This is a genomic window from Sporanaerobacter acetigenes DSM 13106 (assembly GCF_900130025.1).
GTDB classification, from domain to species: Bacteria; Bacillota; Clostridia; order Tissierellales; family Sporanaerobacteraceae; genus Sporanaerobacter; species Sporanaerobacter acetigenes.
In genome coordinates, this window is record NZ_FQXR01000012.1 from 1 (window position 1) to 57,671 (window position 57,671).

At 30.3% G+C, this 57,671-nt stretch carries 45 protein-coding genes, 1 rRNA gene, 1 other RNA gene and 1 pseudogene (1 of these 48 running past the window's edge); 13 read left to right on the top strand and 35 right to left on the bottom strand.

Annotation, left to right across the window (positions count from 1 at the left end; genetic code table 11):
- Positions 1 to 273: ribosomal RNA gene (locus BUA21_RS10830) — 16S ribosomal RNA — on the bottom strand; the annotation flags it as partial.
- Positions 274 to 600: 327 nt separating this feature from the next.
- On the opposite strand from BUA21_RS10830, the gene BUA21_RS10835 reads away from it, so the two are divergent.
- Positions 601 to 1,512, top strand: coding sequence for a selenium metabolism-associated LysR family transcriptional regulator (locus BUA21_RS10835; protein ID WP_072744856.1), 912 nt, complete (start codon positions 601 to 603; stop codon positions 1,510 to 1,512).
- A gap of 68 nt (positions 1,513 to 1,580) precedes the next feature.
- Here the strand turns inward: BUA21_RS10835 and BUA21_RS10840 are convergent, their stop codons facing one another.
- From BUA21_RS10840 to BUA21_RS10915, 16 genes are all read right to left on the bottom strand, one after another.
- The gene (locus BUA21_RS10840) at positions 1,581 to 3,008 is read right to left on the bottom strand and encodes an aminopeptidase (RefSeq protein WP_072744857.1); all 1,428 of its coding nucleotides are present in this window, start codon (positions 3,006 to 3,008) and stop codon (positions 1,581 to 1,583) included.
- A gap of 14 nt (positions 3,009 to 3,022) precedes the next feature.
- Positions 3,023 to 3,685, bottom strand: coding sequence for a response regulator (locus BUA21_RS10845; protein WP_072744858.1), 663 nt, complete (start codon positions 3,683 to 3,685; stop codon positions 3,023 to 3,025).
- Positions 3,672 to 4,850 (bottom strand): sensor histidine kinase, encoded by a 1,179-nt coding sequence (locus BUA21_RS10850; RefSeq protein WP_072744859.1) that lies wholly within the window; start codon positions 4,848 to 4,850, stop codon positions 3,672 to 3,674. Before BUA21_RS10850 ends, BUA21_RS10845 begins: the two co-directional genes overlap by 14 nt.
- Positions 4,851 to 4,868: 18 nt before the next feature.
- Positions 4,869 to 5,327 (bottom strand): chemotaxis protein CheW, encoded by a 459-nt coding sequence (locus BUA21_RS10855; RefSeq protein ID WP_072744860.1) that lies wholly within the window; start codon positions 5,325 to 5,327, stop codon positions 4,869 to 4,871.
- A 122-nt stretch (positions 5,328 to 5,449) separates the two neighbouring features.
- Positions 5,450 to 6,706, bottom strand: coding sequence for an imidazolonepropionase (hutI, locus tag BUA21_RS10860; RefSeq protein ID WP_072744861.1), 1,257 nt, complete (start codon positions 6,704 to 6,706; stop codon positions 5,450 to 5,452).
- A 9-nt stretch (positions 6,707 to 6,715) separates the two neighbouring features.
- Positions 6,716 to 7,612 (bottom strand): glutamate formimidoyltransferase, encoded by an 897-nt coding sequence (gene ftcD, locus BUA21_RS10865; protein ID WP_072744862.1) that lies wholly within the window; start codon positions 7,610 to 7,612, stop codon positions 6,716 to 6,718.
- Positions 7,613 to 7,632: 20 nt separating this feature from the next.
- A complete protein-coding gene (locus BUA21_RS10870) occupies positions 7,633 to 9,669 on the bottom strand; it encodes a urocanate hydratase (RefSeq protein ID WP_072744863.1) in 2,037 nt (678 codons plus the stop codon).
- Between the two features lie 16 nt (positions 9,670 to 9,685).
- Positions 9,686 to 11,209: a histidine ammonia-lyase gene (gene hutH, locus BUA21_RS10875; RefSeq protein WP_072744864.1), complete on the bottom strand. Its 1,524-nt coding sequence runs from the start codon at positions 11,207 to 11,209 to the stop codon at positions 9,686 to 9,688.
- A 130-nt stretch (positions 11,210 to 11,339) separates the two neighbouring features.
- The gene (gene thpR / locus BUA21_RS10880; protein WP_072744865.1) at positions 11,340 to 11,906 is read right to left on the bottom strand and encodes an RNA 2',3'-cyclic phosphodiesterase; all 567 of its coding nucleotides are present in this window, start codon (positions 11,904 to 11,906) and stop codon (positions 11,340 to 11,342) included.
- A gap of 23 nt (positions 11,907 to 11,929) precedes the next feature.
- On the bottom strand, positions 11,930 to 12,331 hold the full coding sequence (locus BUA21_RS10885; protein ID WP_072744866.1) for a hypothetical protein: 402 nt from the start codon (positions 12,329 to 12,331) through the stop codon (positions 11,930 to 11,932).
- Entirely contained in the window at positions 12,312 to 13,328 is a 1,017-nt protein-coding gene (locus BUA21_RS10890) for a LacI family DNA-binding transcriptional regulator (RefSeq protein WP_072744867.1), read from the bottom strand. Before BUA21_RS10890 ends, BUA21_RS10885 begins: the two co-directional genes overlap by 20 nt.
- Positions 13,329 to 13,414: 86 nt before the next feature.
- A complete protein-coding gene (locus BUA21_RS10895; RefSeq protein ID WP_132996278.1) occupies positions 13,415 to 18,865 on the bottom strand; it encodes a diguanylate cyclase in 5,451 nt (1,816 codons plus the stop codon).
- 14 nt (positions 18,866 to 18,879) lie between these two features.
- On the bottom strand, positions 18,880 to 19,323 hold the full coding sequence (locus BUA21_RS10900; protein WP_233242618.1) for a MarR family winged helix-turn-helix transcriptional regulator: 444 nt from the start codon (positions 19,321 to 19,323) through the stop codon (positions 18,880 to 18,882).
- A 168-nt stretch (positions 19,324 to 19,491) separates the two neighbouring features.
- Positions 19,492 to 20,379 (bottom strand): diacylglycerol/lipid kinase family protein, encoded by an 888-nt coding sequence (locus tag BUA21_RS10905; protein WP_072744869.1) that lies wholly within the window; start codon positions 20,377 to 20,379, stop codon positions 19,492 to 19,494.
- A gap of 23 nt (positions 20,380 to 20,402) precedes the next feature.
- Positions 20,403 to 21,134: a glycerophosphodiester phosphodiesterase gene (locus BUA21_RS10910; protein WP_072744870.1), complete on the bottom strand. Its 732-nt coding sequence runs from the start codon at positions 21,132 to 21,134 to the stop codon at positions 20,403 to 20,405.
- 98 nt (positions 21,135 to 21,232) lie between these two features.
- On the bottom strand, positions 21,233 to 21,418 hold the full coding sequence (locus BUA21_RS10915) for a ferritin family protein (protein ID WP_072744871.1): 186 nt from the start codon (positions 21,416 to 21,418) through the stop codon (positions 21,233 to 21,235).
- Between the two features lie 190 nt (positions 21,419 to 21,608).
- Between BUA21_RS10915 and BUA21_RS10920 the strand changes: the two genes are divergently transcribed.
- Positions 21,609 to 22,526 carry a helix-turn-helix domain-containing protein gene (locus tag BUA21_RS10920; RefSeq protein ID WP_072744872.1) on the top strand — a complete coding sequence of 306 codons (918 nt, stop codon included), beginning with the start codon at positions 21,609 to 21,611 and terminating at the stop codon, positions 22,524 to 22,526.
- Here BUA21_RS10920 and BUA21_RS14750 read toward each other — a convergent pair.
- The 5 genes from BUA21_RS14750 to BUA21_RS10940 all read right to left on the bottom strand — a co-directional run bounded on the left by BUA21_RS14750 (position 22,521) and on the right by BUA21_RS10940 (position 27,432).
- Positions 22,521 to 22,664: a hypothetical protein gene (locus BUA21_RS14750; RefSeq protein WP_158281674.1), complete on the bottom strand. Its 144-nt coding sequence runs from the start codon at positions 22,662 to 22,664 to the stop codon at positions 22,521 to 22,523. The genes BUA21_RS10920 and BUA21_RS14750 overlap by 6 nt on opposite strands.
- A 130-nt stretch (positions 22,665 to 22,794) precedes the next feature.
- The gene (locus tag BUA21_RS10925; RefSeq protein ID WP_072744873.1) at positions 22,795 to 24,441 is read right to left on the bottom strand and encodes an ABC transporter ATP-binding protein; all 1,647 of its coding nucleotides are present in this window, start codon (positions 24,439 to 24,441) and stop codon (positions 22,795 to 22,797) included.
- 36 nt (positions 24,442 to 24,477) lie between these two features.
- The gene (locus BUA21_RS10930; protein ID WP_072744874.1) at positions 24,478 to 25,755 is read right to left on the bottom strand and encodes a S41 family peptidase; all 1,278 of its coding nucleotides are present in this window, start codon (positions 25,753 to 25,755) and stop codon (positions 24,478 to 24,480) included.
- A 77-nt stretch (positions 25,756 to 25,832) separates the two neighbouring features.
- A complete protein-coding gene (locus BUA21_RS10935; RefSeq protein ID WP_072744875.1) occupies positions 25,833 to 26,030 on the bottom strand; it encodes a hypothetical protein in 198 nt (65 codons plus the stop codon).
- Positions 26,031 to 26,103: 73 nt separating this feature from the next.
- Complete coding sequence (locus tag BUA21_RS10940) at positions 26,104 to 27,432, bottom strand: radical SAM/SPASM domain-containing protein (RefSeq protein WP_072744876.1); 1,329 nt, start codon at positions 27,430 to 27,432, stop codon at positions 26,104 to 26,106.
- 337 nt (positions 27,433 to 27,769) lie between these two features.
- Here BUA21_RS10940 and BUA21_RS10945 point away from each other — a divergent pair, with 337 nt between their 5' ends.
- Entirely contained in the window at positions 27,770 to 28,153 is a 384-nt protein-coding gene (locus tag BUA21_RS10945; protein WP_072744877.1) for an ATP-binding cassette domain-containing protein, read from the top strand.
- A gap of 160 nt (positions 28,154 to 28,313) precedes the next feature.
- Complete coding sequence (locus BUA21_RS10950; RefSeq protein ID WP_072744878.1) at positions 28,314 to 29,114, top strand: histidinol-phosphatase HisJ family protein; 801 nt, start codon at positions 28,314 to 28,316, stop codon at positions 29,112 to 29,114.
- On the opposite strand, the gene BUA21_RS10955 is transcribed toward BUA21_RS10950, so the two are convergent.
- The 4 genes from BUA21_RS10955 to BUA21_RS10970 form a co-directional block, all read right to left on the bottom strand.
- Positions 29,111 to 29,353, bottom strand: coding sequence for a hypothetical protein (locus tag BUA21_RS10955; protein ID WP_072744879.1), 243 nt, complete (start codon positions 29,351 to 29,353; stop codon positions 29,111 to 29,113). The genes BUA21_RS10950 and BUA21_RS10955 overlap by 4 nt on opposite strands.
- 98 nt (positions 29,354 to 29,451) lie before the next feature.
- A non-coding RNA gene (gene ssrS, locus BUA21_RS10960) (6S RNA) lies at positions 29,452 to 29,626 on the bottom strand.
- Between the two features lie 81 nt (positions 29,627 to 29,707).
- Positions 29,708 to 31,459 carry an ATP-dependent zinc metalloprotease FtsH gene (ftsH, locus tag BUA21_RS10965; protein ID WP_072744880.1) on the bottom strand — a complete coding sequence of 584 codons (1,752 nt, stop codon included), beginning with the start codon at positions 31,457 to 31,459 and terminating at the stop codon, positions 29,708 to 29,710.
- A 98-nt stretch (positions 31,460 to 31,557) separates the two neighbouring features.
- Positions 31,558 to 31,833, bottom strand: a complete 276-nt coding sequence (locus tag BUA21_RS10970; protein WP_072744881.1) for a hypothetical protein — start codon at positions 31,831 to 31,833, stop codon at positions 31,558 to 31,560.
- 137 nt (positions 31,834 to 31,970) lie between these two features.
- On the opposite strand from BUA21_RS10970, the gene BUA21_RS10975 reads away from it, so the two are divergent.
- On the top strand, positions 31,971 to 32,570 hold the full coding sequence (locus BUA21_RS10975; RefSeq protein ID WP_072744882.1) for a hypothetical protein: 600 nt from the start codon (positions 31,971 to 31,973) through the stop codon (positions 32,568 to 32,570).
- Here BUA21_RS10975 and BUA21_RS10980 read toward each other — a convergent pair.
- Positions 32,563 to 33,474 carry an RluA family pseudouridine synthase gene (locus tag BUA21_RS10980; RefSeq protein ID WP_072744883.1) on the bottom strand — a complete coding sequence of 304 codons (912 nt, stop codon included), beginning with the start codon at positions 33,472 to 33,474 and terminating at the stop codon, positions 32,563 to 32,565. The two genes, BUA21_RS10975 and BUA21_RS10980, sit on opposite strands and share 8 nt — an antisense overlap.
- Before the next feature lie 109 nt (positions 33,475 to 33,583).
- Between BUA21_RS10980 and BUA21_RS10985 the strand changes: the two genes are divergently transcribed.
- On the top strand, positions 33,584 to 34,396 hold the full coding sequence (locus tag BUA21_RS10985; protein ID WP_072744884.1) for an NAD(+)/NADH kinase: 813 nt from the start codon (positions 33,584 to 33,586) through the stop codon (positions 34,394 to 34,396).
- 36 nt (positions 34,397 to 34,432) lie between these two features.
- On the opposite strand, the gene pepF is transcribed toward BUA21_RS10985, so the two are convergent.
- Genes pepF through BUA21_RS11005 form a run of 4 tightly spaced genes read right to left on the bottom strand, consistent with a single transcriptional unit; the run spans position 34,433 to position 39,380 of the window.
- A complete protein-coding gene (gene pepF / locus BUA21_RS10990) occupies positions 34,433 to 36,238 on the bottom strand; it encodes an oligoendopeptidase F (protein ID WP_072744885.1) in 1,806 nt (601 codons plus the stop codon).
- Positions 36,239 to 36,295: 57 nt separating this feature from the next.
- Entirely contained in the window at positions 36,296 to 37,702 is a 1,407-nt protein-coding gene (locus BUA21_RS10995) for a peptidoglycan D,D-transpeptidase FtsI family protein (RefSeq protein WP_072744886.1), read from the bottom strand.
- Entirely contained in the window at positions 37,686 to 38,936 is a 1,251-nt protein-coding gene (locus BUA21_RS11000; RefSeq protein WP_072744887.1) for an FtsW/RodA/SpoVE family cell cycle protein, read from the bottom strand. Before BUA21_RS11000 ends, BUA21_RS10995 begins: the two co-directional genes overlap by 17 nt.
- Before the next feature lie 12 nt (positions 38,937 to 38,948).
- The gene (locus BUA21_RS11005; protein ID WP_072744888.1) at positions 38,949 to 39,380 is read right to left on the bottom strand and encodes an FHA domain-containing protein; all 432 of its coding nucleotides are present in this window, start codon (positions 39,378 to 39,380) and stop codon (positions 38,949 to 38,951) included.
- Between the two features lie 136 nt (positions 39,381 to 39,516).
- On the opposite strand from BUA21_RS11005, the gene BUA21_RS11010 reads away from it, so the two are divergent.
- The 7 genes from BUA21_RS11010 to BUA21_RS11040 all read left to right on the top strand — a co-directional run bounded on the left by BUA21_RS11010 (position 39,517) and on the right by BUA21_RS11040 (position 49,424).
- Positions 39,517 to 39,915 (top strand): PspC domain-containing protein, encoded by a 399-nt coding sequence (locus tag BUA21_RS11010; RefSeq protein ID WP_072744889.1) that lies wholly within the window; start codon positions 39,517 to 39,519, stop codon positions 39,913 to 39,915.
- Between the two features lie 105 nt (positions 39,916 to 40,020).
- Positions 40,021 to 40,665, top strand: coding sequence for an undecaprenyl diphosphate synthase family protein (locus BUA21_RS11015; RefSeq protein WP_072744890.1), 645 nt, complete (start codon positions 40,021 to 40,023; stop codon positions 40,663 to 40,665).
- A gap of 74 nt (positions 40,666 to 40,739) precedes the next feature.
- The gene (gene sdaAB, locus BUA21_RS11020) at positions 40,740 to 41,411 is read left to right on the top strand and encodes an L-serine ammonia-lyase, iron-sulfur-dependent subunit beta (RefSeq protein ID WP_072744891.1); all 672 of its coding nucleotides are present in this window, start codon (positions 40,740 to 40,742) and stop codon (positions 41,409 to 41,411) included.
- 5 nt (positions 41,412 to 41,416) lie between these two features.
- Complete coding sequence (sdaAA, locus tag BUA21_RS11025) at positions 41,417 to 42,283, top strand: L-serine ammonia-lyase, iron-sulfur-dependent, subunit alpha (RefSeq protein ID WP_072744892.1); 867 nt, start codon at positions 41,417 to 41,419, stop codon at positions 42,281 to 42,283.
- A complete protein-coding gene (locus tag BUA21_RS11030) occupies positions 42,280 to 47,121 on the top strand; it encodes a cytidyltransferase (RefSeq protein ID WP_072744893.1) in 4,842 nt (1,613 codons plus the stop codon). Before sdaAA ends, BUA21_RS11030 begins: the two co-directional genes overlap by 4 nt.
- A 9-nt stretch (positions 47,122 to 47,130) precedes the next feature.
- A complete protein-coding gene (locus BUA21_RS11035) occupies positions 47,131 to 48,378 on the top strand; it encodes a lactate/malate family dehydrogenase (protein WP_072744894.1) in 1,248 nt (415 codons plus the stop codon).
- Positions 48,375 to 49,424 (top strand): flavodoxin family protein, encoded by a 1,050-nt coding sequence (locus BUA21_RS11040; RefSeq protein WP_072744895.1) that lies wholly within the window; start codon positions 48,375 to 48,377, stop codon positions 49,422 to 49,424. The genes BUA21_RS11035 and BUA21_RS11040 overlap by 4 nt, the downstream gene beginning before the upstream one ends.
- 2 nt (positions 49,425 to 49,426) lie before the next feature.
- On the opposite strand, the gene BUA21_RS11045 is transcribed toward BUA21_RS11040, so the two are convergent.
- The 4 genes and pseudogenes from BUA21_RS11045 to BUA21_RS11065 form a co-directional block, all read right to left on the bottom strand.
- Positions 49,427 to 50,803, bottom strand: coding sequence for an MATE family efflux transporter (locus BUA21_RS11045; protein WP_072744896.1), 1,377 nt, complete (start codon positions 50,801 to 50,803; stop codon positions 49,427 to 49,429).
- 112 nt (positions 50,804 to 50,915) lie between these two features.
- Positions 50,916 to 53,164: pseudogene (locus BUA21_RS15365) on the bottom strand (bifunctional dihydroorotate dehydrogenase B NAD binding subunit/NADPH-dependent glutamate synthase).
- 181 nt (positions 53,165 to 53,345) lie between these two features.
- Positions 53,346 to 53,927 (bottom strand): xanthine phosphoribosyltransferase, encoded by a 582-nt coding sequence (locus BUA21_RS11060; protein ID WP_072744899.1) that lies wholly within the window; start codon positions 53,925 to 53,927, stop codon positions 53,346 to 53,348.
- Positions 53,928 to 54,036: 109 nt separating this feature from the next.
- Positions 54,037 to 57,671, bottom strand: partial view of a GH36-type glycosyl hydrolase domain-containing protein gene (locus tag BUA21_RS11065; protein WP_234973710.1) — the final stretch only. It continues 4,861 nt past the right edge of the window; 3,635 of the gene's 8,496 nt are visible here — the last part of the coding sequence; its start codon lies beyond the right edge, outside the window; it ends in the stop codon at positions 54,037 to 54,039.

Here is a 57,671-nt window from a genome sequence, read left to right on the forward strand (position 1 = left end):
CACCAACTAGCTAATGGGACGCGAGTCCATCTTATACCGCTTAATCGCTTTGACTTGAAAATCATGCGATCCTCAAGTATCATAGGGTATTAATCCCGGTTTCCCGAGGCTATCCCCTAGTACAAGGCAGGTTCCTCACGCGTTACTCACCCGTCCGCCGCTAAGAAATATATATTTCCATCCGAAGATTTCTTTATATATTCTTCGCTCGACTTGCATGTGTTAGGCACGCCGCCAGCGTTCGTCCTGAGCCAGGATCAAACTCTCATAAAAAAGTTTTACCTGTCTTAATAATTTTTAATTAAACTCAAGGATTGTTTCACGCTGTTCAATTATCATGGTTCTGTCACAGTTGACTTTTATAATATAGCATAGTTTTTTTTGTTTGTCAAGTTTTTATTTGGACTTTTTATTTCGTTTGTTATTTCAACTTGTTATATGCTATATCAGCGACAACTCTTAAAAATATACCAGGTTTTTTTCGCTTTGTCAATAGGTTTTGCTTTTTTATTTTAAATTTTTTTTACTCATATTGTAGCATAAAGCGATATATATTGTTAGAATATAATTAAATATATGATTTTGAAAGTGGTGATATATTTGGATTTACGTCAACTAGAAACATTTGTAGAAGTATCAAAGCTAAAAAGTTTTTCAAAAGCCGCTGAAAAACTTTTCATTACTCAGCCTACTGTTACTAGTCATATACAAAATCTAGAAAAGGAGCTTGGAACAGTGCTTATCAATCGTTCAGGTAAAAATATGGCTCTCACAGAAGCAGGAAGTATACTATATAAATATGCAATAAATATTATAAATACTTGCGAAATGGCTAAATTTGATTTGGATTCCTATAGAGGAAAAATACAAGGGCATTTAGATATTTGTTCTAGCTCTGTACCTCGAAAATATGTATTGCCTAATATATTAAAAGAATTTATCACGATATATCCCGACGTGACTTTTTCATTGCAAGATAAGGATTCAAGAGAAGTCGTTAAAAGTATATTGGAAGGTGAATCAGACTTTGGAATAGTAGGTGCTAAATATCAATCGAATCATCTAGAGTATATGGATTTGATTGAAGATAAATTGCTATTAGTTACCCCTAACAATAAAGATTTTACCATGAAAAATTATGCTATTTTAGATACAAGCATACTCACAAAGCATAAACTTATTTTAAGAGAAAAAGGTTCTGGAACAAGAGAACTTCTCGAAAATGAATTGGATAAAAATAAAATTTCACGCAGTCACTTAAAAACTATAGCTTATGTAGAAGATGCTGAAACCATTAAAACTTTAATTTCTTTAGGGGTAGGAGTAAGTTTTCTTTCAGAAAGGGCAATTCAAGAAGAGTTAGCTTGCAACAAATTCAAAGTTTATAATGTTAAAAACTTAAATCTAAATAGAAAATTTTATTTTGTCTATCACAAGAGTAGACAGTTGTCACCTTTGTGTGAAACTTTTAAAGATTTTATATTAGAATACATATCAACTGTTTCTCTTTAAGTATTTAAGCAACTTAATTTAAAGGAAATGTGATTTTCCAAAAAAAATCAGGCTATAGCCTGATTTTTTTATGCATTATAAAATGCTTTATATCCTTTATAAGTCATGTAAACATCTGCCTTACTTACAGCTTCATAAGGAGCATGCATACTAAGTACTGGAACCCCACAGTCAACTACTTCCATACCATAATTAGCTAAAATGTAGGCAATAGTTCCTCCGCCTCCTTGGTCAACCTTTCCCAATTCAGCAGTCTGCCACATAACATTAGCCATATTAAATATTCTTCTAATATCTCCTATATACTCAGCATTTGCATCATTAGAACCACCTTTGCCTCTTGAACCAGTATACTTAACTAGCGCAATACCTTTGCCTAAATATGCACTATTTCTTTTTTCAAATGCATCTGCATAATTTGGATCATATCCAGCAGCTACATCTGAAGATAGCACTCTTGAATTAGCCAGTGCTCTTCTAATTTTTAAATTGTTAGCATTTTCGTCTAAAAGATATACTATTTCTGCAACAGTATCTTCAAAGAATCTAGAATGCATTCCTGTATTCCCTACACTTCCTATTTCTTCTTTGTCTACAAATAACCCTACAGCAGTTCTTTCAGGATTTTCAACTTCTAAAACTGCTCGTAGACAAGTGTATGCACATACCCTGTCATCATGACCATAGGACAATACAAGGCCTCTATCTATACCTAAATCTTTTGATTTACCTGCTGGTACAGCTTCGATTTCAGCTGTAGTGAAATCTTCCTCTGTTATACCATATTTATCATTTAATATCTTCAAAACATTCAACTTTACTTTTGAATCTATATCATCTGATTTATAAGGTATACTACCTATAATAATGTTTAAACCCTCTCCTGCTATTGCCTCATCTAATTTTTTACTTCCTTGTTCTTTTGCCAAATGTGGCAACAAATCAGATATAAAGAATACAGGATCACTTTCGTCTTCTCCAATGACAATATCCACTTTTTCTCCATTATTTTTGATAATTACTCCATGTAATGCAAGTGGCAATGAAACCCATTGGTACTTTCTTATCCCACCATAATAATGAGTTTTTAAATATGCCATATCTGAATCCTCATATAGTGGATTTTGTTTTAAATCTAATCTTGGAGAATCTATATGAGAGCCTACTATATTCATTCCACCAGATATATCTTCTTTCCCAATTACAAACAATGCAACTCCTTTATTTTTATTGTTTGCATATACTTTCATTCCTGATATCAATTTCCCATTTGAATTCATTATTTCTTCTAGAGATTTAAATCCTTTTGCTTCAGCTCTCCTTATGATATCTTTTGTTGCTTCTCTTTCGGTCTTCCCATCGTCTAAAAATTTTTTATAATCTTCATTTACTTCAAATAATTCTTTTTCTTTCTCATCTGATAGTGCACTCCATACATTTTTAAATTCAAATGTCAAATCTTCTTTTAATTGTTTTGCATCTTTTTTGTTTGTCATTTCATTACCTCCATCTATATGGTTTTAATATTATTTTTATAAGCAAAAATGGCAGCTTGTATCCTGTCACTAACATCAATTTTTTTAAAGATATTAGATACATGATTCTTAACTGTCTTTTCGCTGATAAATAACCTCTCTGCAATTTCCCTATTATTTAGGCCTTCAGCTATTAGCGTTAATACTTCATATTCTCTTTTAGTCAAAGCTTGAACTTTCCTATAATCTCTACTTCCATCAGCTTCTTCAGAATTTAATTCTTCTACTAAAATTGAAGCAACACTAGGTTGTATATAAGTTTTGCCACTTTTCACATCCCTAATTGCTTTGATTAGACTATCTGCATCTGAATCTTTTAATACATATCCATTAGCCCCCATCTTCATGGTTTCTAGTAAATATTCTCTGTCATCATGAATTGTAAGCATTATAATTTTTGAATTTGTTCCTAAGTCTTTAAGTCGTCTTAGTGCGTCTATGCCATTAGCTTTAGGCATATTTATATCTAAAAGTATAACATCCGGTTTATAGGCCAATGCTTTTTCAACAGTTTCTTCCCCATCTCCAGCTTGACTTATGACATCAATGTCATCTTCAAGTTCTAATATCTGCTTTAATCCCTCTCTTAAAAGTACATGATCATCTGCTATCATAACTGTAATATTATTCTCCTTCATGAACATTTTCCTCCTCACTTAATGGTATAGAGAGATATACTTTGGTCCCCATGCCTGGAGATGATGTTATCTTGAACTTTCCATTTAAGAGTTCTGCCCTTTCTTTCATACTTATTAGTCCAAAACCACCGGAATGTAAATCTCTATCAATTGGATTTTTTGAAATATCAAATCCATCTCCATCGTCATCTACTATTAAATTTAACCTAGTTAAGGTCTTCTCTATCCTTATATCTACATTTTTAGCATGAGAATGTTTTTCAATATTGTTGAGAGATTCTTGCATTATTCTAAAAACAGCAATTTTTATCACTGATTCAACATTGTTCATATCCCCTAATGTATTCAAGTTCACATGAATTTCATTTTCCTTTTCAAAATTATAAATATATCTTTCCAAAGTAGGTACTAATCCTAAATCATCTAAAGACATAGGTCTTAGGTCATAAATGATTTTTCTTATACTCTTCAAATTTCCCTTTGCTATGTCTTTTAAATTGACCAATTCATGTTTAGCTCTATCTTTGTCAGAATCTATAAGTCTTTCACAGAGTTCAGCTTTAACTAAAATATTGGCCATTGACTGAGCTGGTCCATCATGAATATCTCTTGCCAGACGTTGTCTCTCTTCTTCTTGAGCTTCTATTATTTTAATCCCCAGGTATTGTTTTTTGCTCAAATCATCTACAGCAAGTAAAATATCGTCTAAATTACCTTTTAAATATTCTATAGCAACTCCTACTTGCTTATTAATCTTTTCTGCTTTTTCTAAAACTACCAACGACTCTTTATATCTTATTTCTAACTCTTTTCTTTTTTCAATGAGTGTTCTCTCTTCTTCTCGTTTTAGCGTAAGCAATACTCTTAAGTCATTAGCCTTTTCATAAGCCTTCCTTATGGCTTCTTCATTATAAATCTGAAAATTCTTACTTACAGTTGCTAGTTTCATTCTGCTTTTCCTGTCTTCTAAATCTAGATTATCAACTTCATCAACAACTTCATTGACCCTTATTTTAACTTTTTCTAATTCTTCTTCTATGTTTTTACACTCTCTTCTAGCATGCTCTGTTATTTCAAAAATTTCTTCCCTATTTTTTTCTATAGTATCTATGGTTTCATTAAGTATTTGATTTATTCTCTTAACATCCAAGACAGAATCACTCATGTTTTTACACCTCTAATTCTACAATTCCATTTGAGCTAATTCATTTTTTTCCTCGTCACTTAAAACCTTCTCAAGATCTATTAATATGAGTAGCCTTTTTTCATCTAATTTTCCCACACCTGTAATATACCTTCTATCTACACTCGAAATAATGTCTGGAGCAGGATCTATATCTTCATCATCTAATCTTACAGTCTGTGAAGCTTCATCTACAACAAATCCAACCTGCTTATCCTTTAAATTTATAATGATTATTCTTGTGTCATTAGTCACTCCATTGTCTTCTAAATTAAATCTTTTTTCCAAATTAACTATAGGTATTACTTTTCCTCTAAAATTTATTATACCTTCTATAAAGTCAGGAGTGTTTGGAACTTTTACAGACTCTTGATATGGACCAATTTCTTTGACATTCATTATATCTATGCCATACTCTTCTTTGCCTAGTTTGAATACCACATATTGCTGTTCTGCCATTTTTCATCCCCCTTTATTCAGTTATGTATAAGTAGAAATATACTTTTCTACTTATATTTCTACATAATTATCTAAATTCCTCTTTTTTTGAAAAAGAGCACACTTTTGTGTGCAAAGCGTGCTCATTCCCTTACAATTATACCTTTTTTTATAACTTTTTCAACATGATTTATACCAAAATGATATATTATATAATTTAGATTTGGAGAATCAAATATGACAATATCTGCTTGCTTTCCTTTCTCTATGCTACCTATTTTCTTCTCAAGTCCCAGTGCACAAGCTCCGTTCATTGTTGCCGCAGTTATAACTTCTTCTGGAGTCATCTTCATTATAAGTGAAGCAAAACTCATCACCAATTGCATATTTTCTGTAGGGCAGCTTCCTGGATTATAATCTGTAGAAAGAGATACTGGTATACCTGTTTCTATCATTTTCCTAGCCTTTGCAAAATTGCCTGTCTGCAAATTGAAAGATGTTGCTGGCAATAAATTGGCTATAACTCTACTTTCAGCCATTTTTTTCATTCCTTCATCGCTAGCAGCTACAAGATGATCTGCAGTTATACAACCTGCTTCTGCAGCTAATTCCGCACCACCTAGTGGCTTTATTTCATCTGCATGAATCTTAGGAATTAGATCATATTTTTTACCTGCATTTAAAATCTTTCTCGACTGTTCTACACTGAAAACACCTTCTTCGCAAAATACATCACAGAATTTTGCCAAATGTCTATTACTTACTTCAGGAATCATTTCTTTTATCAACTTATCTACAAATTCATTTGAATTTTCTTTATACTTTTCTGGTATTGCATGAGCCCCTAAAAAAGTAGAAATTATATCTATAGGATGATCTTCGTTTAATTTTTTTGCTACCTCTAATTGTTTCAATTCAGTATCAAAATCATCTATTCCATATCCACTCTTTGCCTCAACAGTTGTAACTCCATAAGAAAGCATGATATCTAAACTTTTTTTTGCTTTGTCATAAAGTTCTTCAAAACTTGCTTCTTTAGTAGCCTTAACAGTACTGTGTATTCCCCCACCCATTTTTAGTATATCCAAGTATCCCATTCCATTTAGCTTCATAGCCAGTTCATTTTCTCTTGAGCCTCCATGAACTAAATGAGTATGAGAATCCACAAGCCCTGGGGTTACAGTTTTTCCACTTCCATCAATGAATATGGTTTCTTCACCTACCTCTATGTGGGATGGAAGTTTTCCATTCCCCACATAGATAATTTCATCCTCATTTATAGCTACAATACCATTTTGGATTAGACCAATATTTCTCATTTCTTCTTTAACCCTAGGTCTATTTGGACCTTCCATGGTTATTAAATTGGAAATATTTTTTATAACTATAGTAGCTTTCATTTCATCACCTTATTCAAATATTCTATTTTCTAATATTTGTCCATAATCAAAATTTTCAACTTTTAAATAGTAATCTGCACAATCAATAAGTGCATTCATAGGTACAAGTCCTATTACTTCACTTCCTATGACATTTACACCATATCTATTTGCTTCTCTTTCAATCATATCAAATACTCTATATAGTGGTGTCTTTGTATAATCTACCATATTCATTGACACCTGTACAATATCTCTTTCTTTTATCTCTATGCCTAAAGCCTTGCAATACTTTAATCCTCCACTACTTGCTCTTACAGCTTTAGCTATTTTTTTAGCAACCGTTATATCATTTGTACCCAAATTCACATTAAAAGCAACTAGTGGCATTCTAGCTCCTACTGCTGTCACACCAGATTTAATATTTAGCTCATCTGGACCAAAGTCTGGTTTCCACATTTCTTTTTTTAATTTTTCAGCCATTCCTTCATATTGGCCTTTTCTAATTTCTGCTAAATTTTCTCTATGAGAAGCTGTAGCAGATTTTTCATATAGAAATACAGGTATATTTAACTCTTCACCTATTCTCTTTGCCAATTTTCTAGATAGTTCTATAGCTTCTTCCATAGTCACATCAGATATAGGAATCAAAGGTATAACATCAGTTGCACCCATTCTTGGATGTTCTCCTGTATGCTTTGTCATATCAATTAGTTCAGAGGCTCTTTTACATGCATTGAATGTAGCTTCAAGTACATTTTCTGGTTCTCCAATAAAAGTAACTACTGTACGATTGTGGTCTTTGTCCGAGGAATAATCAAGTAGCTTCACATCTTCTACTTTTCTTACTTCATCTAATATTTTTTCAATCAATTCTTTATTTCTACCTTCACTAAAATTTGGAACACATTCGATAAGTCTAGCCATTGAATCTCCTCCTAAAAAATTTATTTGTTGTATTTTTCATAAGTATCATCAACTAATTTTTTCACAAGTTCTTCATTTGCTACATAAGGAATAGTTATATGATCTGTTTTTTCATGTTTTTCATTATATTCAATACAAGTTTTTATTGAATTTTCATTTCTAGCCCAAGATCTTCTTGCTACTCCTCCCATGACATCCCAAGGCATAGCAGTACTAATAATTTGGTCAACTCTTTCACTTCCATCAAGTACTAGTCCAAATCCTCCATTGATAGATTTTCCTATACCTACTCCACCACCATTGTGTAGAGCAATCAAGCTCATTCCCCTTGCAGCATTCCCTGCATAGCAATGAGTAGCCATATCTGCCATTATATTGCTTCCATCTTTTATATTTGCAGTTTCTCTAAATGGTGAATCTGTTCCACCTGTATCATGATGGTCTCTTCCTATCATTACAGGACCTATTTCTCCATTTCTAACCATTTCATTAAATTTAAGAGCTATGTCTCTTCTACCTAATGCATCTTGATAAAGTATTCTTGCTTGAGTTCCTACAACTAAAGCATGTTCTTCTGCATCTCTTATCCAAATATAGTTGTCTCTGTCTTGTCCACGTCTATTTGGATCTATGCACTCCATTGCAGCCTTATCAGTTTTTATCAAATCCTCATGTTTTCCACTTAAACATACCCATCTAAATGGCCCATATCCATAGTCAAATAGCATTGGTCCCATTATATCTTCTACATAAGATGGGAATATAAATCCTTCGCTTTCATCAACTCCATTTTTAGCTATTTCTTTAGCGCCTGCATCAAATACTGCTTTCATAAAACTATTTCCATAGTCAAAGAAATAAGTTCCTCTATCAACTAATTTTTTTATCAATTCAAAATGATGTCTCAAAGACTTATCTACAAGTTCAACAAATTGTTCTTTATCTGTCTTTAACATTTCTGTTCTCTCATCAAAAGTCAAACTTTGAGGACAATATCCTCCATCATAAGGTGCATGACAAGAAGTTTGGTCTGATAGAAGATCTATTTTTATATCTTTTTTAACTACATATTCAAGTAAATCTACAATATTTCCATGATAAGCTATAGCTATAGCTTCCTTTTTCTCTATATATTCATTAGCTATATTAAATATTTCATCTAAATCGTCTGAACACTTATCTATCCAACCTTGATCCAATCTAGTTTTTATCCTTGAATAGTCAACTTCAGCTATTATCCCTACACCATTAGCTATTTCTATGGCTTTCCCTTGAGCTCCACTCATTCCTCCCAATCCCGAACTTACAAATATATGTCCTCTTAAATCTCCATCTTCTGGAATTCCAAGTTTCAATCTACCTGCATTTAAAATGGTATTATATGTCCCATGAACTATACCTTGAGGCCCTATATACATCCAACCACCAGCAGTCATCTGACCATAGTTGGCAAATCCCATGGCTTGAGCTTTTATCCAATGTTCTTGATCATCAAACATACCAACCATTAATGCATTTGTTATGATAACTCTTGGACTGTGTTTGAAAGATTTAAATAGTCCTACAGGATGCCCTGATGCAACTACAAGAGTTTGCTCATCTGTCAATTCTTCAAGATATTTTTTTAAGAGTCTATATTGCATCCAGTTTTGACATACCTGACCTGTTTCCCCATAAGTTACAAGTTCATAAGGATACAATGCTACGTCAAAATCTAAATTGTTGTCTATCATTACTTGAAAAGCTTTTCCTTCAATGCAATTACCTTTGTACTCATCTATGGGTTTCCCTTTGATTTGTCCTTCAGGTCTAAATCTATATCCATAGATTCTTCCACGAGTATATAGCTCTTCTAGAAACTCCGGAGCTAATTTTTCATGTAATTCTTCTGGAACATATCTTAATGCATTCTTTAGTGCTATTTCAGTTTCTCTTTGCGTTAAGTTAAATTCTCTCTTTGGTGCTCTCCTTAGGCCTTCAACAAATTTAGGCATTGGAGGCAATTCATTATCCAACTTAATTGTCATAGCTTTTGAAATGTCAATATTATTTACCATAAAAACTCCTCCTTTTTTAATATAATGAACCTATTTGTTTTTCAATTTCCTCTAAAATAACATTTGATTTTATTAGCTCTTCACATTTATTTATTTCCTTATACATTATTATATCATCTTCTATCTTTTCTGTATGATCTCTAACTATATTATATGCAATACTACTTCCCTTTCCTAATCCTTTATTCCCTCTTAAATCTATAGCTTGACAGGATGCTAAAAGTTCCATAGCTAATACTTTTCTTGCATTGTCTAATATAGCTCTTGCTTTTCTTGCAGCGATAGTTCCCATAGAAACATGGTCTTCTTGGTTTGCTGATGATGGTATAGAGTCAACACTAGCAGGATGAGCCAATACCTTATTTTCAGAAACTAGTGCAGCTGCTGCATATTGCACAATCATAAATCCTGAGTTTAATCCACCTTTTTCAACTAAAAATGCTGGCAATCCACTAAGCGCTGGATTTACTAGTCTTTCTATTCTTCTCTCAGAAACATTTGCAAGCTCTGCCAATGCAATACCTAGAAAATCAAAACTTAATGCCATTGGCTGCCCATGAAAATTTCCACCTGATATTGCTTCTTCTTCGTTAAATATCAATGGATTGTCAGTTGCAGAATTTATTTCAATATTTACTTTTTCCTTTACATATTCTATCGCATCTTTACTAGCTCCATGAATTTGTGGCAAACATCTCAAAGAATAGGCATCTTGAACTCTTAGTTCTCCCTGCACTGTAGTCATATTGCTTCCATCAAGAAGTTTTAACAAGTTTCTAGCTGTATTTATTTGACCACTATGAGGTCTTACTTGATGTACTTTTTCATCATAGGCAGTCACTATCCCATTTAGTGCTTCACTGGTCAAAGCAGAGGACACATCTGCCATCTTAGCTAAATTTATACTATCATATACTGCCAATGCACCTATAGAAGTCATAACTTGAGTTCCATTGATTAAAGCCAAACCTTCTTTAGATGTAAGTTCCACCATAGGTATATCTGCCAATTCCATAGCTTTTTTCCCAGGCATTCTTTCTCCGCCAAAGTATGCTTCTCCTTCTCCTATCATCACCAATACCATATGAGCTAATGGTGCTAAATCTCCACTTGCTCCAAGAGAACCTTTTTCCGGTATAACAGGATGAACATTTTTGTTTAACATGTCTATCAATGTATTTAGTGTTGAAAGCCTAATTCCCGAATATCCCTTAGCCAATGCATTGGCTCTAAGTAGCATTATTCCTCTAACTATTTCTTCATCTAAAGGCTCCCCAACTCCACAAGAATGGCTGATTATTAAATTTCTTTGCAACTCTTTAGTCTCATCTTTTGATATAAGTACATCACTAAATTTCCCAAATCCTGTTGTAATCCCATACACTACTTTTTCTTCATCTACAAATTTTTCTACAATACTTCTCGACTTTTCTACTTTTTCAACTGCTTCGTTTGACAATTCTACCTTATAATTTTTTCTCACTACACTGATAAATTCTTCAAGAGTCAATTTGTTCCCATCAATTATAACTTTGTTCATTTTTTTCTCCTCCATTTTTATTTATTCTTTAAATTTTTACAAAATCCTTTAATAAAATAAAATATAAATTTAATTATATTTCATTTGTATGGTGCATTACTTAACTAAAGTGCATAAAAAGACCACAGACTTATCTGTGGTCAATTTTTTTTAAATTATATGTTTTTATTGGAGTATAAACTCTTTTTTTCATGATTTCTTCACTCTTCATCAATGTTATTTTTTTCAGTGTAAAATCATAATTCAAATCTTCACTTATAATATCTTTTATTTTAGAAAAATCTTTATTTAAAACTACTCTTCTTCCCAAAGTTATATGTGGCTTAAAAGCTCTATTTTCTTTCTGAAACCCTAAATAATACATTTCATTTTCTATTTCTTCATACAATGCATTTACTTTATCAAGATCTCCTTTTGTTCCAAGCCACAACACTCTTAAATCTCTTTCGCCTTTGAAATAACCCAGATCGCTAAATGTTAAATTTATAGGACTGTGGTTTTTACAAGTTTTTTCGAGAACTTTATCTATATCTATAGTCGAATTTTCATCTATTTCTCCAAGAAATTTTAAAGTAAGATGAAAATTGTCTTCATGAGTCCAAGTTCCTTTTAATGAATTCTCTTTTATTTTATTTTGTATATTCACTAAATTTTCTTTAAGTTCATCTTCAAATTCTAAAGCTATAAAACTTCTCATACAACTCACCATCAAATTTATTTTTAAATAAATAATATCATTAAAATAGACAATCCAAAATCAATTGCACCTACTATAGTAAATATTTTCCACAATAAATTTAATATTTCTTTTCTTCTTTTGTATTCTTTGTCCTTGTTCATACTAGAAACAACCCCTGCGTCTTTGTGACTATGCTTAATCTCTTCTACTTCTTCTTTGTCGACAGGTTTACTAATATAGTTTTTAGTAAAAGACCATGAAGTTATTTCAAACATTACTCCTACTGAAAGATATACAATTCCCACTACAAAAAAGTTATTACTCATTCTTTCTACAAATTTCAATTCTGGATTTTTAACTAAGGATAAAACAATTACAACTGCAATACTTATCAAAAAAAGTGTAAATCCAGGTTTTAGTTTTTTAATATTCAGCTTTTTCACAACTTCCCCTCTTCACTATTTGAAATGGTAATCTTATTTGTGTTTTATCAATTTTTTCTCCTTTTAATTCTTTGATTATCCTTCTAATAGCTACAGCACCCATATCATAATGAGGTTCCTTGATTGTAGTAAGTTTAGGTCTAAATACCGATGCTATTTTTATATCTCCATATCCTGTCACAGATATATCCTGTGGAACTCTTATATTGTTGTCATATAAAAAGTTTATAAGTCCAATTGCCAATTCATCATGGCTACAAAAAACTGCCGATACATCATATTCATCTATAAATTTAAGTATATCTCTTCCAATCTCATAGCCTTCTTCTATAGTATATCCATTAGCACAGACAAGTATTTCATCGCCTTCACCAAACTCTTCTATAGCCTTTTTATATCCTGCCATCTTTAAGTTTTCTACTGAACAATCATTTTCATTCTTTACAGAAACACAAGCTATATTTTTATGTCCTAAACTTATCAAATAATTTGTCATTTCATAGGAAGCATCAAAATCGTCTATAGAAACAGTAGGAAAATCATTGATATGATAATACCTATTCAAATATACAAAAGGAATTTTTGAATTCTCTATTTGCTCTTTTATTCCCTCGTTCATAATTTCAGATATAAGTATTATCCCTTCTACTTGTTTCCTATTTAATAACTGAATAAATCTTAGTTCTGTATTTTTGTCGCCATAGCTACTACATAGTAGAATATCATAATTATACATTCTTCCTACTTCTTCAATTCCTCTAACCATTTGAGCCACATAAGAATTTCCAATATCCGATACTATAACTCCAATTAAATATGATTTTTTAGTAACCAAAGTTCTAGCTACCTCATTGGGTTTGTATCCTAGTTCCTCAATGGCAGCTAGTACTTTCTCCTTGACTTCAGAACTTACTGGCTTTGAGTCATTTATAACTCTTGACACTGTAGAAATAGATACTCCTGCTAGCTTTGCAACATCTTTTATTGTTGCTGACATTTTTATCCTCCTCATATCAAATACATGATTTTCTATATTATATCACACTTCTATTTTCTTCCGCAAGAAAAATACTGTGATTTAGATTAAATCACAGTAGAAAAAACTTCACATATAGTGTTTACTAAATTATAGTTGTTATAATCAAATTCTTTTTCCTTTAATGGCACGGTTAAATAAACTATTCCCTTAGCAACTTCTTTAACTACGAGTGGTGTAACTATAGTTGATTGCCAATTTGGAGTACCTGATATTACATCAATATCTTTTATATTTTCCCAATCAATTAAAAACTCTCCTTTTTTATTTTTGACTGCTTTTTCTACGATTTTTTTGTTGTATTTAGGAGGTTTTATCCAATCTGATGCAAATCTCTTTCTAGCAAATATTTTATCCACCTTACCCGAAGTATTCATTAGCATCAATATGCTGTATTCTGCATCAACTGTTTCAATAATTCGCCCTAAAAATTCATATATTTTCTCTGCTGTAGTCATATTCTTCTTCAATAAATCAACAACATCCATTATGGCAAGTACATTCCTTTGATCTTGAACAGTATTGCCAGAAATAATTCCCGCAAGTCTATCTCCTCTATTGAGATTGCTTGCTATATTAGAATCCCACAATACAACTCTATTTCTGCCTTTCTCTTTTGCACAATAAAGTGCCTGATCTGCCTTTTCAATTAGTTCTTCTTTATATTTACTATGCTCTGAATATAGTGAAATCCCAATACTTATAGTTAGAGGATAATCCATATTTGCTACTTTTAATTCTTCTATTTTACCTCTGATTTTTTCTCCTATCTCTTTTGCTTCTTTTTCTTCAGTATTTGGCAATACTATTATAAATTCTTCTCCTCCATATCTGGCAACAATATCCGTTGAGCGAGTATTTTCAAGAAGTGTTTTACCTATCAAACTTAGTACTTCGTCTCCCTTTCTATGTCCATAAGTATCATTGATAGTTTTAAATTTATCTATATCAAGCATTAATAGAGAAAATTTTCCATTGTTTTTCTTTGATATATATAAAATTTCTCTGAACAATGTGTCAAAATGCTTTCTTGTATATATGCCTGTCATCTTATCTATGGTAGATAGAGTTTTAAGATTGTAATTTTCTATATTTAAAAAAGCTAAATGAGAAAGAGATTTTACCAATTTAAACCTTTCAAAATCAAATCTATTAAATAATCTGTCTGTTTCTAAATATATATATCCTACAATTTTATCTTCCATAATAAAAGTTTTTCTTCTTCTCTCATCTAAATTTTCTTTAATGTCTTTTCCCTTTCTGACTATAGGCATACATATCAATGCTTTAGTATCCATAGACAAAAGAGCTTCAAACACATTATTTTTATTGTATCCAAAGGTGTTTTTTACAACTAAACCATCCCTTCTTTTTTCTACAAGATTTATTATACTCTCATTGACCATAGAAATATTTTCATCTTTTAGCCTAGCAATGACCTCAAATCCATCATTTTCTTCATCACATAAAAATATAACTCCTTTTTGTGCAACAGTTTCCTTAGCCAAATACTTCAATATCACATCTAAATTGTGCTTATAATTATCATCAAATTTCATAATGAGATCATTTACATTATTTACATCTTTTATATAGTTATTTGAAAAACTATCACCAACAATCTTCGAAAAATCTTCGTCTCCTATTAAATCAAACAATGTCTTAAAATCAAAATAGTTTTCTATATCAGTTTTCCCTGAAGCTATATCAGCTGTATAGACGCAATGAACTTCTATGCCAAATATTTCTTTGAAAATTTTATTTATTTCATGCTTTATTTCATCACCTTGATGACTTTCTATATAACTCATTTGAAAATTTTTATCTGGTATTTTCTTAACTAATCTATACATTATATCTAAAGATTCCAAATAGTAATTTATAGCTTTATAGCATTCTCCTTTTGAATAGCTCTTTCTCCCAATAACATAGTTCATAAATAAATTAAGTTCGGGAAAATCCATATCTTTGATTTTACTTTCAATTTCCATAAGATATAAAACACCATTTTCTTCCATGCTAAACATTATAAACTTTTGAATATTGTTTAAAACATCTGAATAAGGAATATCTGATATATTTCCTATTTCATCTAAAATTTCATAAGCATATTCTTTTTTTCCATATATAATCGATATAGCTGCAAATTCAGTTAAAATTTTTACTCTATCTCTATTTATATTTATTTCTTTATATTTATTTCTTATTTCCTCAATTCTAGCTTTGTCAAATATTTTATCTTTTAAACAATTTATAATTATAATTCTAGCTTTTGATTTCAAATAGTAATTTAAACTGAAATCTTTAAATTCCCTCATATTTTGTTCATAATATTTTTGTGCTCTATCCCATTGCCCAAATTTAAAATAAAAGTTTCCTAAAAAAATATAGTACTGATTTACTATTTCTTTTGCAAAAGAAAGGTTTTTCTCAAATTCTCCCTTTAAAAAGTTATAACAATTAAATGCACTATCATACTCTCCAGTAAATAAATATATTTCTCCCAAATTTACATTGGTTAAAAAAATCATACTTCGATCTTCCATATCAATAGCTATATTTCTCGATTTTTCTATATAATCTCTTGCCTTCCCGTATTCATGATTCTTTATGCATGTTTCACCTGTATTGTTTAAAATAACCAATTCCATTTCCCAATATCCATATTTTGTACATATATCTAAAGCCCTGTCATAATATCCTATTCCCTTTTCATCATCTCCATAATAATCAAGACAGATAGTGCCCATATTATTTAGAGGTTTAGTCATTTCTATATAGTTTTTTGTATTTTGAAAAACTTCTATACTCTTTTTAAAAGATTCGCTGGCCAATTCTACATTTCCATTGTAATAGTGTATAATCCCTATTTGATTATAGATATATCCTAAATTTTGTTCCCTTTCTTCAGTTAAAGCTAATTCTAGTGCTTGATTTGCCTCATCTAATGCTAAATCTAAATTATCTTTTAAAGCATACAATTTTGACAAAAGCACTCTTGAATGTAAAATTCCTCCAACATAATTTATAGCATATGCAATTTTTTCAGCTTCCAAGCCCACTTTAAACGCATCTTCTACTTCATTTCTTCTATAATATATATCTCCCATATAATTTTTGCCTTTAACAATATACCTCTTTTGATTAAATTCAATAGCTTCATTTAATATTTCTTTATACACTCCCAAGGCCTTCTCATTTTCTCCTCGTAAGGTGAACAATTTTCCCATATTTTCCAGAACTTCTAGTCTTAATTCACTTCTCTTATCTTTTAGCAATTCATTAGCTTTTTCCCAAAGAGAAAGAGCTTCTGCACTCAATATGAATTGGACTTTTTTCGCTTGTTTTATTAAATAATCTATGGCTTTGTCAGATTGATTTGACATCTTTAAATGATATATAAGTTCATCTATATTTTCTCTATCCTCGAGACTATATATGTTTTCTAAAACTTCAGATGCTTTTTTGTGAAGATTTATTTTTTCCTCTTCATCCAGTTCATGATAAAGTAATTTTTTAAGTTGCATATTATAGAAAGTGTAGCTATATCCCCAATCTCCGAGTCTTTCATCTAACAATTTCATAGAAACTAACTTTTCTATCATATTGTTCAATTCATTTGCTTCAACATTAAGCATTTGAAGAATTACACTTTTAGATACAGGAACATTGAATATTGAAATGATTTTTACAAGTTCTAGTGCCTGATTTTCAAGTAAACTCAATTGTTTTCTTAAAGTTTCATCTAAATCTGATGGCATATATATATCTGAGTAACTAATGCTTATTAAATTCCAATTCCCATTTTCGTTTATACACAATTCTCCTACAGCAAATAAATCCTGTAGTATAAGCTCAATGTATCTAGGATTACCTAAAGTTTCCTTTAGAATTGCCGTAGAAAAATTCAAAGGCCTAAAATTCATTCCCAATATATGCTGTACCATATCTCCAATTTCATAAAGCCCTAATTTAGGTAGCTTTATGCTTTTTGTATTTCTTCTTAATTTCCAATCTGAAACTAATGTGTTTATACTGCTTTTTTCTAATTTATCTTCATTATACGATACGATAAATAGCAGAGGAACTCCATCTATATTTTGTAATACATAATTTGTCAGTCTCAAAGTATCTTCATCTACATTGTGAATATTATCAACAATTATATATATTGGTTTTTCTTTTGCCAAATCTTTAAGAAAACTCGCTATTCTATCATATAATCTCAACTTTTCTTTTTCATCAGGTAAGCTTGCAGATGGGACTATATCTTCTATGAATCTCAATTCTGGTATTATTTTTATAAGTTCAGATCCATATTTGTCTATTAAATTTTTTGGAGCATATTTTATCATCTGTCGCAATACATTTGATACAGATTTGAGACTTATATTTTCTTTTTCTTTTATATCTATTTGATAAACTTCTCTTCCTTTTAACTCTAATATATACTTTATTTCTTTTAGAAATCTAGTTTTCCCAATACCTTCTTCTCCATCAACTATGAACAAGTTAGTATTATATTTGCTTTCTTCAAAGTCTTTATCAATACCAAGTAATTGCTTTATTTCATTTTCTCTGCCTACTATTTTGGTATTGAAATTTAATACTTCCCTTTCTTCTTTATAGTCAACAGTATAATCAAGAGAAAAATATCTACTAAAATCTGATATCAATTTTTTTAGATTTCCTGTCCTATTAGAAACACTTTTTCTTGTCAAACTTTCTATGGTATTATTTAAAAATGTAATTTGTTTATCATTCAAACTGTGTATATTCTTATGACTGATGTCCTCCAAAAATGTGTTTTTTAAATCTTCTTGAAACAAATACTTTATTATCATTCCCAATGAATAAAAATCCGATTTTTCATCAACAACACCTAATTTTAACAAAACTTCAGACGATATGAAAAATCTATCTATATCACTGTAATCGTTGTCAATAACTTCCTCATTTACGGTTGCTAAAGCTTTAATTTTTATTTGACCATCTTCCAAAATATATATATTTTTAGGAATCAAGTGTTTATATATTATTCCTCTAAAATGTAAGAAATCTAGTACTGTACACAATTGCAATATAATATATAGTTTTTCATCTAAAGATAAATCTTCACGAACATCTTTCAAAGTAGGCTTATCCACACATTCTGTAATACAATAATATTGATTTACCCATATTTTTTCCCTATCTATTGATTTTACAATTTTAAAATTTTCACTTCCCAACAAGTTCTTATGCTTTATATTGGATATATGAATAAATTCATTCATAAAATAATTGATTATATTCATATATTTGTTATAGCTATAGTTGTAAAACTTCAAAAAATGTCTTTTGTCATTATTCCATAAATCAGTAACAAGGTATAAACTTCCACTTAATGATTCAGACATCAATTCTTCAATTTTATATCTATTATCTATTATTTTCATATCTATTCTTCCCCTCATGAATATAACAGTTTTCCCTTTTTTTATACAAACAATATTCATTTTATCCAAGTTTTCTAGTCATCTTTCATAGCACCATAAAGAGATTCCAGTGCTTCTTTTAAAAATTTTTTATCTTCATCTTTAAAACCTTTAAGTTTTCCATCAAGATAAGCTCTTCTCTTGTCTAGTACTTTTTGAACTATTTCATAACCAATTGGTTGAACTTCTACTCTTACTACTCTTTTATCTTTTTCATCTTTCTTTCTGACGACCAATCCACTTTTCTCCATTCTATCTATTAAATCCGTTATAGTGCTACAAGCTAGAGTCATCTTTTGGCTTAACTCACCTATAGTCAAATCTCCTTCACCTATAAGAATTTGAAGAGCAGTAAACTGTGGAACTGTAATATTGAAATCGTTTAGTATTTCTCTACCTTTTTTCCTTATAATATAATCTACTTTTCTTAAATACTTTTCTATCTCCATTACATTTTCACATACTAGTTTATCATCCAAAAAAATCTCCTCCAATATTATTCTTCTATTTTATATATTCTAGTATACTTGAAGAAATCCTTTAATATATCTCAATAAAAAAGAAGAATAAGTGCATTCATTTTCTTTATTTGTATTATATCAATATTTTTCATATATATAAACAAAAAAAGCAGCAAAGCCGCTTTTTTATCTTACGAGTATTCTGAAACTATTTGGGACCACTTCAAAAGTAGCCGGCAATTTTCCACCATATTCTCCGTCTATATCTATAGGCACATCATCTTCAGTATAAATTGTTATCTTTTCAGTCTTAAAATATTCCACACTAGGATGATGAATATGTTCCCCACTAAATATATTGATAAATATACTCATCAAATCTTGAACATCACATTTTTTTATAATAATACTATCTAACAAACCATCTGAAACATTAGCTTTTGGAGCTAGTTTCTTAAATCCTCCTATAGAAGAGCTATTAGAAATCAAGAAAAGTAGCATATCTTCTGTACTTGTATATTCCTTGCTTTCAAACTTCACACTTATAGGTTTAAATTTTTGTTTTGGTATTTCTTTTATTCCTTCTATATAGTAGGCCATTCTGCCCAATATAGCTTTTGTCTCTGGCAAAACCTGATATCCTACATTTGTCAAGAGTCCACTAGCTGCAACATTGACAAAGTATTCATCCTTAATTCTACCTAAATCCACATCTAAAGTATTGCCATTTCTTATCATCTCATAGAATTCTCCACTAGTCCTTGGCAAATCTAAATAATTGGCAAAGTCATTTACTGTTCCAGCTGCCAATATAGCAACTGGTATTTTTCTTCCACCTAAAACAATTCCTTTTGCCACTTCATTTACCGTGCCATCCCCACCACAAGCTACAATTAAATCCCAATCCTCACTACAGCATTTAATAGTTTCATACATGGCATCATTTTTTTCTTTAGTTAAAAACTTGCTTACTGTATATCCGTCATCAATAAGTTGTTTACATATTGCATCTATTCTTCGTTGTATTATCTGTCTTCCTGAAGATGGATTTAAAATTATCTTCACTTTCTTCATCTGTATCAGCCTTTCTCAATGAATTAAATTCCATAAAAAACCTTTCTTCCTGCATCTGGTCGATTAGTTATGATACTGGAAACACCTATGTTTTTCATTAATATCATATCACTTTCCCTATCTACTGTAAACGGATTGACCATGACGTCATTTTGAATACATTCTTTTACAACTTCATCATTAATAGTCATAAATAATGGATGAATAGCATCAGATCCTATACTCTTTGCATATTTCCATGGTGATACCATTCCAGCAATATATAGTATACCCGTTTTGATTTTAGACTCCAATTTTTTTACAGCCACAAGACTATAGTGATTAAAAGAAGAAATGATTACTTTTTCCTCTAGTCTATAAGCCCTAATTGCGTTGACTACATCTAATTCTAAATCTTCATAAAATATTGGCCCATTTTTTAATTCTATATTTAATAGTATGTTTTCCATTTTTACCAATTCCAATACTTCTTCAAGCAATGGAATTCTTTCATTTGCAAAACTTTCATTAAACCAGCTTCCTGCATCTAAAAGTTTAAGTTCTTCTACTGTTAAGTCTTTTATATATCCTTTCCCATTAGTTGTCCTATCAACTTTTTCATCATGACATACAACTAAATGACCATCCTTACTTTTATGGACATCAATCTCTATTCCATCTGCTTCCATCTCAATAGCCATTTTGTAAGATGCAAATGTATTTTCTGGAGCATAAGAAGAAGCTCCCCTATGAGCATAAATTAAAGGTCTACTCACACAAATCTCCCCCTATATATTTTTCATTTATATCTATTATACACTTATTACATGTAATACAACATAAAAAAATAGGGAAATTTAATTTCCCTATTTTTTCAATCCAATCTTTTAAGTACTTCTTGAAGTTTACTTGCTTGGTATCCACACTCCTCAGCAAAATCTTTAAATAACATAGCCAATTCTTCATCTTCTACCTTTTTTGAATACATTTCAAAATCTCTAACTGACTCTTGCGTATCCAGGATTTTCTTTTTCAACACTTCCTTTGTATTCATATCCATAGAATCACCTCCAAATACTACTCAATAATATATTTCCTAGTAGAAAGATTTTTATGTATTTATATTTATAAAAGAGGCATTTCCTTTACATATTCTTTATTAAATTTTATAATATATAGCATAGATAAGACAACCCTAAACAAATTCAATAGAGTTGTCCTAAAGGTTATATTTAAAGGGGTTGAGTACTTTGTATTATGATCTTAAACACTTTGGGTCAGAAATACGTAGCATTAGGAATAGTTTAGACCTTACCCAAAATGATGTAAGCAAACTATCAGGTGTACATGTAGATACTTTAAGAAAAATTGAAAAAGGTAAAGTGGTACCTCAACAAGAAACACTAGATTTATTATCTTCTGTATTGAAAACAGATTTAAATAAGCTTCTACTCAACTATAGATTTCATGATTATTATGCTTTTGAAGAATTAAAAAATAGAATAGAGTCTAAAATTGATAGAGATAAGTTTGAAACCTTATCTGTGGAATTAGAAGATTTAAAAACCCTACTTAATAGCACTTCGCACCCATACTTCATTAGTGCAATTAATCAACTTGTACTATTGATCGAATCCATAATATTAAATAAAAAGTATGATAAGCCTAATGAATCGCTGGATAAACTAGTGGATGCTATAAAAATAACTACTCCTAAGTTTTCACTTGATAAATATACATCCTATGTGTATAATTCCATGGAGTTAAGGATTTTAATGAACATAGCCTTGCTAATGAATAAATTAGAATCTACGGGAAAAAGTCTAGAAATTATGGAATTCTGCATGAAATCAGTAGAACCTAATGACAATATCTATCCTAAAATATGTTACAATCTATCTTATACTTATCATAGACTTGCTATGAATGAAAAAGCTTTAGAATACTCTATTTTAGGCATAGATTATTGTAATAAACACAGAGATTATAATGGATTAAATCTTTTATATTTTAGAAAAGGCATTGCTGAATATCTTCTTGGATATGATAGTTATAAAGATTCACTAAAAAAAGCCATAAGTTTTTCTGAAATTTTAAATCAATACGATTTGAGAGATTTGCTCATATTAAATTGTAAGAAATTTTATAATATAGACATTCAATCATAATGAAATATTTTCAGTTTTATAATTGTTCCATTCTATTGCATCATCTTCAGCAGATATAAACATATCATTTTGTTTGATAGGACTAATAATAAATAATGCCATGATGATAGTCATTATAAATAAAAACTTTTTAAACATTATTTATCACCCCTTTCATTATAAAAACTTATCAATCAAATTTGAGTCAAGGTTTGGTCGTTTCGAACCATCCCTGATTTCCCAATCTTTATACAGCCATAAGATAAACTCATGTTTTTGATTAAGGAAATTAAGCTTCGCAGTTTAAACTATTTACTACATTTAAATCAATGATTTCATCCAATATATCCAATATATCTCTGTTGTGAGTAACTATGATGATTATCTTATCTTTCTTTATTTCCTTCAGTATAAATTCTAATTTTTCAATGCTATTTACATCTAGGGCAGATGTTGGTTCATCTAATATGATCATATCAGGATTTTTTAAAAATGTTCTAGCCAAAGATATCTTTAGTTTTTCTCCTCCTGATATGTTGTTTGCAGCTTCATATATGTTTGTATTTAAACCATCTTGAAATTTATTTATGTCTAAATTTAAACTTTTTAGCACTTCTTCAATATCATCATAATTATATATATCTATTCCATAGGTTACATTTTTGCCAATTGTGTCATTAATTAATGCAGGTTCTTGTTCACTAATTCCTATGATTCTTTTTCTAATATGATACATATCTAATTTTTTTAATTCTATTGAATTATAATAGATCTTTCCTTTATAATAATTGTTGAAAAGTCCAAGTATTAAATTTATAAAGGTACTTTTCCCTGTACCATTTTGTCCAATGATTCCATAAATATTGCCTTTTTTAAATGTATAGTTAAAATTATCTATGATATTATTAGTATCATCATATGAAAAACAAACTTCTTTAAGGACTATTGTATCAATACTGTTTATTCTTTTGTCCCCATTTATTTCTTTAGTTTCATTTAATATTTCTTCTAATCTATTGTATGAAACTAGTGCATCTTGATAGGATTTCCCTAAGTTTAAATAATAGCTTATACATCCCATTATCATGGAAAAGTAGCTGATTATTATAGTGAATTGACCTATGGTTAAATTTTCATTTATTATCTCCATTCCTCCAAAGAAAAATATTATTATTTGAGATATTATCATGGTCATAGAATCACTGCTAGAAAAAATATATGATATTCTTGTATATTTTAATAGCGATTCAAACATTGTTGAGAAACTTGTCCTAAGCTGTTTTTGAGATTCTTCAAAAGTGGAGTTCAGTTTAATTAAATTTATATTGTAAAGTTGTTCGTTCATTTTTGAAAAGAACTTGTTTTGCTTTTCTTTCAATTCATATCCAGATTTAAATAATGGTTTTTTGAATATGAAGTATATGGCTAAGTATAAGGGAATGAGGGGTATCAATATCATGGTTAATTTTCTGTTTATTTTAAATGAAATGTAGAATACAATGATAAGGGTCAAAGCCCTAATCAGAATATCTAAAAAATTGCTCAATACAAAAGAAATCAATGTGTTGCTATCTGAATTAATTCTTTGATTTAGATAAGCACTGTCAAGATTTTTAAAGTAGAGTATAGGCATTTTACTTATATGCTCTAATGCTTTAAAGTTCAGTTCGATTGCAGATTTGGTTTGAACTTTTACATAGGAATAACTAACTACAAATGATGAAATGATGTTTATTATTCCCATTAAAAGTATTTTTATGGTGAAATCAATTATGGTTTGCCTGTTTTGAAAGTTCATCAATGAATCTATATAGTTTCCTGTTATATAAGGCAGCCCTATTGATATTATCCATGAAATAATAGAAAATATCAAAAATATGAATAATTGAATTTTATATTTAAATATATATTCTTTAACAAATTTAAATATTTTCATATAAATCAGCTACTTTCTCTAATTTTAGAATGCTAATTATTTCTCAGTTTCTTCTGAATGAATCATATTGATTATTTCTTTCATTACTTTTATATTGTAATCTCCAACATCATCTTTTTCTATTTCTATATCTGGTACTGTTCCCGTCTCAAAATGAGAAGTCCCGTCTTCATTCAACAACATCTCTGTCTCAAATCTTATCATTAATCCACTATTGGAAAGTGTTATAAACATCGGAGTATCTCCTCCTGAACCCTTGGTACTACAACCAACCAATGTAGCAAATCCACTTTGCTTGCAAAACATTGCAAATTCATCTGCTGCTGAAAATACATTTTCATCAATTATCAAAAATATTTTCCCACTAAATCCTATAGGATTCCTACTTGGCAATACACTATTATCAACTTTATCTATTCTATAATATTGGAAGTTTTCTTTTACCTCTTTGGGCATAGAACTATAACATTTCAATTTCTCTATTTTGTTTTCTCGTATATCCGGATGTGCTTTTTCAAAATATTTCATTGAATAATCTCCTCCGCGAACAATACAAATATTTTCGTATTTAACTTCATTAAGTTCTTGATTTAGCAGTGGAGCTATTATTGTTTCTAGCCAATATAAACTAAATCCTCCTCTATTGCCTGAAATGTCTATTATTAAGTATGGATAGTCTTTTACATTTTTCAAGAAACCAATTATTTTATTTTTCTCTTTTTTATATTCTTTATTATTATTGCTAGGATCTAGGCTAAAAGAATCTATTTTCAAATAAGCTATTTTACTTTGCTCAAGTATTTGAGTATATGAATTGTCTTTCAATTGTATCTGTTTTTCATCATAATATTCTGGATATGTTTGTATAAACAATTTGTTCCATCCTTCATATTTTTTTTTAGTATTTTTGAAAAAATATCCATACTGTTCATTTGCTTCTTCATATTCATTTATCACATCTAAATAGGATCTATACTCAAAAGGATCTATTACAACAGTATGTGGATCATGAAGTTTATTCGCCAAAATGCTTCCGATGGAATAAAAAAATTCCATATTGTCTTTAGTCTCTCTTATTTCTTTTTCAAATTCCTCTTTATGAGCTAACCAATCGTATCCATACATTTTTTCAATACTATGAAAATGAGGATAGTTGTCTTTCATGATATCATACATATACCTAAAATCTTCTATTTTTTCTTCCTCTGTCAAATCTTTAAGTTCCCCCATATTGCTTGAAACTAAAACATATACTGCTATTCCTAGTAGAACTATAGCAACAGCCCATATAAGTATTTTTTTGTTGTTTAACATTGTGCCATCTCCTTCATGCAAACTATAATGAAGTCAAACCAAGCATAAATGCAAAGCTTGGTTTGGCTTCATATAATCTATAACTCTATTTTTTTACTTGCTGGCTGTATTTTTACTGGTGAACAAATTTCTGCACCACAGAAATTTGCCTTGCATGCACAAGGTTCAATTCTTGTACATGGAGCTATCAAACTATTATTATTGTAACAATCACAATCTCTAAGAATACACCAGTCATCTTTTCCATATTCATTACCATTTATTAAATATTCCACTTTTATCCCCCTTTCTGTTTTGATGTTTATATCTAGAATGTGCACATCCTATTCCAAAATAAACAAGCATTTATTAAGCTTCAACGGTCTTGTTTTTTCTCAATTCTTCTTTCTTAATAATTGCTGTCTTTTCCAAATATTCTTTTAATACATATTTATATGAACTACATCTATCAACTTTACCATCTATCCTCCTCCTAGGACATCCTCCCATACATATTGGAAGCATCTTGCAATTCATACATTCATTATCTTGGGTTGAATCATAAAGAATATATTTCATATATTTATCTGTATTCACTGAAATATTGTCCATAATATTTCCCACCTTATATTCGACCATTCCTATATCAGACCAGCATTTATATATGTCACCATTAGGATCAATTACTAATGAATTAGTTTTATCTGCACCACAAAAATTAGTTTTCAAATTTGGATATCCGGAAATATTATTTTCTACAAATCCAAGTTTTTTGAGTTTATCACTAAATTCAAAATCTATATTAGAATATTCCTTCATAGTTAAGCATTTACCTGTTGAGTAGCAATCATTTATAGGCTCTACATAACCCAAATAGGCATATACTTTATTTTTAAGTCCAAACTTGTCCAATTCTTCTAGTATTTCATCAACTCTTTCAACATTTTCTTTGTCCACATTAATTCTTAAAGATATATCTGGCAAAATATCTACTAATTCCGACATATTCTCTAATATCTTACGAAAAGTTCCTTGTCCACCTTTTAAAGGACGTCTTTTATTATGAATATCTTCTGGTCCATCTAATGTTATCTGCATAAATTCCATATTTAATTTTTTAAGTTCTTCTGCAATTTCCTTATTTAATTTGTATCCATTTGTTACAATAAATGAACTGTACATAATATCTTTTTCTTTACATATATCCATTACTCTTTCAGAAATATCTTTAACAACATCAAATGCCAATAAAGGTTCTCCACCATACCACCCTATATTTATACTTTCTACATATTTTGTTTGCTGTTTTACAAATTCTACTATTTTATCTTGAACATCCTTAGGCATGGTTACATTTTGTCTTTCATTTTTTTCATAGCAATATATACAATCAAAATTGCAATTCATTGTAGGGGCAATAGTCAAACCCAAATGCCTAGTATCAAATTTAGAACTAAGCATGTTGTATTTTAATAATTCAAGCTCATCCAATTCATCATCTATTAAAAATTGTCCTTTCTTTAAATCTTCTATCAATTTTTCATCATCAATAGCAATAGATTTATCAACAAAATTCTGATATTTGATATAGTTCTCTTTTTCAATAAGTGCTAATGCATTAGTTCTTGCATTATATGCTATTAACTTTTCCATATCTTCAGGAAATTCATAGAAAAAATTATATTTTGATGCCTTCATTTTATACCAATCCCCCTCTTATAATATTTTTTTGTTCAAATCAATAAATATAATCTCATTCACTACAAAATACTTATTATTTATAAAGTTTGTTATACAAAGTAAGCATTTTTCATGTAAATTAGCTACTTTCCTTAATTTTAGATTTCCTTTCTCTATCCCCTTTGTCATACTTTTGCCACTTTTCTGTCTACTTAATGGATAATGCTTCCAACTTATTTTTATTGTATATCATAGATAGGACAAGTTCAACCAGATTCGAATCGGGGTTGCATTTCCATTTTTAGCTTTCATTTTCAGAATATTTAACTATAATTAATATATAAAGCAATTTATTTTGAGTGCCAAAACATATAGAGAGGACAAATATGAATTAAGAAAGCATATAGGAGTAGTACTACAAGATGTATTTCTATTTACTGGAACCATAAAGGACAATATAAGACTAGACAATCCAAATATAGATGATGATGAAATTGTAGCAGTTTCTAAATATGTAAATGCTCATCACTTTATCAAAAAGCTTCCAGAACAATATGATGAGGCTGTTATGGAGAGAGGTTCTACATTGTCTTCAGGTGAAAGACAGTTGCTTTTTTTTGCTAGAACATTAGCTTTTAACCCAGATATTTTAATTTTAGATGAAGCTACTTCAAATATAGATACTGAAACTGAAATTTTAATTCAAGATGCACTAGCAAAATTAATTGAGGGAAGATAATAGAAATGGGGAATCATCAAGAATTGTTAGAAAAAGAAGGTATGTACTACGATCTTTATAGACTGCAATACAAAGAAAGTTTTAGCATTTAATCTTTACTTATTACAGATTATAAAGTAGAATATTCTAAGTATGATATATATAAATAGGAGTGTTGCAAATGTATGACTTTCATGTTCACAGCGATTTCTCCATAGATTGCAAATATTCAATGGAGGATATGGTTTTAAGAGCAATAGAAAAAAATATGAAATGTATATGTTTTACTGATCATATTGAACTTGAAGCTACAGAAAGGAATTTGGACATCGTTTTCCATGCTGTTGATTATTTTAAAAAATCTAAACAAGTCAAGTATAAATATTTTAGAAATATAGAAATTTTAACTGGGGTTGAAATAGGTATGCAACCTCATTTAAACAAAAGATATGATGCTTTTATAAATGAAAATCCTTTTGATTATGTACTCATGTCTATCCATTCAGTTGAAAATAAAGACATTTATGTAGATAATTATTTAGAAAATAAAGACCCTTTAGATGGAGTATTAAAATACTATGAAGAAATGCTTAATAGTGTCAATGTTTTTGAAAACTATGATATATTGGGACATATAGATTTGATAGATAGATATTTTGATGACTCAGCATTGATACCTAGGCTTGAAGAATATGAAGAATTGATAGAAAAAATATTTGAAAAAGTCATTTTTTCAGGAAAAGGGATTGAATTAAATACTTCTGGAATTCGATATGGACTTCCCTATTATCATCCTAAAATTGAGCTTTTGAAAATTTATAAAAAATTAGGTGGAGAAATAATAACTATAGGTTCTGATGCTCATAGGCCTGAGGACGTAGGATATAACTACAAGGAAGCGGAAAAATTGTTAAGAGAATTGGGGTTTAAATATATTTTTATTTATAAAGAGAGAAAGAAATTCCCCATCCATATTGCTTAAATATATATTCTATCTATCTCTACTCTCTTGTCATGTTTACAATTAGGGCACTGATATATATGAACGCATTTATAACTAGGTGCCCCATCTACTTTTGCTGCAATATCATCTAATAAATATGGACTATAATCATCTAAATAATTAACCACTGGGCCTTTATCAATCATATTTTTAAAACATATATCGCATGTAACATTTATTTCATATAGACCATTACATACTGGACAAACTAAATCCATATTTGACCTTCTTTCCTACATATTTCTTTAGGGGATAGTATATGTATTTAAATTTTTTTTATACAAAAGCTCCTTAAGGTTTAACCCTAAGGAGCTTTTGTATTCCCGCAATGCCGCCTCCCACCTAATTCAGACCCGCCTCTCACAAGGTGGGTTTCCTGTCAATAACTTTTGGTTTCCTCCTACAAAAGGCATACCATAGATTACTGAACTCAGACTCCCGTCTACACAATGTCGGTTGAATTATTTAGGATACGTACACCGCAGAAACATCTCTATAATTATTATAACTTGTATTTTATTAGACTTCAAGTGCTCATTCAAATTATAGCAAATATTTTATATGATTTTAGTTTAGTTGACTAGTTCATTTACCTCTTCTTCATCCAATACTTCTTTCAAAAGAAGCATTGAAGCTATATTGTTTAAATAATTAATATTTTCATAAACTACTTTTTTGGTTTCTTCATATAGATAATCTATTATGGTTTTAACTCTTTCTATAATCATTGAATTGCTTCCAATGTTTTGTCCTAATATTGCACCGTAATTTACAAGTCCTAATTCTTCATCCATTCCATAAACACTTATCATGTTAAAAGCCATCTCTGTCGCTTTTTGTAAATCATTTGAGGCTCCTGTTGTAATTTTATCCCTGCCGAAAATAATTTCTTCTGCAGCTCTTCCTCCAAGTGCTACCATGATGCTATTTTTTATATCATCCTTAGTTTGATACATCTTGTCAGGAGGAATATTCATGCTAAATCCACCCATACCTTTTGTACTAGGTATAATGCTTACTTTTGTCACTCTATTTTCTTTTGAAACTTTTTTAGCTACTAGAGCATGTCCTCCTTCATGATAAGCAGTGACTTTTTTATCTTCAACTGGGATAGATGTTCTATCCTTCTTTTCTTCTCCAACCAATACAGTATAAAAAGCTTTGCTTATATGAGCCATGTTTATAAAGGAATCATCATTTCTTGCAGCTATCATAGCAGATTCATTCATCAAATTTTCAAGCATTGCTCCACTGAAATAAGAAGTTTGAAAAGCAACCTTTTTCAAATCTACTTCTTCAGATAATGGCTTATTTTCACTATGAAGTTTCAATATCTTGTATCTTGCATTTATATCAGGTAAACCTACTTCTATTTGTCGGTCAAATCTACCAGGTCTTAACAATGCCTCATCCAATGTATCTACTCTATTGGTAGCAGCTACTACAATTGTTCCCTCATTGCTACCAAAACCTGACATCTCAGTCAACAATGCATTTAAAGTTCTATCACCTTCATCATTTCCACCACTTGAAAAGTTTCCTTTTCTCTTTTTGCCTAGTGCGTCAATTTCATCAATAAATATAACACTTTTGCCACATTGTTTTGCTTTATTGAAAAGTGCCCTTATTCTACTAGCACCAAGTCCTGCATAAACTTGAATAAAATCAGACCCTGATACTGAAAAAAATGGCACATTAGCTTCTCCTGCCAAAGCTTTAGCAAGAAGAGTCTTACCGGTTCCCGGAGGCCCATATAGTAAAACTCCTCTAGGTATTCTAGCTCCATATCTATTGTATTTTTCAGGATTTTGAATAAAGTCTACTAATTCTTTTAATGATTCTTTTGCTTCTTCATTTCCAGCCACATCTTCAAAAGAAGTTATAGTGCTATCTGACTTTTTGCCTTCTATATCAGATAAAAAAGCCATCTCTTTTTGAGCTTGTTTATTCATATTATTATTTAAAAAATATCCAACAATCCCTATTCCACATAGAAATAAAAGAAATGAAATGCCTTGAACAAGAGTTGAATTTCCATTTGACTCTAATACCTTTACATCATTCACAAGCAACATCTCTTTAAAATCCTCTGTTCTAGGATTGTCAGTAATAAAATATTCTCCTGATTTCAATTTTCCTGAAATTCTAGGACTATCTTTTAGTTCTACTCTTTCAACTTGACCTTTTTTTACATAATTTATAAATTTTGAATATGAAATATCGCTATAATTTTTCCCAGTGTTCATATACAGATAGATACTTGAAACTAATGCAATAGAAATTATAAGAAATAGAAGTATTTTAGTCTTTATATCTAATTTCATAACTTTTCCTCCTAGTTTACATAATCTATGAATATTATAACATTAATTTGCATCAATGTCTATTTCCTACATTTGCTAACGCATCATAAAATCTGCATCTATTCCGTTTTGATAGCTCCAAGAACCCTATCCAGTTTCTCTATTTGTTCATCATCTAATAGGGGTCTCATCTTTTCCAGTTTTTCTAACATCTCTTCATATTCTTCTTTGCCCATCTCGCTTTTCATCTTCTCATTTATTTTTATTATCTCAAAAAATATTTCATCTTCTGAAGCATCCGAATAAGTATCCGCCATATCTTTTATTTTATCTAATTGTTCCTCCGTAGGTTCTATATCTCCTACATTGCCAAAAGTCTTTTTAAAATCATCCATATATTTCCCTCCTTGATTCTTTATATTTAAATTTATGAAAAGCAATCTAAATATATTACTTTCAACAGGAACTATTTCAAAACATTCATCATAAACTAATATAAATAATATTTTTAAATTTAAATTAGGAGGGAATTATGAATCAAACTATTGTATTGATATTTTTGATTTTTTTATCTATGCAAAGAAAAGGAAATAAAAAAACTATCTCACTAAACGTAAATAATTTAGATATAGATAATACTTATGAAAAAATAAACATTCTTAGAAAAATTGGCCCCTATTTTCCAGAAGAAATAATACCCATACTCAACAAGTCTCTGCTCTTGACAGAAAAAATAGTTAAAATATATGAAGTAAAAGACTTTGTATCAACAAATAATTACTATCAAAAGATAAACTCAGCTAAAATAAATGACAATAAAGAAAGATTCAACTACATAATTTCAACATTAAGAGAAGAAATCCCTGAAGAAGAGATAAAAGCAATGGGTTACCCTATGAATATGATACTTAATTATGACAAATACAAATATATAATGAATATAATATCAATTATAATTTCTAATCCTCAAAGCCTAAATAATCCAAATGAACTTCTGAAAGCTTCTGAATCTTTGATGGATGGTATGAAAGAAAATGAAAAAGAAAAGGTTAAAGATATGATGAAAATGTTTGAACTAATGAAAGCATTAGAACCATCAAACAAGGAAAAAAAAGACCCAAAAACTAAATGATTTCTGGGTCTTTTAAGTTTTCTATCAAATTTTTCATATCCTCTGGCAATGGAACTTGAAACTGTATTTTCTCATTAGTTCTTGGATGCCTCGCCCCTATATAATAAGCATGAAGAGCTTGCCTATCTATAAATGGACTAGGCCTATTGTAAAGAGTATCACCTATAATAGGATGTCCAATATGTTCTAGATGTACTCTTATCTGATGACTCCTTCCAGTATATATTTGCACTTCTAAAAGGGTAGCATCTTTGTATCTTTCTACCACCTTATACCTAGTTATAGCTTTCTTTCCATCCTCTATAACTACTTTTTTAATACTTTTATCCTCTTCTCTTCCCAAAGGTAAATCTATTATATCTTCATCCATTTCAACTATACCCTCTACTAGAGCTAAATATTTTTTCTCTACACTATTTTCTTCAAACTGTATAGCCATCTGTTGATGACTAAATGAATTTTTAGCTACTATCAATATGCCTGATGTATCCATATCTAATCTATTTACAAATCTAATTTTCTTTTTTATGTTGTTTTTCTTGTAATAATAGCTTATTCCATTGGAAATGGTACCTTCTAGATGACTTTTTGTAGGATGCACAACAATATTAGGATCTTTGTTTATCACTAAAAGGTCATAATCTTCATATACTATAGACAAAGGTATATCCTGGGGAAGCGTATTATCTATTTCATCTTCCATGACAATTGAAACAATATCTCCTGAGTTTACTTTTTCTTTAGTTTTTACAGTTTTTCCATTTAAATAAATGGATTTTTCCTTTTTTAATCGTCTAAAAAGTCTTCCAGAAATATTATAGCTAAAAAGAACTTCTCCTACAGTCATATCTTCATATTTTGCTTTAAATAGGACTACATTTTCACTTTCTTTTAACAAATCCATTTCTATCCTCCAATTATTTTTTCTTTTATTGTATAATATAAACATAACATTATTTATTATATCAAAATCTTTTTATTTTTAAAGAAAAGGTTGTTTAGGAGGGAAACTTTTGACACAAGATAAAAACAAAATAATAAATATTATTTCTAATAACAATTATGATTCTAGAAAAACTTCTCAAATATTGACGAAAAAATTAGAAGACAAAGGTTTTATCATACCAAAAAAATATGACAAAAATTCTGTATTAAATATTTGCATTGGTGGAGATGGAGCTTTTTTAAGAACAGTTCATAATTTCAATTTTCCCAAGATACCTTTTGTAGGGATAAATACTGGTCATTTAGGATTTTTTCAAGAAATACTTCCTGAAAATCTAGATATATTTATAGATAAATACATAAAAGGAGAATATTTAGTAGAGGAAATATCACTTTTAGAAGCTAAAGTATGTACTAAATCTAATTGTGCAAAACTCATAGGTATAAATGAAATCGTCATAAAAGGCATAGCTTCTAAAGTAGTCCATTTAGAAGTATACATAAATGACAATCACCTTGAAAAATTTAGTGGAGATGGAATCATAGTAGCCACTCCTGTTGGTAGCACTGCCTATAATTTTTCCAGTGGTGGAAGCATTGTATACCCTACTTTAAAAACTATGCAAATAACCCCTCTATCTCCTATAAGTTCTAAAGCTTATCGTTCACTATCAAATAGCACTATTGTCCCTGGAGATATGACTATAAAAATAAAGCCAGAATCTCTATATGAAAACTCTATTTTGATAATAAACGATGGGGTTCAATATACGTATAAAGATATACTTGAAATATATTTTACTATATCAAATATGACTATATTTAGATTGGTATTTGATGAAAATATGTATTGGAACAATTTAAAAAGCAAATTTCTATAGAAAACAAAAAGTAAGGGAAAATTCCCTTGCTTTTTGTTATATCAATTTACTCATTTCGTCTACTAGTTGACCAAACAGTTTCAATGCACTATCTACTGGTTCACTGGTAGTCATATCTACTCCTGCTTTCTTTAGTACATTTATTGGATAATCTGAATCTCCACTCTTTAAAAATCCAATATATCTATCTACTGCATCTTCACCATCTTTAAGTATTTGTTGAGACAAAGATACAGCTGATGAGAATCCTGTTGAGTATTGGAATACATAGTAGTTGTAATAAAAATGAGGTATTCTAGCCCATTCGCTAGCTATTTCATCATCAACTATCATTTCTTTTCCGTAGTATTTTTCATTTAACTTTTTATAAGTATCATTTAAATAGGAAGCAGTCAATGCTCCACCATTTTCTACATATCTGTGAATATCTCTTTCAAACTCTGCAAACATAGTTTGTCTATATACTGTAGTTCTAAATTGTTCTAAATAGTGATTTAATAGATACAATTTTTCATTGTCATCTTTCACATTTTTTAGCATATAGTCCATCAACAAACATTCATTTGTAGTAGAAGCTATTTCAGCTAAGAAAATACTGTATCCTCCATAAATATATGGTTGTGTAGTTTTAGAAAAATAACTATGCATTGAGTGTCCCATTTCATGAGCAGTTGTGAAAATATTGTCTAGTGTCTCATGATAATTTAACAATACAAAAGGTTTAGAATCATAAGTTCCAGATGAATAAGCTCCACTTCTCTTGCCTCTATTTTCATAAACATCAATCCATCTAGTACTAAATCCTTCTTTTAGAGTTTTTATATAATCTTCTCCCAATGGTTCCAATCCTTTGGCAACCATATCTTTTGCTTCTTCAAAAGGTACTTTAATATTTACATCTTTTACTATTGGTGTATATAAATCATACATATGAAGTTCATCTAGTCCCAAAGCTTTCTTTCTGATTTCCATATACTTATGCATAGCATCAAGATTGTTGTTAACTGATTCAACTAAATTGTCATATACAGATACTGGTATATTGTTTTGATCCAATGAAGCTTCTATACTAGAACTATATTTCCTTGCCTTTGCATAAAAAATATTTTTCTTAACACATCCATTTAGTGTAGCTGCAAAAGTATTTTCAAGTTCCTTATAAGTATGATATACTCCTTCAAAGGCATCTCTCCTTACTCTTCTATCTTTAGATTCCATCAAAGGTATAAAGTTCCCATGAGTTATTTCAACATCATTGTTATTTTCATCTTTAATGATTGGGAATTTTATATCCGCATCGTTTAACATTGAAAAAACATTTTCAGGAGAATTTGCTACCTCACCCATTTGAGCAAGTAATGCCTCTTCTTCTTTTGATAATATATGCTCTTTTTTACCAAACGCTTTTTCAAGATAATGAGCATAAATCTTAAGCCCTTCTTCTTCCTCTAAATATTTCTTCAAATCACTTTCGTCTAATAACAATATTTCAGGTATTATAAATGAAGCTTTTTCTTCAATTTGTGCTGCTAAACTCATTCCTCTATCTGCAAGAGCTTGATAAGTACTTTTTCTGCTATCCTCATCTGATCTCATTCTTGCATACACTACTACATTTTCAGTCAATCTAAATAATTCATCTCTAAGTTTAAGAACTTCTAATAGTGTCGCACTACTTTCTACAGTTCTCCCCTTATATTCTGTTACTTTTTCTGCTAATCCTTGTGCTTTTTTAAAATCTTCTTCCCATAATTCATCATTTGCATACATTGATTCTAAATCCCATTTGTATTTTGCATCTATTTCTTCTCTTTCTAATATTCCGTTTTTTTCATCACCCATACTATCCCCTCCTATTTTAGTCTACTAGTATATTTTACACCATTTGCTATAAATAATCTATTCCGATATTTTATTTAAAACATCTATCATCAAATCTCTGGCTATAGGAGCTGCACTTTTCCCGCCAGTTGAACCTTCATTTTCTAATACCACACTTATAGCTACTTTAGGATTATCTGCCGGTGCAAAACCTATAAACCAAGCATGAGTCTTGCCCGAAGCATTTTCAGCAGTACCTGTTTTCCCTGCTACTCTCACATTTTTTATACCAGCACCTTTGCCAGTACCCCTTTTTACAACTTCCACCATCATGTTTTTTACTTCATTTGCTGTAAAACCATCTGTAGCACGAGAAATTATTTCTGTATAATTAGTTTTTATCACACTCCCATCAGGAGATATAATCTCTTTTACTAAAATAGGCTTCACCATATCTCCCCCATTTGCAATAGCAGAAGCTACCATAGCCATATTTAAAGGAGTCACAAGAACCTTTCCTTGTCCGATACTCGCAGCTGCAATATCCGTTTTCCCTATATTTTCTCTATAAGGAGATATAGATTTACTCACTGGTAAATCAAAAGGCACACTCTTATTTAACATAAACTTTTCTGATACTTCTCCCATTTTCTCTTTTCCCACTTGAAGACCCATATTTGCAAAATATGAATTACAAGATTTGACTAGTGCCTCTTCTAAATTTAAATTTCCATGAGCTTTTCCACCATAATCTTTTAAAACATATCCATCAATTTTAGTTGAACCAGTGCAATTGTAATTTCTATCTATATTAGAACTTTCTAAACTAGCTACAGCAGTTATAACTTTAAAAGTAGAACCTGGAGCATATAATCCATTGGTAGCCCTGTTTAAAAAAGGACTATCTGGATCCTCTACTATAGTCTTCCAATCTTCTCTCAAAGTGCTAGGATTAAAATTGGGCTGACTGACCATAGCATATATCTCCCCTGTTTTAGGATTCATAACAACTATTGAACCTTTTTTCCCTTTTAAAAAGCTATTAGCCTTCTCCTGTAATCCATGATCTATTGTCAATTTCAGTGTGTTTCCTTCACTATTAGGATCTATAATCTTTTTTAACTCATTTAAAGTTGTATTTTCCTTTAAATTTAAAAGTTCATTGTTATAGCTTGCTTCCAATCCAGCTTTTCCATATTCTCTATAGCTATATCCAATTATATGTCCATAAAGACTTCCATAATTGTAATATCTTTTAGACGATTCCTCAGTTTTTTCACTATACGCCAATATCTTGCCATTTCTATCAAGTATCATACCACGTAAAATATTTTCCTCATCTATCCACAATCTCTTGTTATAGCTATTGCTTTTTATGGATGAAGCTGTAAACACTTGAAAATAGCTCAAATAAACTATTAGCCCTACAAAGAGAATACATACAACTGTAAAAACTCTTATCATCCTCTTAAGTTCTTTGTTCATTTTCTTCCTCCTCTTCCCTATCTAGCTCTTCAGAAGCTACCTGCAAAATCCCTAGAGCGATAAAGCTAGCAATCATAGAACTACCTCCATAACTTATAAAGGGAAGTGTAATCCCCGTTAAAGGTATCATTTTAATAACACCACCAAATATAATAAAAGCTTGAAATCCGAACATTGCACTTATTCCGAATGCAACAATCCTGAAAAATAAATTTTCTTGACTAAAAGCAATTTTAAATCCTCTATATACAAGAATTAAAAACAGCATCATGACAGCAATACCTGCAAATATTCCCATTTCTTCACAAATAGCTGAAAAAATAAAATCCGTATGAACTGCTGGTATAAAATCTGGATGCCCAAGTCCCACTCCAGTCCCAAAAAATCCTCCACTAGCTATGGCAAACAGGGATTGAGTTATCTGATATCCTTTGTTGTCTATATACTTCCAAGGATCTATCCAAGTCTCAACTCTTATCTTTACATGATCAAATATAAAAAAGCTTGCAAAAGCTCCTACAAAAGCTAACAACACATTATATAATATAAGTTTTCTATCCTCTTCATACACATACTGTATACTCAAAAATATCAAATAAAATACTGCGGCTGCTCCCAAATCCTTCTGGAGAAACAAAAATCCAATAAATCCATATACTACAAGAAGTAATTTGTATCCTCCCTTTTTATCTAAATTGTACTCTTTCTGATTTGTATAATAAGAAGCAATAAAAAATATAAATAATAATTTTATGATCTCAGAAGGTTGAAAACTAAACCTACCTATTTTAATCCAGTTTTTAGCACCACCAATTCTTTTCCCAAAAATTAATGTAAAAACAAACAATACCATAGAAGCTATAATATAGAACTTCAACCATTTGTCCCAGTCTTTTACATTTTTTACAATAGCATAAGCCATAAAAAAGGCCACAATTCCTGCACTTACCCAAACTACTTGTTTAGCTCCCAAGCTAGGATCTATCCTGTAAATCATGATTATTCCAAGGGTAATAAGCATAGTGACAATCAAAAAAATATAGTGATCTCCAGGAGATATTTTTAACAAAATAAAATTAGATATATATATGATGAATACAAGACTAACCCCTGTGATGAGAGTAAATTTATCTGGATTTTCTGCATTATGGATAAATAAAAGAAATATGGCCATTAAATCTACTAGGACAAGAAGATTTCTTGGAACTCTGTAACTAATCAATTTTTTATTCATTTTTTCAACTCCTTACCTCCTATTTACAAACAAAAACTCTATTTGTCCCAATCTAATACTGTCTCCATTTTCGAGTCTCACAGCATCCATGACCCTGTCCCCATTTATGAATGTACCATTGGCACTGTTTAAATCTTCAAGATAAAAGTCCCCTTCGTCTTCAACTATTCGCATATGTTGCTTTGATATATATGGATCTTTTATAGCTATATTGTTTTGATTGCTTCTACCTATAGTCACATCTTTATCAATAGGATAGACCTCTTTTATCTTAAATGGAAGGGTATCTTTTTGATTTATAAGTTTTAAATAAGTACTTTTACTATATGTGTTTAGTCCCATTCCCTTTATATCTAAATATATTAGTCTTATGATACTAAACATAAAAAAGTAAATAATAAATATAAATAAATATTTAAATGCTAGTGATATTACATTGTACATAATAATATTTACCTCCAAAAAAATTTTCTCTTTTAATCAATGTTATCATATTATTTTTACAAAGTGAATAAAGTATTTTAAATTCTATAAAAATCTGATAAAATGAGTATATACATGATGCTAAGGAGGTTTTTAGATGGCAAGAAAAATATATCGTTCTTCTACTGACAAAGTAATATCTGGCGTATGTGGCGGATTGGGTGAATATTTCAATGTAGATCCCTCCATCATAAGAATTTTTTGGTTAATGTTATCCATAGCAACAAGTGGAACTGGTATTCTAGCATATATCATATGTGCATTAGTAATCCCTGAAGGTAGCAACACCACCATTTATTATGATGAAAATGACAAAAGTTATAAAAACAGTGCATTATTTGTGGGCATAGTTTTAATAATAATAGGTGCATCTCTTTTAATCAAAAAGATATGGCCTTGGTTCAATGTAAAATGGTTCAACTTCAGTAAATATTGGCCTATACTATTGATAATTGCCGGAATCTACGTAATATATAATCAAAAAAAGAAGAAATAATATTAAAGTCTTGATTTTATTGAAAATCAAGACTTCTTTTCTTTTTAAGCATTTTTTACGAATAAATGGAAACAATATTTTAAAAGGATGAAAGGAGAGTAAAATATGAGAATTCCTAGGCATATAGGAGTAATACCTGATGGCAATAGACGATGGGCTATTGAAAATGGGATGACCAAAGAAATGGGATATAACAAAGGTTTAGACCCTGGATTAAAACTCTTTAAACTTTGTGAAAAAGAAGGAATAGAAGAAATAACTTATTATGGATTTACTGTTGACAATACAAAAAGACCAAAAGTTCAGAGATTAGCCTTCACTGAAGCCTGTATAGAAGCTGTAAAAATGCTTGCTAAAGAAAATGCTTCTTTATTAGTTGTGGGCAATACAAGCTCTCCAATGTTTCCTAAAGAGCTTATACCCTACACTTTAAGAAGGCGTGATTTTGGAAATGGAGGATTAAAAGTAAACTTTTTAGTAAACTATGGTTGGGAATGGGATTTAAAAAACTATTTTTTTGAAAAATATAATGTGGAAAATCCACTCGATTTAATATATTCTAGAGACATCTCCAGAGTTGATTTAATAATAAGATGGGGTGGAAGAAGAAGACTCAGTGGATTTTTGCCTTTGCAATCAGTCTATTCTGATTTTTATGTAATTGATGATTATTGGCCAGACTTTAAGCCAGAACATTTTTACAATGCACTAGATTGGTATGATAAACAAGATGTAACTTTGGGAGGGTGATATCCCTCTTTTTTGTTGCCTATTGTTTGATAAAATGCTAAAATTAAAGCACTACTAAATAAGGAGAGATACTTATGAAAGACTATAGCGTATTTGATATTTTAGGCCCTGTAATGATAGGTCCATCCAGTTCTCACACCGCTGGTGCAGCCAGACTTGGAAAAGTTGCAAGAGAAATTGTAGGAAGCAATTTTAGTAGTGTGTGCTTTTATCTTCATGGTTCTTTTGCAAAAACTTATAAAGGTCATGGAACTGATAGGGCTCTAGTAGCAGGTGTGTTGGGAATGGACCCCTCTGATGAGAGAATCAAATATTCCATTCAAATAGCTGAAGAAAAAGGTATAAAAATAGAATTTATAGAAACAGACCTAGGGTATGCTCATCCAAATACTGTAAAGATTGTATTCGAAAACAAATATGGAGATACTTTCTATGTAATAGGCTCGTCCATCGGTGGAGGAAGCATTTTAATAACAGATATTGATGGAAATAAAGTAGAATTTACTGGTGATTTACCAACTTTACTTTTAAAATATAAAGATAAAAAAGGAACTATTAGTAAAATTAGCACTATATTATCTTCAAATGACATAAATATTGCCACTATGAAAGTTACTAGAGAAAGAGACATTGCTACTATGGTAGTGGAAACCGATACTTTAGCAAATAAAGATATAATTGAAGAAATATCTAAAAACAAAGAAATTTTTTATATAAAAGCAATAAATCCTATAGATAAGAGGTGATAATTTTGTATAATCATGGTGAAGATTTAATTCAAATTTGCAATGAAAAAAATAAAAAAATATATGAAATAGTTTTAGAAAAGGAAAGTAATATCACAGGAAAATCTGCTGATGAAATCAGAAAGGAAATGAATGAAAACTTAAAGGTAATGATGGAATCTTCTAAACATGCACTAAACAATGATGTTGTTTCTGTAAGTGGGCTAATAGGTGGCGAAGCAAAAAAAGTTATAGAATATAAAAATAGCAATGAAACAATCTGTGGAAATACTATCAATGAAGCTATGGCAATGGCTCTTTCTACATCTGAAGTAAATGCTTCTATGGGTAAAATAGTTGCAGCACCTACTGCAGGTGCATCTGGAATTCTTCCAAGTGCTCTTTTTACTGCTAAAGAAAAATTTAATTTAAGTGATGATGACATGATAAATGGACTATTTACGGCTGCGGGAATAGGTGAAATAGTCGCAAAAAATGCCACTATTTCAGGTGCCTATGGAGGATGTCAAGCAGAATGTGGGGTAGCCGCTGCTATGGCTGCTGCAGCAATAGTTGAAATGCTTGGCGGAAGTCCTGAAACCTGTCTACATGCTTCTAGCATTTCTCTTATAAATATAATGGGCCTTGTATGTGACCCTATAGCTGGATTGGTAGAATTTCCTTGTGCCTTTAGAAATGCTTCTGGTGTTGTAAATGCCCTTATTTCTGCAGATTTGGCTCTAGCAGGAATTAAAAGTTTAGTACCTTTCGACGAAGTAGTAGAAGCTATGTATAGAGTAGGTAAATCTCTACCTGATACATTGAAAGAAACAGCATTAGGAGGATTGGCCGCTACTCCAACTGGTGAGAATTTTAAAGGGAGGATTTTATGACAAACTTATCTTTTTATGAAATTCATTCAAACATCACCGAAAATTTACAAAACGATATGAATATACAAAATAAATCTAGTATCATTAAATACCTAAATACTGACAAGTTTAAAACAAATTTAAATAACATTTTAATACAAAAAAACTTCAGCCCAAATGCTCTTATTCACATACTCATTGATTATTTCAATGAGTATTCTAATATGACAGAAAATGAGTGGCTTAAATATATATATGAATGGATACTTTCAAAGTCATTCCCTGAAAAAAATTCAAAGAGCTTCAACAAAAAATTAGATTCTCTTGTATATATTTATATAAACTTACTAAATACTTTTTCAAAATTTGAAATCTCATCAAATCTTAATTGCTTTTTATATAAATATCCTATTACTTTTCTGACTAAAGAAGAAGAATTGAGTATCAAAAATAAAGATGAGTATTTAAAATTTAAAAACCTTTACAAATCTAATTACTTGTTTGAACTAATGAAACTAGATATGTTCTTAACTGGTCACAATACTCTAGAGCACGTAGCAGGAGTAAACTATTTGTCTTTATATATAGGAAGACAGCTAAAAAAACTTGGTGTACCAATAGATCTTGGCATTGTAACAGGTTCAAGCCTTGGCCATGATATTGGAAAATATGGAGTAAGAGAAAATGAGTTAGATAGAGTCCCTTATCTTCACTATTTTTATACTGAATATTGGTTTAAAAAATATGATATGCAAAGTATTGGACATATTGCAACAAATCATTCCACTTGGGACTTAGAACTAGAAAACCTTCCCATAGAATCTCTTATACTTATATATTGTGACTTTCGTGTCAAAAACAAAAAAGTTGATGACGAATATCAAATGAATATTTTTAGTTTAGATGAAGCTTTCCATATCATATTAAACAAGCTTGACAATTTAGACGAGAAAAAAGAAAAAAGATATAAAAAAGTCTACTCAAAATTAAAAGACTTTGAAAGTTTCATTATAAACTTGGGTATAAATGTAGATATAAATGTGGAAAGCAACTCAAGTAAAGAGGTAATTCGCAAGTCATATCCCTTAATGAGAAATAGGGAAGTTGTTGAAAATATAAAATACTTTTCAATAGAACATAATATTTTTCTAATGAATAAATTTATGGATGATATATCCTTTAACAATATATTAGAAGCAGCAAGAAGCGAATATAATTGGAGAAAATTGAGTGTCTATCTTCAAATGTTTAGAGAATATTCCACATATTTGACACAAAAACAAAAACTAACTACTATAAATTTTTTATACGATCTCCTACTTCATAAAGAGGAAGATATAAGAAAAGAAGCTGCTGAAATTATAGGATTATTGATTAGTATATATGATGAGGAATACAGAAAGGAAGTACCAGAAAATATTAATTTGTCCCAGTCTAAAATAAATAGTATTGACTTGTTTAATAATTGTTTACATTTATTGTTATATCCTAACCATAAAATAGCTGAATCCCAAGGCGAATGGCTATATAATATAAAAACTATAATTCACTCACTTTTCATTAACTGTAAAAAAGATAAATACAATGATTATGCCAATGTATTGCTTGGATTCTACAAAAATTATTATATGCTTCCTGACATTGCACAATTTTATTTACTGCAAACAGTTAAATATATACCAATTTCAAATTTAAACCCTGAATTATCTAGAGAAATTTCTTCTTTTGTTCTCTATTTAGCAAATTCAAGCAATTCAGAAATAAGATTGGGTGCATTAGACATAATAGTAGATCTACTACCTTCTTTAAATATAAATTCTACTTTCAATAAGTCATTAAAAAGATTGCTACTTGAAAGCAATAAACCTTCTCAATATCCGGCTGAAAATTATTTAAAACATATTCTAGCTGAAAAATTAGATTTGGATAATGATACAAAACAAAAGTATAAAAACTTCTATGTAAAAGATGAAGAAAATATTTCTGAAATATTCTTAAAAAATTTAAAAACTGCTACCAAATGGATGAATAAAAAAATCAATATAGATATTTTGTACTATCAAGTTCTAAAATCCCCAGAAACTACTGGTCTTCATACAGCTATGCATTTTTGCAATCTTTTGAAAGTAAGTGCTGTAGAAAGAGTTAGAAATTATGCAGGAGAGACACTTTTAAAAATAATGCCAGTACTTTCTTTAGATCAGAAAAATGATGTAGCTATTGAACTTTTAAGAGCTTTAGAAATGCAAAGCTATCAATTCACTAAATATATACCAGACTATCTTGGGCAACTCATATTGTACTTACATCCAGGAGAATTGGACGAAATAATAGATGATTTTGAAGAAAAAATTAAAACATCAAATGTTCAAGTAACTTTTTTAATTTTAAAAACCATTGGAATAGCTATCAAGCACTATCCAGAATACAAAATTAGATTTAATGAATCCACTGATAAATATGAAAAAAGGCTTATAAGAATGTTGGGAATATTGTTGATAGAAATGGCCAATTTTGATGATGAAGTAAAGACAGAAGCCTTCAGAGTCATAGGGGTAGATGTATTTGGTTCAAAAATTCTTTCTCTAAAGGAAAAACATTCTATTTTTCAAATAATATCTAAAAAAATATTAACACTCCTTCCAAAACGAGAAGAAAACGAGCTGTTATTTTTAAATAACTCTTCAGCTTTAAATCACATATATAGATTCATCGCCGACTATGAATTTCATTATGGAAAAATAAATATTAATTCAAAAAATAAAATTGCATTTTTCCCTGGTACTTTTGATCCTTTTTCATTGAGCCATAAAGAGATAGCAATAGAAATAAGAAATCTAGGTTTTGAAGTATATTTAGCCGTAGATGAATTTTCTTGGTCAAAAAGAACTCAACCGCATACCTTTAGAAAGAATATAATGAATATGTCCATTGCCAATGAAATAGATATATATCCTTTTCCGTCCGAAACGCCAATAAATCTTTCAAATAGAGAGGATCTTAAGACCTTAGAAAAGCTATTTAATGATTCAAAGGTTTATATTGTAGTAGGTAGTGATGTATTATTAAATGCATCTTTTTATAAAAAAATTAGCTATATCCATGAGTTCCCTCATATAATTTTCAATAGGAAAAGCCATTTTTCAAGGAAAGATGATATTAAACTATTGGACAGTGAAATTAAAAAAATCAAAGGAGATGTAATTCAACTATCATTGTCTCCTCAGTATGAAGATATAAGTTCAACGCAAATAAGAAACAATATAGATTTAAACAGAGATATTTCCAAATTAATTGATCCTTTGGCTCAAAAATATATATATAAATATGGTTTATATCTGAAGGAACCCCGATACAAATCTCTACTTCAAACTAAAACTATAGAAATAGAAATTATAAATAATATTTCTCAAGACTTTCTTGAAAATTTTTTATATTTAAATGAAAGTTTTAGAGACAATCTAATTTTTAGTGATTCTTTAAATCTAAGGATACTTCTAATTAGGAATACGGAAGATAATAAAATACTAGCTTTTTCAATATTTCATTGGATAAGAAATGGTTTCCTCTATGATGAATTCAAAAATAGAGATATCACACAATATATAAGGTCAAATGCAAAGGGTCGAATTGTTGAAATAGATGGAGTTTATAGTTTAAATGATGATGACTATCTCTTAGAATTAATTTTAAATGAAACTTTAGCTTTTTGTATACAAAAAGATTATAACTACTGTATATTTAAAAATGTTCTAACCCAAAAAACTTCACCATCCTTAGAAGAAAATTTAAAATTGCTAGGATTTATAAAAACCCCTTATTCCTACAATGAAAATTCAATATTTGCTGTAGACATAAATAATCCTTGTACACTAAATTTAGATATTGAAAATATTCTAAAAGAACCTTTTAAGAGTAACAAAAGGATAAAAAATGCTATCAATAAAACAAGAAAAAATTTAAAAAAAGCTCTATGCAATTTATTTCCTGGTGAACTTCTATTGTCTTTTAATAAAGACATAGTATACAGCAAACTGGTTCAAAAAATATGTGATACAAACAATGTACCTGTGTTTCAAGAAGAAAACAAAATCCTAGGTCCCTATATGTGTGTACCTTTTGGGTCAATACTAAATGGTTGTATAATACCAAATACAGTAACTAAAACTATGCACACGGAAAAAATATTTCAACCCAATATAAAAGAATTCACCATTGGACATTATCCCTATTATTTAGGTTTAAGTGAACAAATAAAAATGCTTCATTCCTTTAATCGACCTTTAATTCTTGTGGATGATCTGCTCCATAAAGGATATAGGCTAAATGTTATAGAACCATTGATAGAACAAGCTAATATAGATATAGAAAAAATAATAGTTGGAATTCTTTCTGGCAGAGGAAAGGAAATAATGGGCATAAAAAACATTGATGTAGATTGTGCTTATTTTATACCAAATTTGAAATTATGGTTCAATGAAAGTTCTCAATATCCTTTTTTAGGTGGAGATATGGTAAAAAGAAATATGAAATTAGAAAGCAACTTACTTCCAAGCATAAACTTTATATTGCCTTATGTATCTCCAAGTTTTATTAAAAACACAACTAATGAAGCTATATATAATCTGTCTGAAATATCATTGTCAAATTCATTAAAGATATTAGAATCCATAGAAGAAGAATATCAAACAATAAATGAAAAAGCATTAAGCCTAAAAAATTTAGGTGAAATATTGGAGTCTCCTAGATATCCTGATAGAGGAAAAGATATTAAATATGATATGACTCTAAAACCTTCTTTATATGTAAAAAACGATTTAGAAAATCTGAAAAGATTAGAAAACATTGTGAAAAGGTAGGGGTTGAAAATGTTTAAATACTATAAATATAAAGATAAATATTTGTTTTCTACAAATGAATATGAAAATATGAAAATAGTAGGAGAAGATGAGATAAAAAATTCTGATAAAACTATATATTTTTTGGATAAATTTAATCCTCTATATTCCAGGAGTTCATTTTCAATATCTCATCCTTCACTATTATTTTTAAAAAAGGAAGATTTAAATTTTTTAAGAAAAAATGAATTAGAAGAAGCAAACGTTCCTCAATGGTTAATGGATAAAATAAATAAAAGAAATATTAGAGCAGTAAATACCATGTACCCAAATTGGGAAAAACTACTTTTTGAAGAAACTAAAGATAAATGGAAACTAAATCTCTTAGCTTTGGGAGATGTAGGTGGAACCTTACTTATAGGTTTGAGACTTCTAGGCAGTAAATATATTGATGAAATAGGCATATATGATAGACATTTAGATAGAATGAAAAGATGGGAATATGAATTAAACCAAGTAAGAGCACCATTTACAGATGAAGAATATCCAAAAATAAAAGGAATAGATGTAGACGAACTGTTTGACTGCGACATGTTTATATTTTGTGCGTCTAGTGGAGTTCCAAAACTAGATAGCAATGTAAGAGATGTACGAATGGCTCAATTTGATGGAAACGCCAAAATAATAAAAGAATATGCTAGAATGGCAAGAAATAAAAATTTCGATGGTATATTTGCTGTTGTTTCAGATCCAGTAGATTTATTGTGTAAAGTAGCGTTTTTAGAAAGCAATACCAATGACAAGGGTGTTTTAGATTTTTGTGGAATCCCTTCTGACAAAATCATTGGATATGGACTAGGGGTCATGAATGCTAGGGCCAGCTTTTATGCTGAAGGAAACCCCAGAGCTTCTCATTTTTTAAAAGAAGGCAGAGTATATGGCCCTCATGGAGAGGGGCTTGTAGTTGCAGACAGTATTTATAATTATGATGAAGAAATATCTATGTGGCTTACAGAAAAAGCCAAAACAGCTAATTTAGAAATCAGAAACTTTGGATATAAACCATATATTGCACCAAGTCTTTCTTCTGGAAGCCTATCTATTTTATCTACCTTACAAGGTAATTGGTTATACGGTTCTACTTATATGGGTGGTGTATATATGGGCAGCAAGTTTAGACTTAATAAAACTGGAATTGAAATAGAAAGATTAAAATTGCCTTATAGCTTATATAAAAGAATTGAAAATACCTATGAAAAGCTAGGTGATTTGGTATGAAAAATTTAGTCTTAGTACTTCCTGAAACTCCATCGGATATGCTAAAAAAAATGATCGAAGCTACTATAGGAAAAAGGAATATTACAATTGTCAAAGATGAAATAGATTTGCCTGATTTGTCAAATTGTAAAATTGTATTTGCAGTAGAGCTAAATAAAATAGGCTTTAGCAACAATTTAGCAAATATATTTGAAAAGCTATACAATAAAGGTTCAAATTCTCTAAAGGAAAGTGATGGAATACTTCTTATACATAGCGAAGATGAGCTTTTAACAAAATCTGCTGCCCAGTCAATAATATTTCATGCCAATAGACTGGGCTGTCGATTTATAGGAAGACCTCTAGTAGAAGCTACAGGCAATCTAAATAATTTTTATCCCATGTTAAAAGTATATGAAAAACCATTGGAAGATATATGTTTGAATTCATGTGAAGAATTAGGCATGAGATTTCTAAATGACCAAATAGAAAATATTTCTCATCCTAAAATATTGATTCTTCATTCTAGCAATAGGCAAACTTCAAATTCCTTGACTTTATGGGATATTGTTAAGAAAAATTTAATCAACTGTGATATAAAAGAAGTCCATATTGAAAATGGTACCATTACCGATTGCAAAGGATGTCCTTATAAGACATGTAAACACTATGGAAAGCAAACAAGTTGCTTTTATGGAGGATTTGTTGTTGAAGAAATCTACCCGGCTATATTAGAAACAGATAGTATTCTATTTATCTGTCCAAACTACAATGATTCTATTTCAGCAAATATGATGGCCGTCATAAATAGAATGACTGCTTTATTTAGAAAAACTAAATTTTATGATAAGACATTGTTTTCTATAATTGTCTCTGGATATTCAGGTAGTGATATACTTGCCAAACAGCTTATAAGCAGTCTAAATATTAATAAAACATTTAGACTGCCACCATACTTTTCCCTCATGGCTACGGCCAATGATAGAGGAACTATAAAAAATGTACCACATATCAAAGAAAAGGCAAAAAAGTTTGCAGAAAATATAATATATGAAACTAAAAAATAATATTATCTTATACTTATATACTTCCACTTTCCTGTCCTAAATCTAATATAAATAACTACCCACCTTGCAAACTGGTCAACAAACATAGCAATCCAAGCCCCTATTAGACCCATTTCCAAAACATTTACAAACAAATAAGCAAATAATACCCTTAAAACTAGTACTCCAATAAAAGTAGCTACAAGAGTCCAAACCGTATCTCCCGCACCTCTAAGCCCACCAGCTATAATTAATTGTGAAGACTGAAAAGGTTGAACAAAAGCAATGACCTTTAATATAGTTGAAGCACTTTTTATTATTTCAGGATCTTGAGTATATAAACTTACAATTTGGGCACCAAAAAAGAAAAATACTATTGCCATTGTTGTTGAAATAATAGAACCTATCTTTCTGGATTCTTTGATATAATTTTCAGCTTCATCCAATTCATTGGCCCCAAGGCTTTTTCCTACCAATGAAGAAGCTGCTATACCAAAAGCCTGACCAGGAGTAAAAGATAATCCGAGTATATTTAAGCATATTTGATGAGTAGCAAAAGCGACAGTTCCAAGTGAAGCAACCATCTTTACAAACAAAAGTACTCCTACTCTGAAAGCTACTTGTTCCAGTGAGGCTGGAACACCTATTTTTATAAGATTATAAATTATATTTTTATCGTATTTAAAGTGGTTTTTTAAATTAACTTTTACAGCACTGTCATTTTTCAATATATATCTACCAAGAAAAATGCTAGCTATAATATGGGATAAACAAGTAGAAATTCCAGCACCAGTAACCCCTAATTTAGGAAATCCTAAAAGTCCATATATAAGAAGTGCATTTCCTATGACATTTATCATATTTACTTTTAAATTTATTTTCATAGGAGTTTTAGTATCTCCAGCTCCCCTTAACACTGCGGATATTGAAAGATTAAAAGCTTGAAATATAAATCCAATCATTATTACTTTAAAATAATTGTGACCAACTTGTATTGCATCCTGTTCAGCCCCCAAAAATCCCATTATATTTTCTGTAAAAAGCATTCCCAATATAAATAGTGGTATCACCAACAAAACTAAATTTAATAATACTACATGCCTAATTACAGTTTCAATTCTATCGTATTTTTTAGAGCCGACATACCTAGCTACCATAGCAGTACCGCCTACGTTTAGAGCTTGCACAAGGGACAATCCTATAAACAGTGGTTGATTAGTAATTCCAACTGCTGCAATAGATGCAGCTGCTATTTGAGGATTTTTTATCCTACCTAGCATCATCATATCAATCATACCAAAAAGTGTCCCCAAGAAGAGTTCAACCAATACAGGCAAAGCTATTTCTAATACATCGTTTTTAGTTTTTTTAACTTGATTTTTCCCATCACAGTCTTCCATAAATACCACCTCTTTAAAATTTCGATACCCTAAATATTATATCATATTTTTTAAAAAATAAAAGAAGGCTAAAAAACTTTAGTCTTCTTTTATTGTCAAAATTTATGACTTACTATTTGTTTATATATTCATCTATAGCAGCTGCAGCTTCTTTTCCTGCACCCATAGCTAAGATAACAGTAGCTGCACCAGTAACTGCATCTCCTCCGGCAAAAACACCTTCTCTTGATGTCCTTCCAGATTCATCTGCTACTATACATCTTCTTTTATCTACTTCAAGACCTTTAGTTGTTGAAGGAATAAGTGGATTAGGTGATGTTCCAAGAGCCATTATGACAGTGTCTACTTCAAATTCAAATTCGGATCCTTCAATAGGTTCTGGTCTCCTTCTTCCAGATTTGTCAGGCTCGCCAAGTTCCATTCTTACACATTTAATCCCTTTTACCCATCCTTTTTCATCTCCAACTATTTCTATAGGATTGGTAAGAAGTTCAAAGTTTATTCCTTCTTCTTTTGCATGATGTACTTCTTCTGCCCTCGCTGGAAGTTCTTCTTCTGATCTCCTATATACTATCCATACTTCTGCTCCAAGTCTTTTTGCTGTCCTTGCAGCATCCATTGCGACATTTCCTCCGCCTACTACTGCAACTTTTTTACCAACTTTTATTGGTGTATCATATTCATCTTTAAAGGCCTTCATGAGATTGTTTCTAGTAAGGAATTCATTTGCAGAAAATACTCCGTTGTAATTTTCTCCAGGTATTCCCATGAACTTAGGAAGTCCAGCTCCGGACCCTATAAATACTGCATCATAATTGCCTTTTTCAAATAAATCATCTATTGTAATAGTTCTTCCTACTATTACATTTGTTTCTATTTTTACTCCTAGTTTCTTTAGATTTTCTATTTCATGTTTGACAACGGTATCTTTAGGAAGTCTAAATTCAGGAATTCCATATACTAATACTCCGCCTGGTTTATGAAGTGCTTCATAAATGGTTACATCATAGCCTTCTTTTGCTAAATCCCCAGCACAGGTAATTCCCGCAGGACCTGAACCTATGACCGCTACTTTGTGTCCATTTTTTTCTTTAGCTGTTGCTACTTCAATATTGTGCTCTCTTGCCCAGTCTGCAGCAAATCTTTCAAGTTTTCCTATAGCTACAGCATCTCCTTTGTTTCCAAGTACACATTTAGACTCACATTGTGATTCCTGTGGACATACCCTTCCACAAACTGCAGGAAGTGCAGTATATTTTGCAAGTACTTTAGCAGCTTCAGCAAAATTTCCTTCAGCAATTTCATGAATGAATTCTGGAATATTTACTGATACAGGACATTTTGTCATGCATTGAGGGTTTTTACAATTTAAGCATCTCTTTGCCTCTGCTACGGCTTCTTCTTCTGTATATCCAAGACAAACTTCCTTAAAATTGTGACTTCTAACTTTAGGTGCTTGCTCCGCAATAGGTGTTCTCTTAAATCTATCCATTATTTAGCACCTCCTTGTTGACATTTACAAACATGTTGTCCACCTTTCTCTGATTCTTCAGATTTATATTGAGTTTGTCTTCTAAGTGCTTCATCAAAATTTACAAGATGACCATCAAATTCAGGTCCATCTACACAAGCAAATTTTGTTTCGTTTCCAACAGACACTCTACATGCTCCGCACATTCCAGTACCATCTACCATGATTGGGTTAAGACTTACAATAGTCTTAATTCCAAGTTCTTTAGTCAATTTACATACAAATTTCATCATTATCATAGGTCCTATACAAACAATAAAATCGTATTTTTTACCTTGATTTTTCACAAGATCTTCAATTAAATTAGTCACCATACCTTTGAATCCATAGCTTCCATCATCTGTTGCAACATAAAGATTTCCTGCTACTTTGCTCATCTTTTCTTCAAGAATGACTAATTCCTTAGTTTTAGCACCTATAATTACATCTACATCTATTCCTCTTTCATGGAACCATCTAGCTTGAGGATATACTGGAGCAGTACCAACTCCTCCTGCTACAAATAAAACTTTTTTCTTCTTTAGTTCATTTAGGTCTTCATTTACATATTCCGAAGGTTGTCCCAATGGTCCTACAAAATCTTCAAAATAATCTCCTACATTGTATTCTGCCATTTTCTTTGTTGAACAGCCTGTAGATTGAACAACAATAGTTACAGTTCCTTTTTCCGTATCATAATCACATATAGTCAAAGGAACCCTTTCTCCTTTTTCGTCAGCTATTACTATTACGAACTGACCTGGCTGTGCTGATTGTGCTACCCTAGGAGCCAAAATATCCATCGAAAAAATATTTGGTGCTAGATTCTTTTTGTCTACAATTTTATACAATTGTCACCCTCCCTTATTTGTTAACACAAATATTATTATAACATTTTATACATTAAATTAATGACTATTCATAAACTAAAATACGACTATTTTCTACAGCACGTGACATATCCACACAAGGTTAATTTTATCATAATTTATTTACTTGTTCAATGACTTTTACAATTACATTTTTTTGAAATTAATTTCTTTGTTCTCTAAATTCTATACGTCCATTTTCTAAACTATCAATGATAACTAGAGAATCAACTCTAACCCCATCATTTCTAAGCAAATCTCCACCTTTTTGAAATCCCTTTTCTATTACAATACCTGCTCCTACTAAATTTGCATTTGCTTGTTCTATAATATCCTTTAATCCCAACAATGCCTTTCCATTTGCCAAAAAATCATCTAATATAAGTATATTATCTCTTTTATCTATGTATCTTTTAGAAACTCGTATTTTATAATTTTTCTCCTTTGTATAAGAATAAACATTGCTCTCATAAGTTTCTTTATCTAAGTTTCTTGATTCCGTTTTTTTAGCAAAAACCACAGGAACATGAAAATACTGTGCAGTAATACATGCGATAGCAATTCCAGAAGCTTCTATTGTCAATATTTTATTTATATTTTCCTCTGCAAATCTCTTTTTAAATTCTTTCCCTATTTCATTAAGCAGTTCTATATCTAGTTGGTGATTTAAAAAACTATCTACTTTTAAAATATCTCCATTCTCAACTCTGCCTTCCCTGAGTATCTTTTGTTTTAATAGCTCCATTTTTTCACTCCTTTCTCTCATCGTTATCCAATGAAATTTTATAATAGTTTATATAAAAAATCAATTAATAATTGAAATAAGCTAAAGAAGATTTATCTTTAGCTTATTTTTATACAAGCTCTACTTGAACAAGATGCATTTTTTTATCGTTGACCAAATTTATATATTCTTCTTTTATATCACGACCATCTATTTGCATACGAATTTCTCCGCCATTTAATTTATGTGGATTCTTGACCTCAATAGTATAAACTGTATCAATATATTTATACTCAATACTGTATGAACTCCAATCTCGTGGAATACAGGGTTTTATATACAATTTATCATTTTCCACTCTAAAACCTAAAATGTGTTCAAGACCTATTTTATATATCCAACCTGAAGAACCTGTATACCAACTCCATCCTCCTCTACCTGTATGGGGTTCTACTCCATAGATATCTGCAACTATTACATAGGGTTCCACTTTATATTTAGAACATTCTAGCTGCGTACGTGTATGATTTATAGGATTTATCATATTGAAAAGTTTAAGTGCCTTATCCCCCTCTCCCATCATAGCAAAAGCACCTATTACCCAAGCTGCTGCATGGGTATATTGAGCTCCATTTTCTCTTACCCCTGGCACATAACTTTTAATATATCCTGGATCCAAAACGCCATCTGAAAAAGGTGGAGTTAAAAGAAGAATCATCCCATCTTCTTCTCTTACAAGATGTTTCTCAACTGATTCCAAGGCCTTTTTGTTTTTTTCTTTTTCTCCCAAAGAAGATATAATCGCCCAAGATTGAGAAATAGAATCTATTCTACATTCATCATTTTCTTTAGAACCAAGAGGAGTTCCATCATCAAAATATGCCCTCAAATACCAATCTCCATCCCAAGCGTTTTTCCCCATAGCAGCCTTTAAATCATACAATACTTCTTCATATTTTTTTGCCCTTCCTTCATCTTTTTTATATCTACATATAGGTATAAAATCTTTTACTATACTTCCTAAAAACCATCCAAGCCAAATGCTTTCACCTTTTCCCTTATATCCAACTTTGTTCATGCCATCGTTCCAATCTCCAGAACCCATGAGAGGAAGTCCTCTTTCTCCAAAATTAAGAGATTTTTCAATAGCTCTAATACAATGTTCATACACTGTACCAACCTCGCTAGAAAGACTTGGCACTTCATATCTTTCTTGTTCTTCTAAACTAAGCATTTCACTTTCTATAAAAGGAACTTCTTCATCTAAAATTGAATAATCTCCTGTAATATTTACATATTCTGTAGTAGCATAGGGCATCCACAGTAAATCATCCGTATATTTAGTTCTAATACCCTTATGGATATCTGTCATAGGTGATGGATGCCACCAATGCTGTACATCCCCTTCTTTGAATTGATGCTTGCATACATTTAGAATTTGGTTTCTACACTCATCAGGGAAAGCATATATAACATTCATTGCATCTTGCATTTGGTCTCGAGCTCCATATGCCCCTCCAACTTGATAAAATCCTGCTCTTGCCCAAAGTCTTGAAACCACAGTTTGGTATATAAGCCAATGGTTCATCAATAAATTCATAGAAAGATCTGGAGTTGATACTTTTATGGTCTCCAACTTTTCCTTCCAATAATTTTTTACCGCATTTAAAGCTTCTTTAGATTTTTCTACATCTTTATATTTTTTTACTAAATCATATCCTGATTCTATGCTTTGGCTTTCTGCCATCAACAAAACTATTTCACACTGACTTCCACTTGGTATACTTAATTCCACTTCTATAACACTGCAAGGATCATATCCTAGACCAGTTTTATTAGAAAGAAATTCTTTTTTTAACCCTTCTGGCTTCCCTAATGAGCCAAAGGAGCCTAAAAATTCACTTCTATCCCCAGTAAAGGCCTTTATCTTTGCAGAAGAAGCTATAAATATGGTGCTATCTTTAAACTCAGTATTTGTGGAATTTTTAATTAGAAATATATCCTCAGTTTCATCCATGTAAGTCTCAATATTTTTAGCCGTTATTTCATCAGTCACTCCCAATACTGGTCTTATATAATATGCTAATGTCAATTTTCTTTCAATATTAGAATTATTTTTCAATTTAATTAGATTTATTTTAATATTATCTTCTAAAGGCACATATACATCAAGTATTTGTTCAATTCCATAACTATAATGATAAAATCTTGAATATCCTTGAGCATGAGTTATAATATATTCTTCTTTTTCTCTTATAGGTGATGGAGTCATAGTCCACATATGACCATCTTTATCATCACGTAAATATATTATTTCCCCAGGTATATCTGATATAGGGTCATTGTACCAAGGTGTAAGCTTGTTTTCTCTGCTATTATGAGCCCAAGTAAATCCAACCCCTGTTTCGGAAACTACAAAACCAAAGTTTCTGTTAGCTATAACATTTATCCATGGAAGTGGTGTATTTAAATCTTCTGTGAGTCTAATTGTATACTTACCATCTTCAGAAAATCCCCCATAACCATTAAAATAATTTAACTTTAATGGCACTTCTATCCTAGGATATTTCAAATTTTGTTTTTCAAAATATCTATCTGGAATATGATATGTCAATTTCTTTTCTCTGACAAAACCGTCTTCACAATTTATAATCATTGTAGCCCATTTAAATAGCAATGCCCTATCTTCAAAAGGCATATTTATTTCGTTTCTAATAAATATACCACCACTTATATTTAGCATATTTCCTCTATATTCATATACTACTTCTTGTATACTTTCAAACAGTGGTTGATAATATATACTTTCATCTTCATTTAGTATGACTAAGTCTAAGGATACTCCTTTGAAAGCCCAATATCCATGAGCCTTTAATATTTCTTTTAACGTATCTAATCCTTCTAATGTTTTTATTCTCACAAGTACTATAGGATTATCTCCAGATATTCCATAGACCCAAAGGCCTTCTTGTCCTCTAGTGTTTTTCTTTATGATATCTTCATATCGACTTTTATTCCCATTTCTCGGAAAAATTATTTTAGATAGCAATTTATCGTAAAATTTTATTTCTTCTTGACTATAATTTAAATATCCTATTTCTGTTTGGCTTCTAGTATAAGCCAGTTCAAAAGCACGAGATAAGCTTATCTCATCTCTATATTTTTGTGAAATATCAATAGCCTTTTCTTTACTTTCAGAAAATCCAGTCACAAAATAAATGTTTATACTATCTCCACTTTTGATTTTAATCCTTTTCTTAAGACTCATAATAGGATCAAGTACTGAGCCTACAGTATTAGTCAAATCTTTATATAGACAATTTGGATTTGTGATATCATTTCCCCTACCTATAAAATTTCCCCTATTGGTTTCATATTGAAAACCTTCTTGACTACTCTCTTCGTCTTTTACACTATGAACTATCCATGTTGGGTTCATAGCTTCATTTCTTTTTTTTCTATATCCAATTAGTGCTTCATACTCTGGTACAACTTCTGTTTTGACAAACAAATTGTTGAAAACCGGATGTGCCATATCGGATTCTAATCTATCTCCCACCAATTCAAAATAACTCATAACTTCTATTAGCACATCTTCATCTCCGTTGTTGGTTAATTTTATTTTTCTTATTTCTCCTTCATCTTCTGAAAGTAGTACAATATCCATTTTAGTTTCAATAAATCCATCTTTTCTATAAAAAGTAACTTTATCATTAGAAAACTTTACATTGTACTCATCAGGTTCAACTCTCGTAGGCTCGTAGG

Excerpts from the sequence above, each read along its gene's own strand:
- BUA21_RS11035 (WP_072744894.1), top strand. The coding sequence starts at position 47,131 with ATGTTTAAATACTATAAATATAAAGATAAATATTTGTTTTCTACAAAT.
- BUA21_RS10940 (WP_072744876.1), bottom strand. The coding sequence starts at position 27,432 with ATGAAGGCATCAAAATATAATTTTTTCTATGAATTTCCTGAAGATATG.
- BUA21_RS10975 (WP_072744882.1), top strand. The coding sequence starts at position 31,971 with ATGAATCAAACTATTGTATTGATATTTTTGATTTTTTTATCTATGCAA.
- BUA21_RS10845 (WP_072744858.1), bottom strand. The coding sequence starts at position 3,685 with ATGAAGGAGAATAATATTACAGTTATGATAGCAGATGATCATGTACTT.
- BUA21_RS10970 (WP_072744881.1), bottom strand. The coding sequence starts at position 31,833 with ATGGATGATTTTAAAAAGACTTTTGGCAATGTAGGAGATATAGAACCT.
- sdaAB (WP_072744891.1), top strand. The coding sequence starts at position 40,740 with ATGAAAGACTATAGCGTATTTGATATTTTAGGCCCTGTAATGATAGGT.
- ftsH (WP_072744880.1), bottom strand. The coding sequence starts at position 31,459 with ATGAAATTAGATATAAAGACTAAAATACTTCTATTTCTTATAATTTCT.
- BUA21_RS10855 (WP_072744860.1), bottom strand. The coding sequence starts at position 5,327 with ATGGCAGAACAGCAATATGTGGTATTCAAACTAGGCAAAGAAGAGTAT.
- pepF (WP_072744885.1), bottom strand. The coding sequence starts at position 36,238 with ATGGGTGATGAAAAAAACGGAATATTAGAAAGAGAAGAAATAGATGCA.
- BUA21_RS10950 (WP_072744878.1), top strand. The coding sequence starts at position 28,314 with ATGTATGACTTTCATGTTCACAGCGATTTCTCCATAGATTGCAAATAT.
- ftcD (WP_072744862.1), bottom strand. The coding sequence starts at position 7,612 with ATGGCTAGACTTATCGAATGTGTTCCAAATTTTAGTGAAGGTAGAAAT.
- thpR (WP_072744865.1), bottom strand. The coding sequence starts at position 11,906 with ATGAGAAGTTTTATAGCTTTAGAATTTGAAGATGAACTTAAAGAAAAT.
- BUA21_RS10905 (WP_072744869.1), bottom strand. The coding sequence starts at position 20,379 with ATGAAGAAAGTGAAGATAATTTTAAATCCATCTTCAGGAAGACAGATA.
- BUA21_RS10925 (WP_072744873.1), bottom strand. The coding sequence starts at position 24,441 with ATGAAAATATTTAAATTTGTTAAAGAATATATATTTAAATATAAAATT.
- BUA21_RS10955 (WP_072744879.1), bottom strand. The coding sequence starts at position 29,353 with ATGGATTTAGTTTGTCCAGTATGTAATGGTCTATATGAAATAAATGTT.
- BUA21_RS10840 (WP_072744857.1), bottom strand. The coding sequence starts at position 3,008 with ATGACAAACAAAAAAGATGCAAAACAATTAAAAGAAGATTTGACATTT.
- BUA21_RS11045 (WP_072744896.1), bottom strand. The coding sequence starts at position 50,803 with ATGGAAGACTGTGATGGGAAAAATCAAGTTAAAAAAACTAAAAACGAT.
- BUA21_RS10930 (WP_072744874.1), bottom strand. The coding sequence starts at position 25,755 with ATGTTAAACAACAAAAAAATACTTATATGGGCTGTTGCTATAGTTCTA.
- BUA21_RS14750 (WP_158281674.1), bottom strand. The coding sequence starts at position 22,664 with ATGTTTAAAAAGTTTTTATTTATAATGACTATCATCATGGCATTATTT.
- hutI (WP_072744861.1), bottom strand. The coding sequence starts at position 6,706 with ATGAAAGCTACTATAGTTATAAAAAATATTTCCAATTTAATAACCATG.
- hutH (WP_072744864.1), bottom strand. The coding sequence starts at position 11,209 with ATGAACAAAGTTATAATTGATGGGAACAAATTGACTCTTGAAGAATTT.
- BUA21_RS11015 (WP_072744890.1), top strand. The coding sequence starts at position 40,021 with ATGAGAATTCCTAGGCATATAGGAGTAATACCTGATGGCAATAGACGA.
- BUA21_RS11010 (WP_072744889.1), top strand. The coding sequence starts at position 39,517 with ATGGCAAGAAAAATATATCGTTCTTCTACTGACAAAGTAATATCTGGC.
- BUA21_RS10895 (WP_132996278.1), bottom strand. The coding sequence starts at position 18,865 with ATGAATATTGTTTGTATAAAAAAAGGGAAAACTGTTATATTCATGAGG.
- BUA21_RS11000 (WP_072744887.1), bottom strand. The coding sequence starts at position 38,936 with ATGAATAAAAAATTGATTAGTTACAGAGTTCCAAGAAATCTTCTTGTC.
- BUA21_RS10980 (WP_072744883.1), bottom strand. The coding sequence starts at position 33,474 with ATGGATTTGTTAAAAGAAAGTGAAAATGTAGTCCTATTTAAAGCAAAA.
- BUA21_RS11030 (WP_072744893.1), top strand. The coding sequence starts at position 42,280 with ATGACAAACTTATCTTTTTATGAAATTCATTCAAACATCACCGAAAAT.
- BUA21_RS10870 (WP_072744863.1), bottom strand. The coding sequence starts at position 9,669 with ATGGTAAATAATATTGACATTTCAAAAGCTATGACAATTAAGTTGGAT.
- BUA21_RS10995 (WP_072744886.1), bottom strand. The coding sequence starts at position 37,702 with ATGAACAAAGAACTTAAGAGGATGATAAGAGTTTTTACAGTTGTATGT.
- BUA21_RS10850 (WP_072744859.1), bottom strand. The coding sequence starts at position 4,850 with ATGAGTGATTCTGTCTTGGATGTTAAGAGAATAAATCAAATACTTAAT.
- BUA21_RS11060 (WP_072744899.1), bottom strand. The coding sequence starts at position 53,927 with ATGGAGCTATTAAAACAAAAGATACTCAGGGAAGGCAGAGTTGAGAAT.
- BUA21_RS10890 (WP_072744867.1), bottom strand. The coding sequence starts at position 13,328 with ATGTCAGCAACAATAAAAGATGTTGCAAAGCTAGCAGGAGTATCTATT.
- BUA21_RS11005 (WP_072744888.1), bottom strand. The coding sequence starts at position 39,380 with ATGTACAATGTAATATCACTAGCATTTAAATATTTATTTATATTTATT.
- BUA21_RS11040 (WP_072744895.1), top strand. The coding sequence starts at position 48,375 with ATGAAAAATTTAGTCTTAGTACTTCCTGAAACTCCATCGGATATGCTA.
- BUA21_RS10915 (WP_072744871.1), bottom strand. The coding sequence starts at position 21,418 with ATGGATATGAATACAAAGGAAGTGTTGAAAAAGAAAATCCTGGATACG.